Origin of the sequence: Burkholderia sp. E168m22, assembly GCF_001319805.1 — a bacterium.
GTDB classification, from domain to species: Bacteria; Pseudomonadota; Gammaproteobacteria; order Burkholderiales; family Burkholderiaceae; genus Burkholderia; species Burkholderia orbicola.
In genome coordinates this window covers 1-57,671 of record NZ_BBSK01000138.1, presented here as the reverse complement: position 1 = coordinate 57,671, position 57,671 = coordinate 1, and the positions used below count along the sequence as shown (strand labels likewise).

Sequence of the window (57,671 nt, the reverse complement as noted above, 5' to 3'; positions counted from 1 at the left end):
GATCTCCGGACGCACGACCGACGCCCACGCCTCGTCGCGCATCGCGAGCATCCGGCGGCCATAGTCGGCGAGCATCCTGCCGTCGTCGGTCGGCGTCACGTTGCGCGTGTCGCGGATGAACAGCGGCTTGCCGAGCGCGTCTTCCAGCGTCCTGATCTGCATGCTCACCGCCGACGGCGACCGGTGCACGGCCTGCGCACCCTGCGCAAACGATCCGGATTCCGCGACGGCCACCACCATCGCGAGCACATCGAGGTCGAGCTTCTTCATTTTAATTCAGAAAAACTGATCAATCGATTCAGTTTATCCCGTTTTACTGTTCGCCTCCAGCGCCGGACAATGAACGCCGTCAGCACTCATTCGACGCAGGAAGCGGAAAACATGCAAACGTCCGGATCGCTCTACGGGTTTCTCGTCATCGGCGGCATGCTCGCGGTCACGCCGGGGCCGAACATGGTCTACGTGATGTCGCGCTCGATCGCGCAAGGGCGGGCGGCGGGCCTCGTTTCGCTCGCGGGCGTGATGCTCGGCTACCTGTTCTACATGTTCGCCGCGGCGTTCGGCATCACGACGCTGTTCATGAGCGTGCCCTATGCGAGCAGCGTGCTGGGCGCGGTCGGGGCGACCTATCTGCTGTACCTCGCATGGCAGGCGGTGCGGCCCGGCGGCCGCTCGCCGTTCGAGGTGAAGACGCTGCCGAACGAGCAGCCGCTGCGGCTGCTCGCGATGGGCGCGACGACCAGCGTGCTGAACCCGAAGCTCGCGATGCTGTTCGTGTCGCTGTTGCCGCAGTTCATCGACTACGGGCATGGCAGCGTGTTCGGCCAGTCGCTGTTTCTGGGCTCGCTACTGATTGCCGCATTCGCGTCGGCCAACGGGCTGGTGGCGATCTGCTCGGGCAGCCTGGCGAAGTTCCTGCACGGCCGCCCGACGCTGCTGCTCGCGCAGCGCTGGGCAATGGGCGCGGTGCTCGGCGGCCTCGGCGTGGAAATGCTCGTCGAGGCGTCGAAGTCGGCGGGCATCGCGTAAGCATCGTGCCGCCGCGCGCGCCCGCACGATCGCGGGCTGCGCGCTGGCGGCGGGGCGTCACGCGGCAACGGCCTGCCGCTGCGCCTCGAGTTCGCGCACGAGCGGCAGCACGCGCTTGCCGAAGTACTCGACTTCCTCGATGAAATGCAGGAACCCGGCCAGCACGAGATCGACGCCGATCGCCTTCAGCGCGACGATCCGCTCGGCGATCTGCTGCGGCGTGCCGATCAGGTTCGTGCGGAAGCCGTCGTTGTACTGCACGAGATCCTCGAACGTCGATTTCGCCCAGTTGCCCTCGCCTTCGGGCGACGCCTTGCCGGCCTGCTTCACCGCATCGCCGAACGCGTGCACGGCCTCGACGTGCGCATGCCGGATGATGTCGTCGAGCACGGCCTTCGCTTCTTCCTCGGTGTCGCGCGCGATCACGAATGCATTGACGCCGATGCGCACGCGATGGTTGTTCGCCGCCGCCTTCGCGCGAATGTCGTCGATCTGCGCCTTCAGGTTCTCCGGCGTATTGCCGTTCGTGAAATACCAGTCCGACACGCTCGCCGCGTTGTCGCGCGCCGCGCGCGAGCTGCCGCCCTGGAAGATTTCCGGATGCGGCTTCTGCACCGGCTTCGGACTGAGCGTGTAGTCGTTGAAGCGGTAGAAGTCGCCCTTGAACGTGAAGTTGTCCTGGGTCCAGATGCCCTTGAGCGCCTGGATGAATTCCTTCGAGCGCCGATAGCGTTCGTCGTGCTCGAGCCACGGCTCGCCGATCGCGGTGAATTCGCCCTTGAACCAGCCGCTCACGACGTTGATCGCGATGCGTCCGTTCGAGATGTGGTCGATCGTCGCGAGCTGCTTCGCGACCACGGCCGGATGCCACGGCCCCGGCAGGATCGCGGCGAGCACCTTGAGCTTCGTCGTCGCATGCAGCAGCGCCTGGCTGAACGACACCGACTCGTGCTGGTATTCGGCGCCGTAGCCGGCCGTGAAGCGGATCTGGCTCAGTGCGTAGTCGAAGCCGGCCGCCTCGGCCGTGCGCGCGAGCTTCTGGTTGTATTCGAGGCTCCAGTCGGTGCGCTGCTCGATCGTGCTGACGACGAGGCCGCCGCTGACGTTCGGCACCCAGTACGCGAATTTGACGCCATCGGCGGAAGGGTCGGGAAGGCTCATGAAGGTGTCCTGGTCGAAGGGGAAACGAAAAAACGGCCTACGCGGCCGCGGCGGAAAGCACGGGCGCGCGCAGTTGCGGCACCGCGCGATTCACGGCGAGCGCGATGCGCTCGCGCAACGCCGGACTGGCGATCTGGTACTGGTCGAAATCGCTTTCGGACGCATAGACGCCGATCGGCAGCGTGCGCGCCTGGAAGAAGCTGAACAGCGGGCGCAGCTGATGGTCGATCACGAGCGCATGGCGTTCGCTGCCGCCGGTGGCCGCGAGCAGCACCGGCACGTCGACGAGTGCGTCGTGGCGCACGAGGTCGAACAGGTGCTTGAAGAGGCCCGTGTACGACGCGCGATACACCGGGCTCGCGACGACGAGTGCGTCAGCCGTCTCGATCGCGCGGATCAGCGCATCGAGATCAGGCGGTACCTGCGCACGCGTGAGCGCGCCGGCCAGCCGGCTGCCGATCTCGCCGAGTTCGATCAATCGCGTCTCGATCGGCAGCGCGGCGCCGAGCGCCGTGACGATCGCGTCGGTCAGCGCGAGCGTGCGCGACGGCCGCTGCAGGCTGCCCGATATCGCGACGACGTTGAGGGTGTGGCTCATGCAATGCGTTCCCGTGGTGAAGCCGCGCGCAATGCGGCGATACCGGTTCGGGTCAGCAAGGAGCGTGCCATTGGCGCGGTTGCGTGACGGAAATTTCGTCTGCACCGCGAAGTTTCTCGCCATCGCCCGTCAGAAATGGCGCTCGACCAAATGCGCGGCAGTGGCAAGCGTTCCGGTTCGCGCGTCACATCGATATGCCGTCACGCGATGAATCCGGTGCAGCGGGTCTGCTGACGCGCTGCTGATCAGGCAGCAGCGCGTCACGCACGATAGCGCTGAATTCGATGCTGCGACGTCACTGCCCCGTCGCTCTTCCGCGCCATTGCGGGTTCCGCAGCAATCGCGCTTTGGTTATCAGAAATCGATGCTTTTCGCGCGCGGCGAAACGTTCAACACTTTGCTGATCACGCAGCAGCCGACCCGCATTGCCCGGCCATCCAACGGTTCATCGCCATGACTTCCATTTCCGCATCGCCGCGCCCGCTCAATCTTCGTGTCGTTACCGCTTCCCGCGACCCCGCAGGCCTTCAAGCCGCGGCGCCCGTGCGCACGCTGCCCGAACGCCACGCGCAGGCCCGCGCCCAGGCGCAGGTGTTCGCCGATCCGCGTTCGCTCGCGCTGCTCGAACAGGTTCGCCGCGTCGCGCCGAGCGACGCGAACGTGCTGATCGTCGGCGAAACGGGCACCGGCAAGGAATTGATCGCGCGCCACGTGCATGAGCTCGGCGCCCGTCGCGACGGGCCGTTCGTCGCGGTGAACTGCGGCGCGTTCTCCGAAACGCTCGTCGACAGCGAACTGTTCGGCCACGAGAAAGGCGCGTTTACCGGCGCATTCAGCGCGAAGCCCGGCTGGTTCGAAGCCGCGCACGGCGGCACGCTGTTTCTCGATGAAATCGGCGACCTGCCGCTCGCGATGCAGGTCAAGCTGCTGCGCGTGCTGCAGGAGCGCGAGGTCGTGCGGCTCGGTTCGCGCACCGGGATTCCGGTCGACGTACGGGTGGTCGCGGCGACCAACGTCGACTTGCAGCAGGCGGTCGCGGCCGGGAAGTTTCGTGGCGACCTGTTCTACCGGCTCAATGTCGTGCAGCTCGCGGTCCCGCCGTTGCGCGACCGCCCGGGCGACATCCTGCCGCTCGCGCGCCACTTCTTCGACATTTACCGCGACCGGCTCGGCGGCGGCCCGCGCCGCATCGATCCACGCGCCGAGCGACGGCTCCAGGCGCACGGCTGGCCCGGCAATATCCGCGAACTGGAGAACGTGATCCATCATGCGCTGCTCGTGAGCCGTCACGACGTGCTGCAGGACACCGACCTGCACATCGCGCCGCCGTGTGTGCCGGCCGTGGCCGCGCAGGCAACCGATTCGTCCGCCGATGCACAGGCGGCGCTCGAGCATGCGCTGCGCGACCTGTTCGACGACGGGCACGGCAACCTGTTCGAACACATCGAGGACACCGTGATGCGTGTCGCGTTCGAATTCAGCCACCGCAACCAGATCCGCACCGCGCAGTTGCTCGGCATCAGCCGCAACGTGCTGCGCGCCCGGCTGATCCGCGCGAAGGCAATCACCGCGCTGAAATAGCGGCACCCGGCACGCACCGCCGTTCCGCCCCGGCGCCATCGCGCCATCGCAGCGCGATCCGTGCCGCAACGTCCGAACCTGATGTATCTTGGCGCGAAGCGTACGCTTCGTTGTCCACCCCGCATCCGGTCGCCCGTTACGCGGCCATCCGCGACCGCCAACGACGCACGCACGATCCTCCGCAACACGAAAGCCGTCCGGCGCCCGTGCGCGCCCGGCCGAGCCCTGTTCACCCGTCCGGAATCCGTCGCCATGAAAAAGCTTGTGAACCGCCCGTCCGACGTCGTGCGAGAAATGCTGGAAGGCATCGCACGGCAATCGCCGCATCTCGCGATCCTCGGCGACGAGCACGTGCTCGTCCGCCAGCCGCTGCCGGAGCCGTCGCAGCGGCCGGTCGCGATCCTGTCAGGCGGCGGCAGCGGCCACGAGCCCGCGCATGGCGGCTACGTCGGCGAAGGGATGCTGAGTGCGGCCGTGTGCGGCGAAGTGTTCACGTCGCCGTCGACCGACGCCGTGCTCGCCGCGATCCGCGCGAGCGCCGGCCCGAACGGCGCGCTGCTGATCGTGAAGAACTACACCGGCGACCGGCTCAATTTCGGACTCGCCGCCGAACTGGCGCGCGCGGAAGGCATTCCGGTCGAAACCGTCATCGTCGCCGACGACGTGTCGCTGCGCGGCCGCGTCGAACGCGGCCAGCGGCGCGGAATCGCCGGCACGGTGCTGATCCACAAGCTCGCGGGCGCCGCCGCCGCGCGCGGGCTGCCGCTTGCCCGCGTCGCGAGCATCGCGCGCGACGCGGCGGCCGAGCTCGGCACGATGGGCGTCGCGCTCGACGGCTGCACGATCCCGGGCGCCGACAAATCGGGCTTCAGCCTCGCCGATCACGAGATCGAACTGGGCCTCGGCATCCACGGCGAGAAAGGCGTCGAGCGCCGCGCGCCGCTGCCGGCCGATGCGCTGGCCGACACGCTGCTGTCGAGCATCGTCGCCGATCTCGTGCTCGACCGCGACGAACGCGTCGCGCTGTTCGTCAACGGCCTCGGCGCGACGCCGGACATGGAGCTCGCGATCGTGCTGCGCGCCGCGTTCGACAACCTGAGCCGGCGCGGCATCGTCGTCGCGCGCGCATGGGCCGGCACGTTCCTGTCCGCGCTGAACATGCCGGGCTGCTCGATCTCGGTGCTGCGGCTGAACGACGAACGCGCGGCGCTGCTCGACGCGCCGACGCAGGCGCGCGCCTGGCCGGGCGGCGGCCTCGTGAACACGCGGATTCGCATGGCCGCGGCCGTGTCGCAAGATGCATCGCCGCCGCCGCTCGATGCGGCCGGCCGCGCATGGGCCGCGCGCCTGCAACCGGCGCTGCACGCGGTGGCGCAGACGCTGATCGACCACGAGCAGACGCTGACGGATCTCGACGCGGCAGCCGGCGACGGCGATCTCGGCGCGAGCATGCGGCGTGCCGCGCAGGCGATCCTCGAATTGCCCGACACCGCGTACGGCACGCCGGCCGGTGCGCTCGCGGCGCTCGGCGCCGCATTGCGCCGCGCGATCGCCGGCAGCTCCGGGCCGTTCTATGCGACCGCGCTGCTGCGCGCGTCGCGCCGGCTGGCCGATGGCGCCGATAGCGCCGAGCCGTCACCGCGCGACTGGGCCGCGGCGTTCCGCGCGGCGGTGGATGCGATCAGCGAACTCGGTGGCGCTCAGGCGGGCGACCGGACGATGCTCGATGCGCTGGTGCCGGCCGTCGACGCATTCGGCCGCGCGCTCGACGGCGATCGCGATCCCGCAAGTGCATGGGCGGCGGCCGTCGAAGCGGCGGAACGAGGCGCGGAGGAAACGACGCGCATGACGCCGCGCGCGGGACGGGCCAGCTATCTCGGCGAGCGCGCGATCGGCACGCCGGACGGCGGCGCGGTGGCCGTGTCGTACTGGCTGCGCGCGCTGCTGCCGCACGTGCGGTAACGGGCGCGCGCAGCCGCGCTCAGACGCCTTCGACCAGCACCGCGCGATAGCGCGCGCCCTTGAACCGGTGCTGGACGACCGCCTGGTATTCGGGGCCGCGATACCACGCGTGCGCGGCCTCCTTCGACGGGAACTCGACGATCACGACACCTTCCGGGCCTTCACCCTCGAGGATTTCCTGCGGCCCATAGGCGGCAAGCACCTTCACCGGATGACCGGCAAGGGTCGCGCCGACCTGGCTCGCGTAGATGTCGAGCTCATGCTGGTCCTGCGTGCTTTCCCGCGTAAAGACGATGTAGGTCGCCACGATATGCGCTCCTGATCAAGGGTGAAAAAAGGGACGCCACGCGCGGCACGGTCCGAGGAATCCGGCGTGGCAGCGCGCAGCTTACCGCCGTTCGCCAGCCGGCGCCGCGACGAGCCGGCCACACCTCCGCGTGCCGCCCCGCCCCGGCGCGGGAAAACCCCGATTCCCACATCGTCCTATGACATCCGGCATCGCAAATTGGCGGGATTACTTTGATCCTCGTCGGCGCCCGCCCGGGCGCATGCTGATAGCGAGGACCCCTCATGCGATACGTGCCATCGTGGACTTCCGTTTCCGCCGCGTCGTCGATTCCCGACGACGCGACCACCCAGCGCGGCGACGAGCCGCACAGCCTGCCGCGGGTCGCGATCGCGGCCGCCGCCCTCGGCAATGCAACCGAATGGTTCGATTACGGTATTTACGCGTACGGTCTCGCGTACATTTCCGCCGCGCTGTTTCCCGGCAACACCGCCAGCGCGACGCTGTTCGCCCTCGGCACGTTCGCGATCTCGTTCCTGATCCGCCCGCTCGGCGGCCTGTTCTGGGGGCCGCTCGGCGACCGGCTCGGCCGCAAGCGCGTGCTCGGGCTGACGGTCCTGACGATGTCGGGCGCCACGTTGCTCGTCGGCGTGCTGCCGAGCTATGCGACGGCCGGCTGGCTCGCGCCGGCCGCGCTGATCGTGCTGCGCATGGTGCAAGGTTTCTCGACCGGCGGCGAATACGGCGGTGCGGCGACCTTCATCGCCGAATACGCACCCGATTCGCGGCGCGGCCTGTGCGGCAGCTTCCTCGAATTCGCGACGCTCGCCGGCTTCTCGCTCGGCGCGTTCCTGATGCTCGGCTTCGCGCTGCTGCTCGGCGATTCGGCGATGCATGCGTGGGGCTGGCGCCTGCCGTTCCTCGTCGCGGCGCCGCTCGGCCTGATCGGCTTCTACCTGCGCTCGCGCCTCGAGGAAACGCCGGTGTTCCGCGAGCTGGAGGAACAGGCACACCGCCGCGAGAAAAGTGCCACCGCCGCGCTGCCGATCCGGCTGCTGCTGGTGCGCTATGCGAAGCCGCTGCTGCTGCTCGGCGGGCTGGTCGTCGCGCTGAACGTCGTCAACTACGTGCTGCTCGCGTACATGCCGACCTACATGCACAAGGAACTCGGCGTGAGCGAGAACATGTCGCTGCTGATTCCGCTGATCGGCATGCTCGCGATGATGGTGCTGCTGCCGTTCGCCGGCTGGCTGTCGGACCGCGTCGGCCGCAAGACGATGTGGTGGTTCTCGCTCGTCGGGCTGTTCGTCGCGGCCGTGCCGATGTTCACGCTGATGACGCACGGTCCGCTCGGCGCCTTCATCGGCTTCGCGGTGCTCGGCGTGCTCTACGTGCCGCAGCTCGCCACCATTTCCGCGATGTTCCCGGCGATGTTCCCGACCCACGTCCGCTATGCGGGCATGGCGATCGCATACAACGTGTCGACGTCGCTGTTCGGCGGCACCGCGCCGATCGTCAACGACTGGCTGATCGGCAAGACCGGCAACGCGCTGATTCCCGCGTACTACATGATGGCTGCCTGCGCGGTCGGGCTGATCGCGCTGCTGGCGGTGATCGAGACGCGCGGGTGTTCGCTGCGCGGGGAAGCCGTGCCGGGACAACCGGGTTGACGCATTCGCGAAGGATCGCCTCCGGCTTCCCATAAGCGACAACCTTCATCGCCCGCCTTCCGGAAACGGAGGCGGGCGATGTTCGTTTCGGGAGGGGTCGACGGTCGTTGCGGCTCCCATGCGCTCCGGCCAGAAGCAGTCACTCGCCGTCGACGGAATTGACGGCCGTTGGCTCCCCGAATCTGGCAGGAATGCGAAGCATTTGGCCACTATTGGTTTTCGCGTCGGCCGTATCTTCAAGCCGCCGGGATCGCGGTTTCGGCTCGGCCAGATGTGCCGGTCCGAGGTTCGCGAGTGCGTGCACCTGAATCGATGCGGCTTGACCGTTGGGGGGCGTCGGCGCCGAATGACTGTCCGACGACCACGCGCGAGAGGCCAATCCAGAGTCTCCGGCGCAGACCTTATTCGGTCGAATCGAAATCCTCTTCTCTCGCATTCAGGATTCCGCTCAGCGTGAGCAGACCCGCGTCGAGCTGGTCCATCGTGGGTGCGGCAAGCGCAAGCCTGACGGCGTTCGGCGCATGGCCGGGCGCGGCTGCAAAGGTGGTCGAGGGCGTCAACGCGATGTCTCGCCGGGCTGCCGCTGCGACCAACGCCTGCGAGCGCCAATGGGCCGGCAGCGTCAACCACAGATGAAAGCATTTGCCGTTCGTCTGAATGTCGAAATCCGACAGACGGTCGGCGGCCAGCTTCTGACGGGCCACCGCATCGATGCGTTTCAGTCGGGCGAGTTCGGCAACCGTACCGTCGCTCATCAATCGCTGCGCGGCGGCAAATGCAAATCCCGATGCCGTCCATCCCCCCGAGCGCACCGACGCCATCACGGTTTCACGCAACCGATGCGGCGACACGATGAATCCGAGCGTCAACCCCGGCGCCACCTTCTTCGACAGGCTGTCGATCACGATGCAATTGTCCGGTGAGAGGGCGGCAAGCGGCGGTTGGTCGTCGAGGAAGCCGTACACGTTGTCCTCGATGACAGGAATGCCGAGCTTTTCCACGACGCGCAACAGATCTTCCCGTCGCGCGGCATTCATCGTCATGCCCAACGGATTCTGGATGGCAGGCTGAATGTAGATCGCCGAAAGATTCGCATCCCGGTGCGCCTTGAGTACGGCGTCGGGGCGCACGCCGCCTTCGTCCATCGCGAGCGGGACCAGCGTGATACCGAGGCGAGCCGCGATGCCCTTGATGAACGGGTAGGTCAAGGTTTCGACGCCGCAGCGGCCGCCCGTCGGAACAATGGCGCCAACCGCGGCGGCAATGCTCTGTCGTCCGTTCCCCGTGAAGACCAGCTGCTCGGGAGAAGGCGCCCAACCATTGCCCGCCAGACATGCGGCGGAGACGTTCCTGAGAGCGGGCGTCCCACTGCTGGTTGCCTGACCCAGGGCGCTCGCGAGCTCCGCAACGCTTTCGAGCCCGCTCAGGCTTCTCGCGATGAGTGTCGTTTGGTCGGGAAGTATCGGGTAATTGAACTCCAGATCGATCCGAACATCACGCGGCTCACCCGGCGCCGCTGCGCCGCGCCTTGCGTCGCCCGAAACGAACGTTCCCCGCCCGACCTCGCCGACGACGAGCCCTCGCCGCAACAACTCTGCATAGACCCTGCTGGCCGTCGACACGGCGATCTTTCGCTGGTCCGCGAAATTGCGCTGTGGCGGAAGCCGGTCGCCCGGCCTGAGCGTTCCGTCAGCAATGTCTGCGGCGATCGTGTCGGCCAACTTCAGGTATTCGGACTTTGACATTCAATGCACCGAGTTCAATATATATTGCACCGAGATCAATGTTTTGATTGTACCGAGTTTGACGCCGGTGCATTCTGTCTTCATCGCCCGATTGTATCGGGATTACCCAGCTTCCACGGCCAATATGCATGCGCCTCGTTTCGACGAAATCCACGCAGCGCCGAATTGTCCTCGGAGCATTCATGGAGACGCAATATGCCTTTCACCGCTTCGATGACCGCCCACCCTGTGTCTGCGAGAAGGACGACGGGGCCTTCACGCCTGTTGGGCGTGTGTGACGTCGACCGCGCGAGGTCATCGTGATGATTTCGTCGACCGGAATGGATCTGCAACTGACCCTCATCACGATACTGATCGCCTTCGCGGGTGTGTTCCTGATCTCGTTCATGAAAGGGGCCTTCGGCGGCGGCTTTTCGATCGTCGGCATTCCGTTGCTGTCGTTGGTGATAGATCCGGTGACCGCGGGCGGAATGCTCGCACCGCTGTTCATCGCAATGGATCTGTTCGCACTGCGCTACTGGAAACCTTCGACATGGTCGAAGCCGGACCTGATGCTGCTTTTGCCGGGACTCGTGACGGGCATCGGCGTCGGCTATCTGACCTTCCGACTCCTCGACCACCGCGCGATCGCGATCGTGATGGCGGCGATCACGCTGATCTTCGTCGGACTGTGGTGGGTCGGAGGCGCAGCGTTGACGATCCGTCCGCGTTCCACGCCGAAGGCGATCACAGCGGGCCTTGCCTCCGGCGTCACCACGATGGTCGCGCATTCGGGCGGCCCGCCTCTTGCCATGTATCTGCTGCCGCTCGGCCTCGGCAAGGAAGTCTATGCGGGGACGACAAGCATGTTCTTTACCGTGGGTAACGCGACCAAGGCAGTGCCATGGCTGCTGCTGGCCAGGCCGACGGGCAATGTCTGGGTCGTGACGGGGGTCTGCCTGTGTGCCATTCCCGCTGGGGTCGTCGCCGGTTGGCGGCTTCACGCGAAACTGGATCAACGCCAGGTTTATCGAGCCTGCTACGGGCTGCTGGTGATAGCCGCGGTGAAACTGCTTTGGGATGGCGTGACGGGGTATCTCGCGTAAGCGTGGCTCCCGCGTACTACATGATGGCTGCCTGCGCGGTCGGGCTGATCGCGCTGCTGGCGGTGATCGAGACGCGCGGGTGTTCGCTGCGCGGGGAAACGCTTCCCGGTCAGCCGGGTTGACCCGCGCGCCGGCGGTTCCCGGCATCCCATAAACGGCATCCATTGCATCGCCCGCCTTCCGGCAACGGACGGCGGGCGATGTGCATTTCGGGCGGCGAAGGCCGCTGCCGGATTGTTGCCGTCCGGACAACACGATGTGCACCCCTGCGGCGCTGTTGGCGTGTGTAGGCCGTCACTACAATCGCTGACACGCTCGATCGGAATCCGGGCGCACCGAAGCGCGACCTTCACGATCGCGCTCGCGAACCGCCCTGCGCCGCGCAGTGCGGACTACCTCACTCGAAGAACAGGATTACTGAACATGAACGCACCCATCCGCAACGTCCAGCCGGTCATCGTCGCCCTGGGCAACGAAGGTTCAGGCGAGCTCGTTCCGTCCCGCTACGCCGTGCGCATCGGCGATGTCGATGTCGTGCTGATCAGCGACGGCGTACTGCCGCTGCCGACTTCCACCATGTCCACCAATGTGAGCGAAGCGGACCGCAACGCCTGGTTCGACGGCCGTTTCCTGCAACGCGACATGTTCGACTGGGCGCTCAACATCGCGCTCGTGCGCAGCGCCGATCACCTGATCCTGATCGACTCGGGCGTGGGCGACGGTTTCGAATACTTCACGCGCGCCGGGCGCTCGGTGATGCGCGTGGAATCGGCCGGCATCGACCTGGCCGCGATCACCGATATCGTGATCACGCACATGCACATGGATCACGTCGGCGGGCTGAACGTCGACGGCGTCAAGGCGAAGCTGCGCCCCGACGTACGCATTCACGTATCGGCAGCGGAAGTGGCGTTCTGGAAGAATCCGGACTTCAGCAAGACGGTGATGCCGGAAACCGTTCCGCCCGCGCTGCGCAAGGCGGCGGCGAGGTTCGTCGAACTGTATGGCGAAAACATCGTGCAATTCGACCGCACCGTGGAAGTCGCCACGGGCGTGTCGGCGCGCGTGACGGGCGGGCATACGCCGGGGCACTGCGTGGTCGACATCGCATCGAACGGGGAAAAGCTGACGTTCGCGGGCGACGCGATCTTCGAGGTCAACTTCGACAATCCCGACTGGCAAAACGGCTTCGAACACGACCCCGCCGCCGCGGTCGACGTGCGTCTCGCGCTGTTCAACGAAGCCGCCGACACCGGTGCGCTGCTGGCCGCGGCGCATGTCGCGTTCCCGTCCATCGGGCATGTTGCACGGAACGGCGACGGCTTCCGTTTCGTTCCGGTCGTGTGGGATTACTGAGTGACGATCGGTAGCCGACGCGCACCGCACACCACGCATTGACGTTTTCCTGAACCGTACCGGCAAGAAAAAACGCCGCCGCACTTGCATGCGGCGGCATCACCTCACGCGTCGAAACGCGCATCAGGACCGCTCGAATATCACGCGACAGCCGAAATATTCCGCTCGGCGACCTCGTCCACCGCCTTCTTCACGATCCCGACGATCTCGTCGGCTTCCTCGCGCGTCATCACGAGCGGCGGTGCAAAGCCGAGAATGTCGCCGTGCGGCATCGCCCGCGCGATCACGCCGCGCTGCAGCGCGGCAGCCGACACTTGCGCACCGATCTTCAGCGAGGGATCGAACGGCACGCGCGCATCCTTGTCGGCCATGAATTCGAGCGCGGCCAGCATCCCCACGCTGCGCACCTCGCCAACGAGCGGATGCGCGTCGAATGCGTCGCGCAGCTTCGCGCCGAAATACTTGCCCACTTCCTCAGCATTGCCGACCAGGTTCTCGCGCTCCAGAATCGCGAGGTTCGCGAGCGCGGCGGCCGCGCACACCGGATGGCCCGAATACGTCCAGCCGTGCCCCATCGGCCCGTGTTCCTGCGAGCCGCGCGCGATCACGTCCCACACCTTCTCGCCGACGATCACGCCCGACAGCGGCGCATACGCACTCGTCAACCCTTTCGCGACGGTAATCAGGTCGGGCTCGATCCCGAAGTGCTGCGCACCCATCTTCGAACCGAGCCGCCCGAACCCGCACACGACTTCATCGGAGATCAGCAGGATGTCGTGCTTGCGCAGCACGGCCTGGATCGCGGGCCAGTAGCCGGCCGGCGGCTCGATGATCCCGCCGGTGCCCATCACCGGCTCCGCGATGAACGCGGCGACCGTGTCGGCGCCCTCGCGCGCGATCAGCTTCTCGAGTTCGTCGACGCAGTACGCGACGAACTGCGCCTCGCTCATGCCCGCAGGCGCCTTGCGATACCAGTGCGGACACACCGTATGCTTCACGCGGTCGATCGGCAGGTCGAAATGCTGGTGGAAGCTCGGTAGGCCCGTGAGGCTGCCCGTCACGATGCCCGAGCCGTGATAGCCGCGTTCGCGCGAAATGATCTTCTTCTTGTTCGGGCGGCCGAGCACGTTGTTGTAGTACCAGACGATCTTGACCTGTGTCTCGTTCGCGTCGGAACCCGACATCCCGTAATAGACCTTCTTCATCCCCGCCGGCGACCAGTCGATGATGCGCGACGACAGCTCGATGATCGCGTCCGACGAATGGCCGACATACGTGTGGTAGTACGCGAGCTGCTTCGCCTGCTCGTACATCGCGTCGGCCACTTCGGTGCGGCCGTAGCCGATGTTCACGCAATAGAGCCCGGCAAACGCGTCGATATAACGCTTGCCCTGGTGATCCTCGATGCGGATGCCTTCGCCGCCGCGCACGATCTTGCCCGGCAGCGCGCCGGTCTCGTGGTCGTACGCGTGCGTCGACGGGTGCATGAAGTGGGCGCGGTCCTCGCGCAGCAGTGCGTCGATCGATTGTTGCATGGTGTGCTCCTTTGAATGGGTCAGGCCGTCGCCGCGACAGGCAGGCCGAGATTGCCGAGGCAGAAGTACTTGGTTTCGGTGAACGGCTCGAAGCCTTCGGCGCCGCCTTCGCGCCCGAGGCCCGACGCCTTCATTCCGCCGAACGGGATCGGCGCACCGGTGAATTTCACGCCGTTGACCGACACCATCGCGAAATCGAGCCGCCGCACCAGTTGGAAGATCGTGTCGATGCGCGTGGCGCACACGTAGGCGGCGAGGCCGTACTCGGTGTCGTTGGCCGTTTCGACCGCTTCGTCGAGCGTGTCGAACGCACTGACGGCCGAGATCGGCGCGAAGTTTTCCTCGTCGACCACGCGCATGCCGGGCGCGGCATCCGCGATCACGGTCGGTTCGTAGAACCAGCCGCCGAGCGCATGCGGCCGGCCGCCCGCGACGATGCGCGCGCCGCGTGCCCGCGCGTCCTCGACGCGCGCCACGGTCGCGTCGAACGCGGCCTGATGCATCAGCGGCCCGACGTCCACGCCCTGCTCGAACGCCGGCCCCGTCTTCAGCGCGCGCACCGCGTGCGCATACCGTTCGACGAACGCGTCGTACAGCGGGCGCGCGACGAGCATCCGGTTCGCCGCGCAGCAGTCCTGGCCGGAGGTCTGGAACTTCGCGCCGACGGCAATCCGCACGGCCTGATCGAGATCCGCATCCTCGGTCACGATGAACGGCGCATTGCCGCCCAGTTCGAGCGCGACCTTGCGGATGCCCGCCTTCGCGGCGGTTTCGGTCACGAGCCGCCCGACGCGCGTCGAGCCGGTGAAGCTCACCGCACGCACGCGCGCATCGCCGACCAGCGTTTCCATCGCCATCTGCGGCTCGCCGAGCACCACGTTGAACACGCCGGCCGGGAAGCCGGCCTCGTCGGCGAGCTGCGCGAGTGCGAGCGCGGAGAACGGTGTTTCGTGCGCAGGCTTCACGACCACCGCGCAACCGACCGCGATCGCGGCCGCCGCCTTGCGCGTGATCATCGCGGCCGGGAAATTCCACGGCGTGATCAGCGCCGCGACGCCGACCGGCTCCATCACGGTGCCGAGATGCGCGCCATCGATGTGGGTCGGGATCGTGCGCCCGGCGACGCGCTTCGCCTCGTTCGCGAACCATTCGACGAAGCTCGCCGCATAGCGGATCTCGCCGCGCGCTTCGGCCAGCGGCTTGCCCTGTTCGAGCGACAGCAGCGCGGCCAGATCGTCGACGTGACGCAGGATCAGTGCATGCCAGCGCAGCAATGCGGCGCTGCGCACGGCTTGCGGCGTCCAGCGCCAGGTGTCGTACGCGCGCTGCGCGGCGTCGATGGCCGCGACGATCTGCGCGCGTTCGAGCATCGGCACGTGGCCGATCACGGCCTGGTCGGCGGGGTTCACGACGGCGACCGTCGCGGCACTGTCGCTGTGAATCCAGCGACCGTCGACGTAGCAGGTCGACTTGAACAGAACGGGGTGTCCGGGCAGCATGCTGCGTCTCCTCGTTGGTGGGCACGAACTTCATTGTGTCGCGCCCTCGCATGCGGAAATTTCGGTTTGCACGGCTCGAAATGCCGGTTTTTTCCGTATTGCCGCGCACCGGCGCGAACTTTTACAGCCAGTCCGGCGCACCGCCGGATGCGCACTTCACGACCTTCGTCACGATGTACGTGAAGTAGCGCTCGATGCCGAGGTCTTCCATCAGCAACGCATCGATGAAGCGCTGGTAATGGTCGATGTCGCGCGCGACCACGTGCAGCACGTAATCGACGCCGCCGCCCGTCGCATAGCACTGCGCGACCTCGGATGCTGCGGCCACGCGATCCTCGAAGCGCCGCATGTCGGGCGCGGTGTGCCGCGACAGCGTCACCTCGACGACGATGCGGCTGCCGGAGAACGTGCCGATCCAGTCGACGTCCGCGCGATAGCCACGGATCACACCGCTTTCCTCGAGCTTGCGCACGCGCTCCCATGCCGGCGAAATCGACAGGTTCACGGCTTCCGCGAGCTTCGACTTCGTGATGCGCCCGTCGCGCTCGAGCAGGCGCAGGATCGCGAGGTCGTATCGATCGAGCTTGATCACGTCGTGCGCGTCCTCATACGGCCACCGGAATGTTGCGCTCGACGATGTCGGCGACCACCGCGATCGTGTCGCCCGGCTGCACGATGCCCGGGAAGTGCCGGGCCGCGAGCAGCCCGCGCCGCCGTGCGACGTATTCGATCGGCGTGACACCCGTGCGATCGATGTCGTGCACGCGCGCGAGCACGTCGCCGGCGTCGACCTCGCTGCCCAGATCGCGGCACATCTCGAGCAGCCCGCGATGCTCGCTCGTCGTGAAGCACGAGCCGTCCGGCATGTCGAGCAGCGTCGTCGTGCTGCGAGGGGCATTGCCGTCGATGACGTCCTTCGCGATCACGCCCGCATGCGCGAGAAATCCATACACGCCGCGCTCGGCGATCGCGACGCTCGCCGCCGTCGACGTGCCGCCACCGCCCAGCTCGGTCGACACGAATACCTTGCCGGCTTCCTCGGCCGCGCTGTCGTAGAGGCCGACGCTGTCGAGTTCCAGCATGCGCATCGAATACGGCGCGCCGAACGCGCGCATTGCACGCTCGCAGCGTGCTTCTTGATCGCGGTTCTCCAGCACATGAATCGCCGCGAACGGCACGAAGTCGAGCGTGCGGCCGCCCGCGTGAATGTCGAGCACGTGCGTCGCGAGCGGCAGCAAATGGCGCTGGAAGTAGTCGGCGATCTTCTCGGTCACGGTGCCGTCCGGGCGGCCCGGGAAGCTGCGGTTCAGGTTGCCGGCATCGATCGGCGACGTGCGGCAACCGGCGCGGAACGCCGGGTAGTTCATGAACGGCACGACGATCACGCGGCCGGTCACGTCGGCCGCCTTCAGCGAACCGGCGAGCTTCGACAGCGCGACCGGCCCTTCGTATTCGTCGCCGTGATTGCCGCCGGTCAGCAACACCGTCGGCCCGTCGCCGCGCTTCACGACGGTCACCGGAATCATGATCGCGCCCCACGCGGAATCGTCGCGCGAGTAAGGCAGCTTCAGGAAGCCGTGCTGTTCGCCGTCCGCGTCGAAATCGACGGTCGGCGTAATCGGGGAAGCACGCATCGCCCTACTCCTTCACGAACAGCTTGCGCGGCACGTTGCAGAACGTCTCGACGCCGGTCTCGGTGATCAGGATGCTCTCCGTGATCTCCAGCCCCCAGTCGTCGAGCCACAGCCCCGGCATGAAATGGAACGTCATGCCGGGTTCGAGCACCGTCCGGTCGCCCGGACGCAGGCTCATCGTGCGCTCGCCCCAGTCGGGCGGATAGCTCGCGCCGATCGGATAGCCGCAGCGGCTGTCCTTGTCGATACCGGCGCGGCGCAGCACCGCGAAGAACGCGTTCGCGATGTCCTCGCACACGTTGCCGGGTTTCGCGGCCGCGAGCCCGGCCTCGATGCCCTCGACCACCGCGCGCTCGCCTTCGATGAAATGCGCGGGCGGCTTGCCGAGATAGACGGTGCGCGACAGAGGGCAGTGATAGCGGCAGTAGCAGCCGGCGATCTCGAAGAACGTGCCCGCGCCGCGCGCGAACGTCGAGTCGTCCCAGGTCAGGTGCGGTGCGGCCGCGTCGGCGCCGGTCGGCAACAGCGGCACGATCGCCGGATAGTCGCCGCCGAATCCGTCCGCGCCGCCGATCCCGGTCGCATAGATCTGCGCGACCAGGTCGCTCTTCTTCATGCCCGGCTCGATCGTCTCGACGATATGCGCATGCATCCGCTCGACGATGCGCGCGGCCACGCGCATGTATTCGATCTCGCGCGGCGACTTCACCGCGCGCTGCCAGTTGACGAGCGCGGTCGCGTCGACCCAGCGCGCGACCGGCAGATGCTGCTGCAGCGACGCGTACGCCGCCGCGCTGAAGTAGTAGTTGTCGAGCTCGACGCCGATGCGCAGCGTGCTCCAGCCGCGCGCCGCGATTACCTCGGTCGACAGGTAATCCATTGGGTGGCGTACGCTCGACTGCACGTAATGGTCGGGATAGCCGACGATGTTCTCGTGCGCCATGAACGCGGTGCGCTTCGCGCCGTTCGCGTCCTGGTTGCGGCCGAACCACACGGGTTCGCCGTCCAGCGCGAGCAGCACGCACTGGTGCACGTAGAACGACCAGCCGTCATAGCCGGTCAGCCAGCCCATGTTGGTCGGGTCGGTGACGATCAGCAGGTCGATGCCGGCCCGCTCCATCGCCGCGCGCGTCTTCGCGATGCGCGCGGCATATTCGCTGCGCGCGAACGCGAGACGCGGCGCGGCTGTCTGGGTTTCGATGACTGCGGACATCTGTCTCCTCTCAAGTCGTGAGGTCGTTGTGGAAAATCGTGCCCACTTCCGCCGCGCGGGCGCGCTGCAGCGCGAGCACGGCAATCGCGGTGTCCTGCGCGCCGGTGCCGGTCAGGTCGCAGATCGTGATGTCGTCGCGATGCGTGCGGCCGTCGCGGCGGCCGGCGATCACTTCGCCGAGTTCGGGAAACACGGCGTCGGCTGCAACGGCCCCGGCCGCGATCGCATGCGCGAGTTCGCCGGCCACGCGGGTCTGCTGCAGCCGGTCGCAGAAATACCGTGCGGCGCCGAACACCGACGGCGCGAGTTCGGTCTTGTAATCGGCGTCCGAGCCCATCGCCGTCACGTGCAGCCCGGGATGCAGGTCTTCCGCGTGCACGAGCGGCGCGCGGCTCGGCGTAGTCGTCACCGCGATGTCCGCGTCGGCCAGCGCCGCGTGCACCGAGCGCGCGACCGTCGCATCGACACCGTGCGCCGCGCGCACGTCAGCCGCGAATTGCGCGGCTCGCGCGGTGTCGCGGGCCCACACCGTCACGTGCGTGATGTCGCGCACCAGCATCAGCGCGGCGAGTTGCAGCCGGGCCTGCTCGCCCGCGCCGACGATCGCCGCACGGCGAGCATCGGCGCGCGCGAGCCGGCGCGCAGCCACGGCGCCGGCCGCCGCGGTGCGCACGGCCGTCAGGTAGCCGTTGTCGAGCAGTACGGCCTCGGTCAGGCCGGTACGCGCCGATAGCACGAGCATCAACCCGTTCAGGCTCGGCAACCCGAGCGACGGGTTATCGAAGAAACCGGGGCTGACCTTGATCGCGAAGCTGTCGAAGCGCGGCAGGTACGCGGTCTTCACGTCCACTTCGGCGTGGCGCGCCGGCAGCGCGAGATTCAGGATCGGCGGCATCACGACCGCGTCGGTCGCGAGCGACGCGAACGCGGCCTCGACCTGGTCGATCGCGGCGAGATCGAGCGGCACCAGCGCACGCAATTGCGCGTGGCCGAGCAACGTGACGGGATGGGCCATATCAGTTCTCCGAAACGAGCCGGCGATGCGCGGCCATGTCGATGTTCGCGCCGCTCACGACGACCACGATCGGGCCGCCGCGATCGCGGCGCACGATCCGCTCGTCCAGCAACGCGGCGAGGCCGACCGCGCCGGCGCCTTCGACGACGAGCCGCTCTTCCCGATACGCATGCGCGATGCCGCGCGCGATCGACAGCTCGTCGAGCAGCACGACGTCGTCGGCCAGCGCGCGCGTCATGTCGAACGTGTAGCGGTTGTCCAGACCGATGCCGCCGCCGAGCGAATCGGCCAGCGTCGGCTGCTCGGTGACGTCGACCGGGCGGCCGGCCGCGAGGCTCGCGTGCATCGCGGCGCCGCGCGCCATCGATACGCCGATCACCTCGATCGGCGGCCGGATCGCCTTCGCGGCAAACGCGACGCCGCTGAACAGGCCGCCGCCCGACAGCGGCACGACGAGCGTCGCCGTATCGGGCAGCGCCTCTAGGATCTCGACGCCGATCGTCGCCTGGCCCGCGATGATGCGCGGATCGTCGAACGGCGGTACGTACGCATAGCCTTCGTCGCGCACCAGGCGCCGTGCCTCGGCCTGCGCGTCGTCCTGGCTCTCGCCGACGATCACCACGCGCGCGCCGAGCGCCGCGACCGCATCGACCTTGTTGGCCGGCACCAGCGACGACATGCAGACGGCCGCGTCGATGCCGAGCGCGCGTGCCGCATGCGCGACCGCGCGGCCGTGGTTGCCGGTCGACGCGGTGACCACGCGCGTCACGCGTTGGGCCGCGAGTTCCGCGAGCGCATTGGTCGCGCCGCGCAGCTTGAAGCTGCCGGTCGGCTGCAGCGTCTCGAGTTTCAGGTAGACGGGGGCGCCCGCGCGCGCGGACAGCGCGGCGGACGCGACGAGCGGCGTGCCGTCGGCGCGCCCGGCGAGGCGACGGCGCGCGCGGTAAACGTCGGACAGCGACAGGAAGGACATGGAACGCGCGCCTCGCGACGAATGTGATGCGATCCAGTCTAATGTTCCAAATCGCGCTTTCGAATGTCCTGATACATTGCGCGCGACATCGCGGCAGCGCCGCCGGTTCAGTGGAAATCGTTCAGGTGCGGATACTGTTCGAACACGCCCGCGATCGTCTCGAGCGCCGCGTTGCACGCGGCATCGGAGGTTTCGGCGCCGATGCACACGCGTACCGCATTCGGCCGCTCCGTGCCGCCGACGAGAAACGGATCGGGCGACGTCACCGCGATCTTGCGGGTGCGCAGTTCGCGCACGATCCGCTCGGCCTGCCAGTAGTCGGGCACGCGCAGCCATGCCGACAGCGCGTTCGGGTGCGCACCGAGCACATACGGCCCCAGCGCGGCCTTCACCATCTCCTGACGCACCGCGAGCCGCTGGCGCTGCAGTTCGACGAGCCGCCGCGCGGTGCCGTCGGCGATCCAGCGCGTCGCGATCTCCGCGATCGGCGACGTCGCCATCCAGCTGCTCACGCGCAGCACGCTCTCGACGCGCAACGCGAGCCGCCGCGGCATCGCGAGATAGCCGGTGCGCAATCCGGTCAGCACCGATTTCGTCATGCTCGTGCAGTAGAAGCCCAGTTCCGGAATCAGGCTGGCGATCGGCGTGCCCGCCTTCTCGGGCAGCGGGCCGTACACGTCGTCCTCGATCACGTACACGCCGTAGCGCGTCGCGATGCGCGCGATCGAGCGCCGCCGCGACTCGGGCATCAGCGAGACCGTCGGATTATTGAGGGTCGGCGTGCAGACGAGCGCACTGATCCGCTCGCCGTCGCACATCTCCTCGAAATGTTCGGGACGGATGCCGTGCTCGTCCATCTCGAGCCCCTTCAGCGTAAACCCGAGCACGTTCGCGGAGCCGATCACGCCGTGATCGGTCAGGCTCTCGCACAACACGGTGTCGCCCGGCCCGACGATCGACGCGAGCGCGAGAAAGATGCCATGCGCCGCGCCGTTCGTGACCAGCAATGATTCGCGGTGCACCGGCATGTTCAGCGACGCGAGCCATGCGGCGCCGGCATCGCGATGCGCGTCGAGCCCGGCGATCGGCCGGAACGAGCGGATCCACGGCTGATCGTCGGTGCCGGCCAGCGCCGTGCACACGCTGCGCCACGCGGCATCGTGCTCGGGCGTGTGCACGATGCGGGCGATCGAGAAGTCGACCAGTTCGCGCTCGGTCGTATCGAGGATGTAGTTCGACATCGATTCCGTCACACGCGCGGCCACGAAGCTGCCGCGGCCGACCTCGCAGCGGATCAGCCCCTGGCGCTCCAGTTCCTTGTACGCGTTGGTGACGGTCTGCACGCTGACGCCGAGGCTCGACGCGACGTCGCGCTGCGGCGCGAGCCGTGCGCCCGGCGCGAGCGCGCCGTTCTCGATGTCGCTGGCGATCGCCTTCACGAGCCGCTTGTATTTCGACTCGATGCCGTGCACCGCGCCGAGCGCGTCGCGCCAGCCTGCCGATACCTCGGTCCGTCCCATCTCGATGTCTCCGTCGTGGCTTCCGCATGGTCGCTCAGAAAGACACCCTGAAAATATTGTCCTAGTGCAATCGCGCGCGAAAGCAGGACGTTGCGGGTCGAATCGGACAGTGCAATCGGCGTGCCCGCACGGACGCCGGCGCGGCACTTCGATTGTTCGGAGGAATGTCGCGGGAGCGGCTACCCGCGCAGAATGCGCCGTGCCTTCAGGATCACCGGCATGTCGACCATCCTGCCGTTGAGCGCGACCGCCGCACCGCCGCTCGCGTCGACGGCATCGAGCACGCGCCGCGCCCACGCCTGCTCCGCGTCGGTCCACGCATACGCGCGATGCACCGCATCGAGCTGCTTCGGGTGAATGCACAGTTTTCCGCCGAAGCCGAACCGCCGCGCGTCGCGCGCATGCCGTTCGATCGCGGCGGGATCGTCGATGATCGTCGACACGCCGTCGACCGGCGGCGCGATGCCGGCCAGCCGCGACGCCAGCACGATCCACGAGCGGAATGCGTTCAGTTCTTCCCCGTCGCCGTCGATGCCGAGATCGACCTGGAAATCGAGCGTGCCGAACGCCACGCGCACGACGCGCGGCGCCGCACACACCTGATCGAGCCCCGCGATGCCGGCCGCCGTCTCGACGATCGGCAGCAGTTCCAGCGTGCCGTGTGCGTGCGCGAGCACGGCATCGATCTGCGCACGCGTCTCGCATTTCGGCAGCATCACGCCGGCTGCGCCCGGATGCGCGGCGATCGCGGCGAGGTCGTCGGCGAACCACGCGGTATCGGCCGCATTCACACGCACCCACACGGGCCGCGCGGCATCGAGCCGCGCGACGACCGCGGCGCGCGCCGCCGGCTTGCCGTCCGGCGGCACCGCGTCCTCGAGATCCACGATCACCGCGTCGGCACCGGCCGCGCGCGCCGTCTCGAAGCGCTCCGGCCGATTGCCGGGAACGAACAGCCACGAACGGGCGGAGGCGGACGTCATGCCGAGACCTCCGGAAACAGCGTGCCGATCGCATCGCACGACGCGACCTGCCACGCGTCGGCGAGGAGCCGCTCGACCTCGGCGTCCGACGCCGCGCCCGAAAACGCGGCGAGCGTGCGTACCTTGCGCGCGATCTCGTCGCGCGACAGCGTGTTGCCCGGATCGCCCTTCGGCTCGTCGACGCGGCCCGCGAACGTGCCGCCGTCGCGCGTCGTGACCGTGACCTTGCCGATCCAGCGGGCCGGATACGCGCGATCGACTTCGTCGTCGAGCGCCATCGACACGCGGTCGCGGAACGCGGCGACGTGGGCAGCCGCGTAATCGCGCTCGAATTCGTCGACGCCCGCGTGGCCGTGCAGCGCGGCCAGCGCGAGCACGGTGCCCATGTTGAACTTCGCCTGATGCACGGTGCTCGGCACCGTCACCGCGCCGAGCACGTCGAGCGCGCCCTGGTGCACGTGCGCGACGACCGTCTCGATGTCCGCCGCGGCGAGCCGCTCGCGCGCCATCACCGCGAGCAATGCATCGGCGGCCGGATGCGTGTGGCGGCACGACGCGTGATACTTGAACGACGTTTCCGCGGTCGCCCAGCGGTCGCCGAGCCGATCGGTCAGGCGGGCCGGGTCCGCATCGGTCGACATGCCGACCGCCATCCCCTGTGTGCCTTCGAGAATCCGCGTGGCGCCGCGGAACCCGTCGCGCGCGAGTTCGGCCGCCATCAACCCGTTCGCGGCGGCCATCGCCGTATGCAGTTGTTTCGAATCGGCCGCGTCGCGCAGGAATTCCCACAACCCGCTCGCCTGCGTGCCGGCCGAACCGAACGCGTCGAGCATCCGCTCCGGCGACAACCCGAGCAGCCGCCCGGCCGTCGCGGCCGCGGCGACCGTGCCGGCGGTGCCGGTTGTATGGAACACCTTGTAGTGCGAGCGCCCGAGAAACTCGCCGACGCGGATGCCGACTTCATAGCCCGCGACCGCCGCCGCGATGAAGTCGCGGCCGCTCGCGCCGCGTGCCTGCGCCAGCGCGAGCGCGACCGGAAACACGACGGTCGCCGGATGAAACACCGAGCCGTTGTGCACGTCGTCCTGTTCAGCGAAGTGCGACGCCGCGCCATTCGTCATCGCCGCGAAGTACGGCGTCGCGTGCGTGCGGTCGATCAGCACGTCGGCCGTGCCGGGCCCGCCGCGCGAGCCGCCCGCGCGGCGCGCGAACGCGGCGATCGTTTCGACCGGACGCGCGCCCTTGCCGGCCAGCGCGGAGCCGAGCCAGTCGACGTAGAGATTGACGGTGCGCGCGACGACGTCGGCGGGAATCGCATCGAAGCGCAGTTGCGACGCGAACGTCGCGAGCGTGCGGCCGAAGGCAGTGGCGGGAATCGTGTTGGTCATCATCGTCGTGAAAGCGCAATCAGATCGTGCCGTTCGCGCGCAGCGCATCGATCCGCGCGCGGTCGTAGCCGAGTTCCGAGAGGATCGCGTCGGTATGCTGGCCGAGCGCCGGCACCGCATCCATGCGCGGCTCGACGCCGGCCGGCAGGCCGGGCGGCAATAGCGCTGGCACCGGGCCCGCGGCCGTGTCGACGCTGCGCCAGCGCTCCCGCGCCTGCAATTGCGGGTGAAGCCATACGTCGTCGAGCGTGTTCATCCGTGCGTTCGCGATACCGGCCGCGTCGAGCCGCTGCATCACGTCGGCGGCCGTCAGCGTCGCAAATGCATCGACGATCAGCGCATCCACCACGTCGCGCGCCGCATGCCGTTTCGAATTCGCATTGAAACGCGGATCGTCGGCCAGCGCCGGCTGCCGCAGCACCTGCTCGCAGAACAGCTTCCATTCGCGCTCGTTCTGCAGCCCGAGCATCACGGTCTTGCCGTCGCCGGCCGGGAACGGCCCGTACGGGCAGATCGTCGCGTGCGACGCGCCCGATGGCGAGGGCGGGCTTTGGCCGTCGATCGCGTAGTAGAGCGGGTAGCCCATCCACTCGACCATGCTCTCCAGCATCGACACGTCGATCCGGCAACCTTCACCGGTGCGGCCGCGCATCAGCAGCGCGCTCAGGATGCTGGTGTACGCGTACATGCCGGCCGCGATGTCCGCGATCGAGCAGCCGGCCTTCGCCGGTTGCCCGGCCGAGCCCGTGATCGACAGGAACCCGGCTTCGCTCTGGATCAGCAGGTCGTAGGCCTTGCGGTCGCGATACGGGCCGTCGCCGCCGTAACCCGAGATGTCGCAGACGATCAGGCGCGGATGCGTGTGCTTCAATGCGTCGTAGCCGAGGCCGAGCCGCTCGGCCGCGCCGGGCGCGAGATTCTGCACGAGCACGTCGGCATCCGCGAGCAGCGCGTCGAGCACGGCGGCCGCATCGGGTTGCTTGACGTCGAGCGTCAGGCTCTCCTTCGAGCGGTTCACCCACACGAAGTGCGACGACAGCCCGTGCACGCGTTCGTCGTAGCCGCGCGCGAAATCGCCGCTGCCGGGCCGTTCGATCTTGATCACGCGCGCGCCGAGATCGGCGAGCTGGCGCGTGCAGAACGGCGCCGCGATCGCATGTTCGAGGGTGATCACCTTGATGCCGTCGAGGGGTCGCATCGTCGGCCTCCGTCAGAACGAGCGCGGCAGGTCGAGGATGTGCTCCGCGACGTAGGCCAGGATCAGGTTGGTCGAGATCGGCGCGACCTGGTACAGCCGCGTCTCGCGAAACTTGCGCTCGACGTCGTATTCGCATGCGAAGCCGAAGCCGCCGTGGAATTGCAGGCATGCGTTCGCGGCCTCCCACGACGCGTCGGCCGCGAGCAGCTTCGCCATGTTCGCCTGCGCGCCGCACGGCGCGTGCGCATCGAACCGGCGCGCGGCGTCGAAACGCATCAGGCTCGCGGCCTCGACGTTCACGAACGCGCGCGCGATCGGAAACTGCACGCCCTGGTTCTGCCCGATCGGGCGACCGAACACGACGCGCTCCTTCACGTACTGCGACACCTTGTCGATGAACCAGTAGCCGTCGCCGATGCATTCGGCCGCGATCAGCGTGCGCTCCGCGTTCAGCCCGTCGAGGATGTACTTGAAGCCCTGCCCCTCCTCGCCGATCAGGTTCTCGGCCGGAATCTCGAGGTTGTCGAAGAACAGCTCGTTGGTCTCGTGATTGACCATGTTCGGAATCGGCCGCACCGTCAGCCCGTGACCGATGGCGTCGTGCAGGTCGACGACGAAGATCGACATCCCTTCGGACTTTTTCTTCACGTCGGCGAGCGGCGTCGTGCGCGCGAGCAGGATCATCAGGTCCGAATGCTGCACGCGCGAGATCCATACCTTCTGCCCGTTGATCACGTAACGATCGCCGCGCCGCTCGGCGGTCGTCTTGATCTTCGTCGTGTCGGTGCCGGTGGTCGGCTCGGTCACGGCCATCGACTGCAGGCGCAGCTCGCCGCTCGCGATCTTCGGCAGGTACGCGCGCTTCTGTTCGGCCGAACCGTGGCGCAACAGCGTGCCCATGTTGTACATCTGCCCGTGGCACGCGCCGGAGTTGCCGCCCGCGCGGTTGATCTCCTCCATGATGATCGACGCCTCGGTGAGCCCGAGCCCCGAGCCGCCGTATTCCTGCGGAATCAGCGCGGCGAGCCAGCCGGCCTTGGTCAGCGCGTCGACGAACGCGTCGGGATAGCCGCGCGCGTCGTCGATGTGGCGGAAATACTCGCCGGGAAACTGGCTGCACAGGTCGCGCACCGCTTCGCGGATGTCCTGGTACGGGTCGTGTTGCGTCGTCTGCATGTCCGTCGTCGATGAAGGAAGAAAGGAAAGGGAGCGCGTCATGCGAGGGTCGCGGTGGCCTGCATCGTCAGCCAGCCGTCGCGATCCTTCGCCCACAGCTCGATCGTGCGGCCGTCGTCCGACGGCTTGCCGCACAGCGTGAACGGCTGCCCGTCGAAGGTCGGGCGCACCGCGCGAAACGCGAAGCTCGCGAGCGTCGCGTCCGGCCGTTCGCGGTGCACGAGATCGACGAGCAGCGTCGCGATCAGCGGACCGTGCACGACGAGCCCCGGATAGCCTTCTTCCTGCGTCACGTAGCTGCGGTCGTAGTGAATGCGATGACCGTTGAAGGTCAGCGCCGAATAGCGGAACAGCATCACCGCGTCGGCCGTGACCGTGCGCGACCACGCTTCGCCGGCAGGCGGCGCGACCGGCTTCGGTGCGGGCGCACCCGGCTGCGGCGCGTCGCGATAAACGATGTCGTGCTCCTCCTCGACGCACAGCGCGCCGCCGGCTTCGATCCGGTGCTGCACCGTCACGAACACGAGCCGGCCGCTGCGGCCCGTCTTGTCCTCGATGTTCGCGATCGTCGATTCGCGCGTCGCGCGCTGCCCGGCACGCAGCGGCGCATGGAACGTCAGCCGGCCGCCGGCCCACATGCGGCGCGGCAGCGGCACCGGCGGCAGGAAGCCGCCGCGCTTCGGATGGCCGTCGGGGCCGACCTCGGCCAGCGGCGCGACCGGCAGGAAGTAGAGCCAGTGCCACATCGGCGGCACGACGTCGCCGAGCGACGGGCGGTCGAGCGTGGCGGCCAGCGCGTTCAGCGGGAACGCGGTGATGTCGTCACCGAGCGTTTCGGTCTTGCCGAGCCACGCGTCGAGCGACGCGGAGGCGGCAGGCTGCGGGGATGAGGTCGGCACGTCGGTCTCCGGTGCGCTTGCAATGACCCTAATATGCACGCCACGCGCGGCTTCGCGAAGTCGGTTTTCCCGAACCGGGGCTTCGAATTTGCTTAACGCACACGGGCGGGCGCCGTGCTGCCGGACGGTTCTCGTCTGACTATTCAATATAGTCGGCCCGCCGAACGTGCACGGTTCGCGGTCGCGGGCCTTGCGCTTGACCCCGGACGACACGCCGCCTAAATTGCTTCAGACGGGCCGGCCGGGCCGCATGCGACGTGTCATCCGGGTGACAAAAACGATAGTTTGCTATCGAATGTTTTTGCCCCTATCATCTCGCCCATGACCAATCTGCACGACCTCCGCCTCGCCGTCAGCAGCCTGCTCGTGCTCACCGCGCGCAAGTGGCGCCGCACCAGCGACGGCGTGCTGACCGCGTACAACGTGTCCGAGGCCTGCGCGACGCCGCTGCTGATCGCCGGGCGCCTCGGCGAAGGCGTGCGGCAAGGCACGCTCGCCGAGCACGTCGGCATCGAAGGGCCGTCGCTCGTGCGCCTGCTCGATCAATTGTGCGCGGCCGGCCTCGCACGCCGCGACGAGGACCCGCACGATCGCCGCGCGAAGACGATCTCGCTGACGGCTGCCGGCCGCGCGGTCACCGCGCAGATGGAGGACGACCTGCGCGCGCTGCGCGCCCAGGTGCTCAAGGGCGTGTCGCGCGCCGATCTCGAAGCCACGCTGCGCGTGCTGCACGCGTTCAACGCAGCCGACCCGCATCCGCCGGCGTCGCGCCCGCCCCACTCCGCCGATTCCGCGTCATGACCTATCCGAGCCTCCGCGACTGGCTGTTCTCGGGCAAGACATTCGCCGCGTCGATGCTGGCGCTGTACCTCGGCCTGTATTTCCAGTTGCCGCGCCCGTACTGGGCGATGGCGAGCGTCTACATCGTGTCGAACCCGTTCGTCGGCGCGACGCGCTCGAAGGCGCTGTACCGCGCGCTCGGCACCGCGCTCGGGGCGGCCGCCGCGATCTTCTTCGTGCCGCCGTTCGTCGAGACGCCGCTCCTGTTCAGCATCATCGTCGCGACCTGGTGCGGCACGCTGCTGTACCTCGCGATCTCCGACCGCACCGCGCGCAGCTACGTCTTCATGCTCGCCGGCTATACGATGCCGCTGGTCGCGCTGCCCACCGTCACCGATCCGTCCACCATCTTCGACGTCGCGATCGCGCGCACCGAGGAAATCGTGCTCGGCATCGTGTGCGCGAGCGTGGTCGGCAGTGCCGTGTTCCCGAACCGGCTCGCGCCGACGCTGATCGAGCGCACCGACGCGTGGTTCAAGGACGCCGCGTTCTACGGCCGCGAAACGCTGTCCGGGCACCTGGCCGGCAAGGCGCTGTCCGCGTGCCGGCAGCGGCTCGCCGCGACCATCACCGGCCTAGAATTCCTGCTGAGCCAGCTGGGCTACGACCATGCGCATCCGCGCGTGCTGGCGCGCGCGCAGGCGCTCGCGGGCCGGATGCAGCTGTTCCTGCCGCTGATGTCGTCGCTCGCCGATCCGCTGATCGCGCTGATGCGCGACCTGCACGTGCGCCCGCCCGCACTCGACGCGCTGCTGGCCGACGCCGCAAAGTGGTTCGACGCGCCGCTGCCGGCCGTGAAGGCCGGCTCCGACGGCGCCATGGCGCACGATCCGGTCGCGGACGACCTGCGCGAGCGCATCGCCGCGCTGCAGCCGCCCGACAGCGCACTGACGAGCTGGGACGGCGCGCTGCTGTCGAATGCGCTGTGGCGGCTGCGCCAGGTCATCGACATCTGGCAGGACTGCCGTTCGCTGCGCGCATTGATCGCGAACGAGTCGGGCGTGTGGCAGCCGCGCTACCGGCACTGGCGGCTCGGCGGCACCGAACGCTTCTTCGATCGCGGGATGATGCTGTTCTCGACGCTGACCGTCGTGTTCGCGATCGTGTTCGCGTGCTGGCTGTGGATCTCGTCCGGCTGGCACGACGGCGCGGCCGCCGTCACGCTCGTGGCCGTGTCGTGCAGCTTCTTCGCCGCGCTCGACGAGCCCGCGCCGCTGGTGTTCAAGTTCTTCCTGTCGACCACCGCGAGCGTCGTGTTCGCGGGCCTGTACCTGTTCGTCGTGCTGCCGCACGTACACGATTTCGTGATGCTCGTGCTGATGTTCGCAGGCCCGTTCATCCTGATCGGCACGCTGCTGCCGCGCCCGCAGTTCAACATGGTGACGATGCTCGTCGCGGTGAACACGGCCACCTTCATCAGCATCCAGAGTGCGTACGAGGCCGATTTCTTCGTGTTCCTGAACAGCAACCTCGCGGGCGTCGCCGGGCTGCTGTTCGCATACGTGTGGACGCGCGCGACGCGACCGTTCGGCGCCGAACTCGCGGTACGGCGCCTGCTGCGCTCGGGCTGGGAGGACGTCGCGCGCTCCGCGTCGACGCAGCCGCTCGACGATCAGCGCAACCACGCATCGCGGATGCTCGACCGCGTCACGCAACTGCTGCCGCGCCTCGGGGCGTCCGACGACCACCGCCACCCGTCGATCGAAAGCTTTCGCGACCTGCGCATCGCGCTGAATGCGCTCGACCTGCGCCGCTCGCGGCGCCGGCTGTCGGGCGACGTGCCCGACGCGATAGATCGCGTGCTGGCCGGCGTCACCGATCACTACACGCGCTGCGCGGCCGCGAACGCGCGCCAGCCCGTGCCGCCCGCGCTGCTCGCGACGATCGACGACGCGCTGCGGCGCGTGGCCGGCCGCAACCTGCCGGGCGCCGCGCCGGCCGACGGCGCGGCCGCGCCCACGGTGCCAGCCACGCACCGCCGGCTGCGCGACACGCTGCATGCGCTCGTCGGCCTGCGCCTGTCGCTGTATCCGGCTGCGGCCGCGCAAGCGCCGCAGGCGCCGGACGGAGCGCGCGCATGAGCCGGCTTTCCACCTTGTCATTCCGACCGCGACCATGATCGGCGAAATCGATATCTTCGGCGTGTTCGTGCCGGCCCCGCTCGTGCTGATGCTGATCGCATACCTGATCAACATCGTCGTGCGCGCGGTGCTCGAGCGCGTCGGCTTCTACCGCCTCGTCTGGCACCGTTCGATCTTCGACCTCGGCATCTACGTATTCGTGCTGGCCGCCGTCGTGATCGTGTCCCACCAACTCGTGGCTACCTAACGTGAAAAAAACCTGGCTCTCGGCAGGGCAAGTCCTGCTCACCCTGATCGTCGTCATCGTGGCCGGCCTCGTGCTGTGGCGGATCATCAACTACTACATGTTCTCGCCGTGGACGCGCGACGGGCACGTGCGCGCCGACGTGATCCAGGTCGCGCCGGACGTATCAGGCCTCATCACGTCGGTGCAGGTGGCCGACAACCAGGAGGTCAAGCGCGGCCAGGTGCTGTTCGTGATCGACCAGGCGCGCTACGCGCTCGCGGAGCGGCTCGCCGAAGCGACGCTCGCGCAGCGCCGCGCGACGCTGGCGCAGGCGAAGCGCGAATACGCGCGCAACCTGCAGCTCGGCAACCTGGTCGCGAGCGAACAGGTCGAGGAAAGCCGCACGCGCGTCGAGCAGGGCGAGGCGAGCGTCGCCGATGCGCAGGTGTCGCTCGACACCGCGAAGCTGAACCTGCAGCGCACGACGATCGTCAGCCCCGTGGACGGCTACCTGAACGACCGCGCCCCGCGCGTCGGCGAATACGTGCCGGCCGGCCGCGCGGTGCTGTCGGTCGTCGACCGCAACTCGTTCCGCGTCGACGGCTACTTCGAGGAAACCAAGCTGCGCGGCATCCATATCGGGCAGCCGGTCGATATCATCGTGATGGGCGAGCCGCATGCGCTGCGCGGCCACGTGCAAAGCATCGTCGCCGCGATCGAGGATCGCGACCGCACGCAGGGCGCGAACCTGCTGCCGAACGTGAACCCGGCGTTCAGCTGGGTGCGGCTCGCGCAGCGCGTGCCGGTGCGCGTCGTGCTCGACGAGGTGCCCGACGATTTCCGGATGATCGCGGGCCGCACCGCGACCGTGTCGATGCGCGGCGCCGACGCGCGCCGCAACGACGCGAAGCCGGCTGGCGCCAGCACCGCATCGGCGGCCGCGCCGGTTCCCGCTGCGTCCGGTACGGCCGCGAGCGCCGCGGGAGCATCGCAATGAAGCGGCACGGTCTGCGCATCGCGGCGACGCTCGCTCCGCTTGCACTCGCACTCAGTGCGTGCAAGTCGGTCGGCCCCGACTACAAGTTGCCGCAGCACGCGTACGTCAATGCGCCGCTGGCGAACCATGCGCTCGACGACGCGAACGGCGCGCTGGTGTCGCGCGACGCGGTGCCCGGCAACTGGTGGCAGCTGTACGACGACCCGGTACTCGACGGGCTCGTGCGCGATGCGCTGAAGTCGAACACCGACCTGCGCGTCGCCGCGGCCAACCTCGCCCGCTCGCGCGCGGCGCTGGTCGTCGCGAACGAACAGGGCGGCTTCTCGGGCAGCGCGGAAGCGGCCGTGCAGCGCGCGCAGGAATCGGCCGAGCAATACCTGCTCGAAAACAAGCTGCCGGTCGTCAACGAAGGCACGGTCGGCATCAACGTGTCGTACGAGCTCGACCTGTTCGGCAAGCTGCGGCGCGGCGTCGAAGCCGCGCGCGCGGACAGCGAGGCCGTCAAGGCGGCCGGCGACCTGGCACGCATCACCGTCGTGGCCGACGTCGTGCGCGCGTACGTCGAAGCGTGCTCGGCCGGCGACGAACTGGCGATCGCGAAGCAGTCGCTCGCGCTGCAGCAGCAGCGCGTGAAACTGTCGCAACGACTGCGCGATGCCGGACGCGGCAACCAGACCGACGTGACCCGCGGCGTCACGCAGGTGCGCACGCTCTCCGCCGACATTCCGCGCTTCGAAGGCCGCCGCAAGGTCGCGCAGTACCAGCTCGCCGCGCTGCTCGCGCGCGCGCCGGCCGACCTGCCGAAAGCCGCCGCCGAGTGCGAACGCCTGCCGAAGCTGCGTCAGCCGATTCCGATCGGCGACGGCGCCGCGCTGCTGCGCCGCCGCCCCGACGTGCGCGAGGCCGAGCGGCAGCTCGCCGCCGCGACCGCGCGGATCGGCGTGGCGACCGCCGCGCTGTACCCGTCGGTCAGCATCGGTGCGTCGGCCGGCTCGATCGGCGTCGCCGCCGACCTGTTCTCGTCCACCACGAATCGCTGGTCGTTCGGTCCGCTGATCAGCTGGTCGTTCCCGGTCAACGGCCAGCGTGCGCGCGTGCGCGAAGCCGAAGCCGCGACGGGCGGCGCACTCGCGCACTTCGACGGCGTCGTGCTGAATGCGTTGCGCGAAACGCAGTCGAGCCTTGCGACCTACGCGGCCGACGTGCAGCGCACGGACGCGCTGCGCACCGCGTACGAGTCGGCCCGCAATTCCGCCGACGAAACCCATCGTCTCTATGCGGCCGGCCGCGAATCGTTCATTTCCGATCTCGACGCGACGCGCACGTTGACGAGTGTGCGGGCGCAGGTCGCGGCGGCCGAAGGTCAGGTCGCGGCCGACCAGGTGCGGCTCTTTCTCGCGCTCGGCGGTGGATGGGACGGTGACGGTGCGGCAGCCGCCGCGGACGCCGGCTCCGCGGCCACGGCGCCCGCGGCCGGCCAGTCGACGCCGTAGCGCCGTCGCGGTCGGGATATGACGCCCGCGTGACGACACGCCCTGTGGCGACGCGTTTTACCGATTCGCGCCATCGCATTCGCACGGCCTGCGTTGACGGTACACTGGCCGATGCATTTCCATTCATCTGCTGCCGCGGCCGGCCCGGCCGCGGCATCCACCCGGAGAGTCATCATGCGAACCAGCGCCCGCAACCAATTCGCCGGCCAGATCGGCGCCGTCAAACCCGGTGCCGTCAACGACGAAATCACGCTGCGCACGCAGGACGGCCTTGAGATCGTCGCGGTGATCACCCACGGCAGCGCGGCATCGCTGGGCCTCGCGGCCGGTACGAAGGCGTTCGCGCTCGTCAAGGCATCGTCGGTCATCGTGATGGTCGACGTCGACAGCAGCAAGGTGTCGGCCCGCAACTGCGTCGCGGGCACCGTCGCGTCGATCGCGAAGGGCGCGGTCAATTCGGAAGTGGTGATCAAGGCCGCGGGCGGCGCGGAAATCGTCGCGATCGTCACCAACGACAGCGTCGAACGTCTCGGTCTCGCAAGCGGCACCGCTGCCTCCGCGATCTTCAAGGCATCGAGCGTGATCGTCGGCGTCGAGTGATCGCGTGACGATCGCGATGGCGATTCGTTGTGCCCCTCGCATGCGTGCGATCCGGTTCTCGTCCGGAGGCTGGCGATGACCGCTTCGGCCGATCACGCGTATGAAGAGGCGTTGCAGTCGCTGCATTTCGCGGCGGCCAACGCCGACGTGCCCGATGCGCAGCTGTTCGGCACCCTCGTTACGGCACGCGCCGGGCGCAACGAACTCTCGCTGCTGGGCTTGCCTCCCGGCCAGTTCGCCGGCCTGCTGACCCGACAGTTTCCGCATCTGCGATCCGTCGACACCATTGCACTCACGTCGGCGGTCGCACCGCTACCGTTGCCGGCCACGCACTCGGCATTCGTCGCGACGCTGCATGCGCGACTGATGGACGAAGCGAATCCCGCCGTCGCCCGCGACGATGCCGACTGCCTCGCCACGATCATCGCGCATGCGTGTCTGCGCCCCGATCATCTGTGGCGCGACCTCGGGCTCGACGGACGCGACGCGGTGTCCGCGATGCTCGCGCGCTTTTTCCCCACGCTCGCCGCGCGCAACGTCGCTCATCTGCGCTGGAAGAAATTCCTCGCGCAGGAAGTGGCCGCATCGCTCGGCGTGCCGCCCGGGCCCGCACCCGGATGTCCGGGCTGCGAGGATTTCGGTTTCTGCTTTCCTCGTACGTGACGGGTGTCGCGGCAACGGGCGGGCCGATATCCGTTTCGTCGCATCGCCGGCCGGAAAAGCCGCGTTGACCGGCATGGCGAGCGCGCACCTGCCGTTACGCGACTTCGACGCCACATTCGGCTTCCACGAAAAAGCCGCGGATGATGTCCATCCGATCAACAACGGTTGCACGATCGTCAAACCGCAGACCGGTTGCCGGCACGCGTTGCGCTCCTCCACCCGATCGGCAGCGCGCGGCTTCCGGCACGCGAATGCCGGCAACCCACGTTGCCGAACCGATGACCGGCTTTTCCCGCCTCCCATAAACGGTCACCTTGCGATGCAAGGCACGCGTCGCTCACGACACCGTCAATGCCGATGCCGGTGATGAATGTCCGGAAAATGCGCGTGGCTGTGCGTGATCGGCAGATGCACGTGCGGATGCGTGTGCGGTTCGTTGCCGTCATACGGAAAGTCGTGCGCGTGCTGGTGATGGTCGTCGTGCCGATGCCGATGCGTATGCTCGAGCCGCTCGTGCACGTGCGTGTGTTCGTGCCGTTCGCGCACGTGCAGCCAGAGGCCGAGCGCCATCAGCGCGGCCGCGATCCAGAACGTAGCGGGCGGCAGCGCGGGCCAGATCAGCAGCGACAGTGCGACTCCGAATAGCGGGGCGACCGAAAAATATGCGCCAGTGCGCGCGCTGCCGAGATGACGCAGCGCGACCACGAACAACACGAGGCTGATCCCGTAGCCGCCGAGCCCCGTCAGCATCGCCGCGGCCGCGACCGGTAGCGCAGGTAGCGTCGCGCCGGCCGCCAGCGCGATGCCGATGTTCACCGGCCCCGCGATCAGCCCTTTCATGCATGCGATCACCATCGCGTCGTTCGCGGCCACCTTGCGGGTCAGGTTGTTGTCGACCGCCCAGCACAGGCACGCACCGACGATCAGCAGCGCGCCGACCGGCACGCCGGCCCGGCCTGGCGTCCACGACAACAGCGTGCCGCCAGCGACGATCGCCACCATGCCGAGGAACACCTGCGTATCCACGTTCTCGCGAAACACGACCCACGCGATCACCGCCGTCAACACGCCTTCGAGATTGAGCAGCAACGCGCTCGTCGCCGCCGGCGTACTCGACAGCCCGAGCATCAGCAAAGCGGGGCCGGCCACGCCGCCCGCCGCGATCGCACCGGCCAGCCACGGCAGACCGGCACGATGCAACGGCGCGGCGTCCGCGGCCGATGCGCGACGGCTGTGCCAACCGCGCAGCAGAATCCCGATGCCGAGCCCGACGCCGCTGCCGAAATAGAAGAGGCCGGCAACCATGAACGGCGACATTGCACCGATCAGCGCCTTGGCGAGCGGTGTCGCGGCGCCGAACAGGGCGGCGGCGGCGAGCGCGACGAAAATCGCGGAATGTCTCGGGTTCACGGTCCGGGGCGAATTGAGGTTGATGAAACTGGGCGTGGCTTTGGGTCGAGGCGGGCTTGCCTTACCTTTCGAAAGGCTGGCTGTATCGTGCTCGGCTTGCCTGCGGCCGGACGCTCCCATCGTGATTATCGCGCGCCGTTTTGTCGCGGTGGGCAGGCGGGATCGCGCGCACGTCGATCGACGATTTCCGCTTCATCATTTCGGAAAACGAATTATATGGTCAACGCGTTTTCATGATCAGTTATGCATATTATTGATGCTCGATCAGCACGATCGAAACATCATGTGCATGGAGGCCGGTCGACGAATGTGGGTCGTCCGGTCGCGTTGTCTGTTCGACGAGGGAGGGGATGTACCAGCAGGTTCAGCGCCGGTGGAGACAGTCCCGACCTGCCTCTGACGAGGCAAGTCGATCTGGAGTGCCATGCACCGCACGCGACTTGCATGCGGCTACGCGCGGCTCGACGGACGGCAGCGCGGTGCGGATTACTCGTTGCCGGCCGATTGCTGCTCGACCTGCGGCGCGGCGTCGGTCTGCACCGGCGCTTCCGCTTCGGCCTGCGCCGGTTGCGGCGCGGCAGCGGCCTCGGCCTGCTGCTCGGCCTTCGGCTGCTGCGGTGCGCCCTTGGCCGATTGTGCCGCGCCCTTGCCCGGGCGGCGGGCCTTCAGGCGGCGCGCACGTGCCGCGTCGTCGTGCGTCACGCGCCCGGCTTCGTTGCCCTGCAGGTCGACGCGCACCGCGTCTTCGACGAGGCAGGACCAGTAGCGATTGCCGCGGCACCACGTCGACATCGCTTCGCGCAGTTCGGCTTCGTTGAGGCCGACGGCCTGCGCTTCGCGTGCGAGATCGTCCCAGATGCCGACCTTGAGCGGTACTTTGGGGGCCGGATTCTTCGGGAACGCGCGCGGAAACTTCCGCTGCAGTTTGCCGATCGCGACGATGACCGGATCGACCGGCGCCGCCGGCTTCGCCGAAGCAAGCTTCGCCCGATGCTGCGTCTTCGCGCCGGCACCCGGCTTGGCGCCGCGGGACGGCTGGTCGCCGGACTTCGGCTTCGCGCCGGCGTCCGTCGGCGCTGCCGGCCGCTTTGCGTTGCGCTCCTGCTTGGCCTTCGCCGCGAGCTGCGCCCGCAATTCGGCAAGTTGTTCAAAACCCATAAATTCAATCCACCAGGAATATAAGGTGTGGTTCGTGCGGCCATGCCGCGCGGCACAACAGCTTCGCCGCCATGCGTGCGGCCGGCCTGCCGCCGGTGCGGAACACTACGGGGCCGCATCGCGCACGCCACTCTGTTTTCAGGCACCCGGCCTCGATGCCGGACAAGGCAGGAGTGGAAGTATACCGGTACGCGCGACAGGCGGTTGACTCGCCGGTCTGCATTTGTCCGATCCGCGGTGCCGGAAATGCGTCCGCGCGGTCGTGTTGCGCATTATATGGATACGTTTCCGGATGTCACGCCATTCGCGGCCCCTGCTGGGAAATTGCAGCGGGCCGGGCCGACGCGCAAGGCGCAAAGTGCGATCTTCCGCGCGACGGACGTCGAACGGCGTCGTGTCACAACCGCCACGCGTGGCGTAGCCGCCGACCTCGCACGACCCGCCCGCTCGACACGCGTTTGCGCCGGCCGCGATACGCGACTCGTTGCGTGCGCATCGATCGCGTCGCGGACGAAGATCTCGGAAAGTGCGTAGTATGGCCGAATCGACTTCGTTGGCAGCATGTCCCCGCCTGCTTTTCTCCGCGCGCCCGATCGACCGGGCGCGATTCCGTTGCCTGCGAAACGACCTGGTTACACGAGATGGAGCGCAAGCATGGTTTCCCAAGACGACACCCCGCATGACGGCCTCACGCGCGAGGAGATTCACCATCGGCAGATCGACATGCGCGGCTATCGGCGCAGCGATGGCCTGTTCGAAGTGACGGCCTGCCTCGCGGACCGCAAGACCAGCGATTTCACGCCGCCCGGCGGCGCGCGAACGGTCGCGGCACTGACACCGCTCCACGATCTCGGCGTCACGCTGGTGTTCGACGTCGACATGGTCGTTCGCGGCGTCTCCACGTTCATGCGTTCGCATCCGTATGCGCAGTGTTCGGGCGGCGGCAACTCGCTGCAGGCGCTCGTCGGATTGAACATCGGCGCCGGCTGGAACAGCGAGGTTCGCAAGCGCCTGCCGTCCTGCGATACGTGCACGCACTTGAAGGAACTGCTCGGCCCGATCGCGACGACGGCCTATCAGACGATGGTCGGCATGCGGCGATCGTCGCTCGATTACCGCGACAGCGAAGGAAAGCCGCTCAAGATCGACAGTTGCTACGCCTACGGTGCATCGCGCGATCTCGTGAAACGTCTTTGGCCCGAGTACCACCAGCCTTCGGCACCGACGAAGGGCAGTTGAAGTTCCGACGCTCGGCGGTTCGGCGCTGTTTGCGGAAGTTTGCGAAACCGATAGTGCGCGAACGGCTGCGGGCCGTGCCGGTGTCGATCCGGCAGATCGGAGCCGCCGCACTCGTGATCAGAACACGCCCAGTGCCAGCCCTGCAGCAAGACCCGCGCCGAGTTCGGCGCAGCGCGCGAGCGCGTCGCTGTCGATCGTCTTCGTTGCGAGAATACGCTCCGGCGTCTGCGCATGCGTGCAGACGATCAGGCCGGGCGCCACGTTCTTCAGCCGCCATCCGGTCGCGATCCGGTCGATCTGGCGCAACGCGTTCTGCCCGTCGCTTCCCGCGCAGATCATTGCCGCATACGGGCGGCCGTTCACGCGATCGAGCGCCGCGTAGTAGCAGCGATCGAAGAAATCCTTCATCAGCCCGGACATCGCCGCAAGGTTCTCCGGCGTCGCGAACAGGTATGCGTCGGCGGCCAGCACGTCGTCGGCGCTCGTCGCGTCCGCACGCTGCATCCTGACGTCGACGCCAGGCTGCTCGCGAGCTGCACCGGCAGCCGCTTCGGCCATCTGTTGCGTGCCTCCGGTCATCGTGTGATAGACGATCAACAGCGTTTTCATGGGTCGTTGCTCGCATTCGGCTTCGGGTGCGCCGACGGTATCGTCGAGTCCAGGCCAGATGGCCGGCCGGCACGGATGGGCGTCATTTGGCGTTCGTTTTTCCCCGGATCGACCGGTTTGCCTGCTCGCCGACAACGCGCGCATCGCAATGGTTTCGATCTGCCCGGGGAGCCGGATGCTTCCGGATGTGTCCGGGACCGCGTTCAGTCTTGCCGGCGATGCCGTGCAGCGCCGTCGTCGGGTCGCGCGTAGTACGCAAGGAACATATCGGCAGCCGATTCCGCGACCTTCTGCTGCTCCTGCGCCGTCAGCGGCGGCTGGCCCATCGTGATCTGCGGCCAGAACGCGAATGCCTTCACCGCGCCATGCAACTGATGCGCGGCGAACACCGGATCGGTGACCGACAGGCGACCGGCCGCCGCGGCCGCGCGCACCCAGACCGTGACATCTTCCTCGCGCTCGCCGAGACGCTCGACCATGTCGCGCGCCCGTTCCGGCGAATGGATGGCCGCGCCGATCGCGACACGCGCCAGCGCGAGAAAGGCCTCGTCGTTCATCAACCGCAATTTGCGGTCGAGCAACGCGAGCAGTTGCTCGCGCAGCGGCACGTCGGCGCGATAGGTCGGCGAACTGCCGGTGCGAGTCGCATCCCACAACTTGTTCAGGATCGCGGCGAACAGCGTCTCCTTACCGGGGAAGTGGTTATAGACGGTGCGCTTCGACACGTCCGCGCGCGCAGCGATACGATCCATGCTCGTCGCATCGTAGCCCGCGGCGAGAAATTCCTCGATCGCCGCATCGACGATGGCCGCGCGCTTTCGGTCGGTCAGACGCTGAGGGGGAGTACTGGTATCCATACAGAAATTTTACACCGGGCAGTTTACTTACCCCAAAAATAAACTACACTGTTTAGTGTACTTTATTCTCCGGACGAACCGACATGGCATCGCCTCTCGTTTTGATTCATCGCATTCTGGGTTTCGCGGCCGCCCGACGTGGCCGGACGCTCTCCGGCAGTTCGCCGCAGCACAACGGCGAGCGCTTTGCCAATGTCGCGCCGCGCCCCGCCGAAGGATTGGGCAAGACGCTGGGAATCGCGTGGAACATGCTGGTCAACAAGCCGCGTCATACCGTGCCCGCCGGCGCGTTGCCCGTCGATTCGCTGACCCGCGCGGAACTCGACGCGGCACCCGATCGCAGCCTGTATCGGCTCGGCCATTCGACGCTGTTGCTGAAGCTGCGTGGCGAATTCTGGCTGACCGATCCGGTGTTCGCGGAGCGCGCGTCGCCGTTTCGGCGTATCGGCCCCAAGCGCTTTCATGCGCCGCCGATCGCGCTGGAAGATCTTCCGCCGCTGCGCGGCGTGATCCTGTCGCACGATCATTACGATCACCTCGACCGCGACACGGTGCTCGCGCTGGCCGCCACCACCGACGTGTTCGTGACGACGCTGGGCGTCGGCGACCGGCTCATCGAATGGGGTATCGACGTGAACAAGGTCCGCCAGCTCGACTGGTGGCAAAGCATCGATGTGGCCGGGCTGACGCTGACAGCGACGCCTGCCCAGCACTTCTCCGGGCGCAGCCTGTTCGACGGCAACAGTACGCTGTGGGCGTCGTGGGTGATCGTCGACGACGACCTGCGCGTGTTCTTCAGCGGCGATACGGGTTATTTCGACGGCTTCCGGGAGATCGGCGAGCGCCTCGGGCCGTTCGACGTCACGCTGATCGAAACGGGCGCCTATGATGCGCAATGGCCGTACGTTCACATGCAGCCGGAAGAAACCGTGCAGGCGCACATCGATTTGCGCGGGCGCTGGTTGATGCCGATCCACAACGGTACGTTCGACCTCGCGATGCATCGCTGGCAGGAGCCGTTCGAGCGGGTCACGGCGCTGGCGCTCGTGCGCGGTATCGAGCTGTCGACGCCCAGAATGGGCGAACGCCTCGATCTCGACGCGCCGCATCGCGGCGAGCGCTGGTGGCGCACGGTCGACGAGCACGCGGCAACGCCGGCGGCGAAATCGCGACGCTGGCAGCTTTGCGCATCGCAGGCGACGAAGTAGTCCGCAATCGCCGCACGCGCCTTCCGGGAGGATGGCCGTGCAGCGGCGCCGGGTGGTGCATTCGTTGCCGGCTTCCCCGGCACGTCGACGGCCTGCCTGTCGACCCGATTACTAGAGTAGAGAAGTCATGCATCCGGCATCCCTCCGATACATATCCGGCCAACGCAATGATGACGTCGCCATCGCGGCATTCGACCAGGCGAGCGACCGTTCGACCGGTCGCAGCCGCGAGAACGAGCTACGACAGTCGCTCGCGGAGCGCGTCGCGAGATGGACCGAAGGAGTCGATCATCTCGACACGGCCATTCCCAACCTGAGCTTTCATCGAAGGGAAGCGCCGACGCAGCCGATGGAATGCATGGTCGAGCCGAGCTTCGGTCTCGTCGTTCAAGGCGCGAAGCGGGTCATGCAGAGCGGAGACGCCTATATCTATGACACGGACCGCTTTCTGATCACGTCACTCGACCTGCCCGGTTCGACGCAGATCATCGAAGCCAGCCCCGACAAACCGTTTCTCGGGCTCGGCCTCAAGCTCGATTTTCGCGTCATGGCCGAATTGATGATGCAAGTCGCGCCGGATCACGACGATGCGCCGGCCGGCCGCGGGCTCGTCGTGGGCGACATGACCGAGCCTCTGTACGACGCGCTGAACCGGTTGCTCGCGCTGCTGGACGACCCGAACGCGATTGCCGTTCTCGCACCGTATGTCGAGCGGGAAATTTACTATCGGCTGCTGACGAGCGACCAGGGCGCCCGCCTGCGTCAGATTGCGTCCGCCGGCAGTCAGTGCAACCGCGTGTCACGCGCGATCCGGTGGTTGCGCGCTCACTACGACGAGTCGTTGCGTGTCGATGATCTCGCGGCGCAGGTTCAGATGAGCAGTTCGACCTTCCATCACCACTTCCGTCAACTCACCGGCATGAGTCCTCTCCAGTACCAGAAATGGATACGCCTCAACGAGGCACGTCGGCTGATGCTGGCGGAGCGGCTCGACGCCGCGTCGGCAGCATTCAGGGTCGGGTATGCGAGCCCGACCCAGTTCAACCGGGAATATAGCCGGCTGTTCGGTAACTCTCCGCGAAGGGATATCGATAGCCTGCGAGGTGGCGGGGATGTCGCCTTGTCGATCGTCGCGAGTTATTGATGGCGGCACGGTGGGTGGGAATGTGTCGGCTATTACGGGTGAACGGCGCAGGACTGGCGCCTCGCATGCGGGATCGAGCGGACTCAGACTGAAATGCAGCGCCCAACGCCGATATGTTTTCAACTCGGATGAATTGCTCGGCGTCTCCCTTCCTGCTTATCGTCAAACATCGCCGACGTGTATCGTGCGGCCGGGTCCCATACTTTCACCTCTCCTTTGGCTACAGACGAACCGCCCGGAGCTGACGATTTCGGCGGACCGCCCCCTCCCCTCCCAACGGCTACGTCGGACCGGCCGCCTATAAATCCCCAATGTCAGCATCGTCTCGCGATGCTTCGCGACTCCGTTAATAGGAAGGCCGACGCATGCGTTGTCACGTGACAACTGGCGCTAAATATCAGAACTCCCACCAGTCAATGGACGGGGCGACGCGATCCAGTGATGCACTGATCCCCGCACTTCGACACCCGGAACAGTTGCTCCACCGCGAAACGTATTGAAAACTACGAATTACGTATTCGCCGCAACGAATCTCGGTGAAGCCGCGCCAATCTTCGTTGCCCACATGCCAAAAAACCATACGCCCCCATTTCCGGGCATCACCAAGCTCATTTGCCGTGAAACAGCATGAAGAATATGGCGCAAACCATTGCCACACAAGGATTTCTGGCAAGCGTCGATTTTCGGAAAATGTTTCACGAACCGACCCGTTCGCGTTGCTACACGTCGCCAACACATGGATTCGACGCCAATAGTGACCCAGATTGCATGAATCTCCCTGCATATCGGGGCCCTCCAGCGCGGAAATTTGATATTCGCTACGAAACCAGCCCCCTGCCCTATTGGCCCATGCGAGCGGCAATGCAGGGTTTCGTACTCTCTATAAATAGGGACACATCATAGTCATCCCTATATCCCGCACGAACATGCGCAGCAATCGCTCAGCGCGTTGCGCCAGCACCCCGAGCGTACACACGAAGATAAGGGAATCAAGCTGCTGACTACACAGTTCGTACCGCGCCACCCCAGACGCGCCTTGCAACGCCTCCCCGGGATACTCCGCTCCCATATAGCCATCCGTTGCCCGAGCTTTCAGGCGCCCGCTCCCGTTGTCACGTGACAACCGGCGACTCACCCACGAGCCGGCGGGACCAGAAATATCCCCACCGGCTTTCTTCCTGAGCAACATGCCAGCTACGCACCGGGCATCGGCAATCACGACTACGTCTTGACGATCGAAAGGTTGCTCCTGGGAGGCGCGCTTGAATGTGTTTGTCACGTGACAACCCGTCTCATCGCCGGATAGACGTACGTCAGGATTATGTGAAGCACCTCTGTAATTGAAATGAAGCGATTCTTCCGCAGCCCACGTCGCAATCGCATCGAGAACTTTCGCTCGATATGGCCAGACCTCGAAGCAATCAATGCCCGGAGACTTGTCACGTGACAACCGGCTTCTTCCTCGAGACCGCGCAACATCGTCGTCTCGGGTTCGTATCGAATTCCGTATGAGACCAAGTGCGACGAGACATCAATTCTCCACGCAACGGTTTCATCGTCGATGTTCAACGCCAGCTGAATTTGCCCGCGTTCGCTGCGCGTTCGTGCAGCCGTGATTGGTTATTTTGTATTTTTTTAGTCAATACGCGTAAATGACGCCTTGGCCGTTCGGCCTATTTGTCACGTAACAACCGCGGAGATCAAAAGATATTCACTCCATCGAACACTTTTCTGGACATTTCGGTAATAACTGCATATATTACGCAAAACTCCTTGGAGGGATTTAATGGCTTTCAAGATCGCCGTCAGTAATCAAAAAGGTGGGACGGGAAAGACGACCATCTCCGTCAACATCGCGGCTGCGTTCGAAGCCGGCGGCAACAAAGTCGCGTTGATCGATGCCGACCCTCAGGGCACTTCCGTCCGTTGGGTCACGAGCGGCGAGAACACGCTGCCGATGACGGTCCTTTCGCTGGCTCCCGCCGGCCGCGGCATCGGGGGCGAGATCAAGAAGCAGGACGCGAACTTTGATGTGATCGTCGTCGACTGCCCCGGCAACCTCGAAGATCCGCGTATCGCATCCGTCCTGGAAGTGGCCGACTTCTGCCTGGTGCCGCTTTCGCCATCGCCGGCCGATCTGTACAGCACGGTCGCGATGATCCGCATGATCGAATCGATGCGCGCCGTTCGAAATCCTCAACTTTCTTCCGCATTAATGCTGAATAGCGTCAATGGAAAAACTAAAATGCGTGAAGAAATTTTAAAAATTCTACGGGCTGAAGAAATAGGGGAGCATCTGCTCGACAGCCAGATCGCGCAACGCGAGGTCTATCGTCAGACGTTCGCGCTCGGCACCACGATCCATCACCACAATCGATACCTGAAGGGCCTGAAGGAAGCCCGCGCGGAAATCGAAAAGCTGGTCACGGAAATGGCCCAATACATCGCGTCGACGCGCGCTACCGGAGCCGCCCATGGCTAAGGACACCTCGAAAGACAAGAAACCGACCGGCAACCTGCATCTCGCAGCCGGCCTGTTGCGCGGACTCGCGCAGGAAAATGCGGCGCTCGAAACGCGGCTGCCCGAGCCGGCGGCCGCACCGGCCGCCGTCGTCGACACGGCGCCTGCCAGTGGCCCGGCCGGAACCGCGCCCGCCGGTACGCCCGAGCTTGGCGCGCCGCAGAAGGTGCTGGTCAAGGACTGCATCCCGAACCCGTTCAACCCGCGCGTGTTCTACTCGGAATCGAGCCTGCACGAGCTCGCGCTGACGTTGAAACGAGAAGGGCAGATCGAGCCGATCAAGGTCACGCGGCTTCCCGAGTTCCCCGGCAAGCTCGTCGTAATCGACGGACAACGCCGGCTGCGCGCGACGAGCATTAACGGCGACGAAACGATTAATGCGACGTTCCGCACCGATCACACGCCCGAGCAGCTCTACACGATCGCGTATCGGGCGAACCACGACCACGAACGCCAGACGATCTTCGATGATGCGATCGCGTGGAAACGTCTCCTGGACGAGAAGGTCTTTTCCGACCAGAACACTCTGGCGGAGAAAATCGGCAAGGACAAGGCCTCGATCAGCAAGACGCTGTCGCTCAACGCGCTGCCGAACACGCTGCTGGAGCGGATGGCCAGTGCGAACGACGTGGTCGGTCTGCAGGCTGCGTACTTCCTGAAACTGATCTTCGAACGCCTCGGCGAGGCGACGGCCGATCGGCTGCTGACGGCCGTGATCGACCGGAAAAAATCCGTCCGCGATCTCGAGAATTTCCTGCGTGCGCAGAGTGACGGCACCAAGAAGGCCGGGCGTACGCGCTATAGCGTTCGTCATGATTTCGCGCTCGAATCGCGCGCGATCGGCCAGTTGAAGACGTATCCGGACGGGCGTCTGGACCTGCAGCTCAAGGGCGTCGACGCATCCCACCAGGAAGCGCTTGCCGACAAGCTCAAGACCGTCATCGACGCGTACGTCGCGGAGCTGGCCACGGCCCCGTCGAAGTAACGCGCTAGCGGCAAAAGGCCTCGCCTTCGCGCTGCGCCGTCAAGCCCGACCGCGACATGGTCCGGCGCATGGTGCGCACAACGGCGAGGCCTCGTTCAGTTGCCTGCGAGACTGCTTTTGAGCAGGAATTCCAGCAGGTCGTCCGAGGTCGGCTCGCCCCACGTATCGAGCGCCAGCCACCGGAAGAAACTGGTTTGCGCCAGCTTGCTCGCCTTCTTCTTCGGCGACAGCGTCAGGTCCTTCGAACCCGCCACCGTCTCGTTGTAACGCTCGATCAGCTTGGTCTGGTCGTCGATCTCCAGTTCGCGGAAATACGCGCCGGCTTCCTCGACCTTCGCCGCCAGATACTTGTCGCGAATCTGTTCCTGCTTACTCTGCGCGGATTCCTTCGCCGGTGCAGCCGCCTCGGTTCCCTGCCCATCGGCCAACGTGTAGCCGTGCGTCAGCGCCTTGCGGAAGTACGCGGCGACGTTGTCGACCGGCGTCGCATTCTTCTTCGTAGTCCGATTGAGCGTATAGGCGATCGCCGCCTTGATGCGCTGCACGCCGTATTGCGTGATCAACCGGCGCGCTTCCGAGCGCGGAATGCCGAACTTCGCGACCTCCTCGACCAGCGCTTCGTTCTTGACGTCGCCGTCTTCGACCGTATCGGTGCTCTGCTTGCGCGTCACCTTGAACTGCACGGCTTCCACGCTGCGGCCGGATTTGTGTTCGATCAGCTCGAGCGTGTGGTCCGATACTTCGTTCACCTCCTGGATGCACGGCACCAGGACCTTGCTCTTGAACAGCTTGTATTCCTTGTACGACTGCGACGCCTTGTCCTGGCCGAGAATGAGGTCACGGAATTTCGGCAACGGAATCTTCGCGGTGATGCCGATCCCCTCGTAACGCACCGTGTTTTCCCACAGCGCGAGCGAATGCGACCGCCGGAACTCGCGGGCGATCCGCATATCGATCAGCGCGTAGATTTCGGGATTGAGCAGTTCGCTGCGAATCTGGTCGGAGAAGCTGTACTTCAGCACCGATTGCTCGAGCTCCGCGCCGGCGAGCAGGCCCGACGCTTTCCAGACCGTCGAACGGTCCGCGGCCAGGTAGTCCCAGTTGACGACGGTACTGATCAACGAGTTGACCGTGTCCTTCACGTACTTCGTGTTGTTGCTGTTCAGCCCGCTCTCGTGCGACAGCGACGCGATCGAAATCGAGAAGCTCGTTCGGCCCGGTTCGAACGCCTCCTGCCGAAGCGCGTTCTTGATCAGCGAGCTGAACATCTTGCGCTGCTGCAGACCGATCTTGCCGGACTTCGGCGCGATATGAATCGCCTGGACCGCCTTGCGCAGCAAGTCGGGCGGCTCGGGGGTCTGAAACAGCGAAACCTGTTTGTCTGAGCCTTTGCTTGCGGGCTTGCGCGGCATCGTGGTGTCCGGGTAAGGTTGCCTTATTGAGAGCGGACTTTATACCTTTTCGCGCCACGGAGCAACGTCCTTGCTCTAGCATCACTTTCACTATCTTGTCTAAGTATCAGATATGGAAGGAAAAACCTTGTTTCAACGATTTGCGCCGAGCCCCATATCCGTCTACCTGTTGATCAAAATTCCTCCCAAAAGCCGCTACCTTTCCCGCCCGCGTCGCGAAACCCGGCACAAGATTTGCCACCACGAAGGTACCCATCCATGGGGGAAAACGAATGGAATCGAGATCGCAAGAGGGATACGTGGTGCCCTGCAATACGGCCGCGATTTCTCCCATAACTTGCTACCTTTGTCGGTTCCCATACGAGGGTACCTGTCAGCGTCGTCAACCGCATTGCTTTCCGGCCCGAAGGGAGAAATCGCTCCCATAAAAGGCAACCTTCCGATTTCCCCATAAAAGGTAACCTGTCCGGAGCCCCGCTCCTGTCTATGGGAAAGCTTTATAGGACTGTTGAGCGAAGGACAGCGAATCGATCGAAACCAGCTCCCATACATGGGTACCTTTGAAATGCCCCATAACCGGCTACCCGAAGAAAATCTCTGTGCATCGATTCGACTATCGACGCAAAAAAGCGCCCCATAAAAGGCTACCTCCATGCGTTCCCATAGACGACTACCTCACGCGATTGACGGTCGATTTCCCATAACCGGATACGTTCGCCCCATATCCACAACCCTGATTTCCCACAACCCGGTACCCCAAACCCCAAATCCACAGACCTGAAGCCCCAAACCCTTCCACCTGTGCTCCCATAAATGGGTACCGAACACCGCTCAAACCCATGCCAGGCAAGGCTGTGAGCCGTCTAAAAGTAGTTAAAGAAGTAAACGTGGTTTACCAAAGATGTAAACACACGTGTGCTTGCACAGAAAGACGAACCCCATAAACCGCTACCAATGGGAGTCGTCTATGGGAAGCCAACCGCCCAGATTTCCCCTCCGCGCTCCCTTTGGCCCTGTTTGACCCGCCGTTCCTGAAAGGCTTCAGGCGTGGCAAGGCATTCCGAGGAGGTGAGTACCCACTCACAAGCACCGAAACGTAGAAACTTATGGGAGGAAATCCCTGGATTCGACGTAGAGGTTCCCGTTTATGGGACCCGAAAACGGGCCGCGTGACCCTCCTGCCGCCTGTGATCGACCAGCCGAACGGATCGTTCGCTTTCCTTCACAGCAGTTCGAAATCATCCGGGACTGCCCGCGAATGGTTTTTTGTACTCGCACGGCCTCGTCTACGGACAAATTATTGTCGATCGCCTGTGACGCTGCTCGCCAAATTTAGCCTGTGGACTGTGCCCGGAGGAATCCGCGCCGGGCTGTTTTTCATCCCCACGCCCCGTCTGTTTTTCTACCTTTAAACCACGGCCGGGAAGTTTTGCTGTGGCCGCTGCAGGCAACGAGGGACTCATACCACGGCCCGAAAAGCAGACCGGATGCCGAAAAGCCATCGCACAGTGTGCCCCTTGGGACGACTTGGCACACTTCATCGATATCGTTGCCACCCAACGTGAAGATGCCGTCGGTGCCGAAGCTCACCGCAACCGATTTCCACGATGCTCCCGAACCTGCTCACCTTTCCCCCGAAGCGGAATCCCGGAAAAGCTCACCGATCGGATAAGGTACAGGTATAAGCAAGCTGTGCAGATCGCCGCTCCGTCCACATAAGGCACTCTCGATGGGAGCAAACAAGAAACGATCGGCATCGATATGTGACGCCCGACGCGTCGGCAAGCACGGCCGCATCGACGGACAAGCCTTCGCTCCATATGTATCTCCACCGGACGCGCGCTGATCGCTCATGTTGGGTTGTAGCGCATGCGTGCAACCAATCGAGCCGACGTCTTCACCGCTCGCACTAGCCGGCCTTTTTCGTCAGACCCGTCCATCGACAGAGAGCCTTGTCTCCACAGGTAACCTTTTGCATCACGAGGTGGCAACGGTTGCCGGACGAATCGCCGCACGCCGAAACGACGCAACGTAATCGTCTTGATCGTCGACGAAGCGAATCGTGGTCGTTTATGGGAGGAACCGTCGCTCGAGCCGCATCGAACGATGTCGTGACGTGTGGATCGACTGCCGCTGCGGTGATCGCGCAAGCACGACGATACCCACGTCGCGTATCGGCGTATCGGTATCACCACCCGTGAAACAGCCATCGGGGCCTCGCGCCGTATCGCGTACCGCGATTTCCGTCATCGAGCGCAGGACCTACGTTGTCTCCCATACGTATATCCCCAATTCCGTCAGCACGTTGACGCCACAATTCTTGCGACACGGTTATGATGCACAGGTCCTGATCGCGACATGACGACCGATCAGGGCAGGGGCGGTATCTCGATGGTTTTTCAAACCGTGATGGTCATCAAAAAAGAGAGTTCAGCGATGCGAATCCAGATCAGAAAACTCACGTTGGCTGCTACCGCAGCCGCTTTCCTGTTCGGCTCGGCCGTTCCGGTTTTTGCGCAGGAAACCGCCAGCGCACCGGCTGCACCGGCAGCACAGGACGCCAAGGCCGCGAAGAGCGAAGCACGCAAGGCGGCCAGGGCCAAACGCAAGGCCGAACACAAGGCCGCGCGTGCGAAGAACAACGCCGAGCTGAAGAAACTCGAAGACGCCGGTTACAAGCCGGCGGCCAATGATCCGAACTATCCGCAGAATCTGCAGAACGCGGAGAAGAAGGCCGGCGCAGCCAGCCAGTAAGCGTTGTCCGGCGGCAAGCCATGGCTCCGTCCGCGGCTTGCCTTCGTGCGTCGCAATCATGCGATGCACGAAGGCAAACACGTTCCGCAGGTTTATCCAATTTGATTCGGAATCCTGCTCATATTGAAAATGTACAACACGCAGGCAGGGGTGGTGAGCGCCACCCACCCTACACAGTCGCCCTTCCCGTTGCCTTCAGCCAGTCCTTGAACGCGCGTACGGCGTCATCGTCCGCCCGTGCGGACGCCACATACGTGAAGTAGCGCCATGGCGGCAGCGCCGGTTCGCTGAACGGCTGCACGAGCCGGCCTTCGGCGATGTCGTCGGCGACGAGCGCGATCGGCCCCATCGCGACGCCGAGCCCGTCGAGCGCGCCTTGCAGCGTCAGGTAGAAATGCTCGAGGGTGAGCGAGTGCCGCGGCACGAGGTTCGGATGCCCGGCCGCCGCGAGCCACTCCGGCCACATGCCCGGATAGGTTGCCGCGTGCAGCAGCGTGAAGCCGGCGAGATCGGCGGGTGTATCCAGCGACCGGCCCTCCAGCAACTTCGGCGCACACACCGGCAGCCGGACTTCGGACAGGAATTCCTCCGCGACGTACCCGTCGATGGCCTGCGGGCCGCCGCGAACGATCAGGTCGACCTTGTCGCGCAACTTGTCGATCGGCTCGTTCGACGTCGACAGCCGCACCTCGATGGCCGGATGCGCGACCTGGAACGACGACAGCTTCGGGACGAGCCAGCGCAGCGAGAACGTCGCGGGTGCACTGACGCGCAGCACGCGCTGCTGTGCGTGGCCGAAATGCTGTGCGGTGGCGAGCGCGATCCGGTCGAACGAAGCGCCGACCTCGGCGAGGTACGCGCGGCCGGCCGCGGTCAGTTCGACGCGCCGGTTGTGGCGTTCGAACAGCGGCCGGCCAAGCCATGCTTCCAGTTGCTGCACATGCCGGCTGATCGCGCCGTGCGTCACGCACAGCTCGTCCGCGGCCAGCGTGAAGCTGCCGAGCCGCGCGGCGGCTTCGAACGCGCGCAGCGAATTCAATGGAGGGAGTCGTCGGGCCATTGCATCGTTTCGCGTGAAATTTACTCACACGATGGTTCAGGTTTAATCGTTTGATCGGGTGATCCGGCTCCGCCAATATGGCACACAAACGGCCGACCTGGCCGAACCAGTGTCTGAATTTCTCACATGGAGTACGGAGCATGCCGAACGTGGTGGTAGTGGGCGCCCAATGGGGCGACGAAGGCAAGGGGCGCGTCGTGGACTGGCTGGCGGCGCAGGCCGATCTCGTCGCACGCTACAACGGCGGTCACAACGCGGGCCACACGCTGGTCGTCGGCGGCAACACGTACAAGCTCGCGCTGCTGCCGAGCGGCATCGTGCGCGGCAAGCGTGGCGTGATCGGCAACGGCGTGGCGCTCGACCCCGAAGCGCTGCTCGCGGAAATCGGGCGGATGGCCGAGCTCGGGCTGCCGGTGACGCCGGACAACCTGTCGATCGCCGAGAACGCGACGCTGGTGCTGCCGATTCACCGTGCGATCGATGAGGCGCAGGAGCGTTTGCGCCGCGAACCGATCGGCACCACGCTGCGCGGGATCGGGCCGGCCTACGAGGACAAGGTCGGGCGTCGCGGGCTGCGCGTCGGCGATCTCGCGGAACCGGACGGGCTCGCCGCCAAACTCGACGTGCTCGTCGACCATCACAACGCGTGGTTCCGCGGCCTGGGGCTCGACGAGTACGATCGCGACGCGATGCTGGCGACGCTGGTCGCGCTCGCACCGAAAATCCTGCCGTTCGTGCGTCCGGTCTGGGCCGACCTCAACGACGCGACCGATCGCGGCGAGCGCATCCTGTTCGAGGGTTCGCAGGCCGTGATGCTGGACATCGACTGGGGCACGTACCCGTTCGTGACGTCGTCGGGCACCGTGGCATCGGCCGCGGCCGCCGGCACCGGGCTCGGTGCGGCGAAGCTCGGCCACGTGCTGGGTGTCACGAAGGCGTATGCGACGCGGGTCGGCGGCGGCCCGTTCCTCACCGAGCTGACCGACGCTACCGGCGAAACGCTGCGTGCGCGCGGACAGGAGTTCGGCGTGAATACCGGCCGGCCGCGACGCTGCGGATGGCTCGACGCCGCGCAACTGCGCCAGGCCGTCAGGATCTCGGGCATCGATTCGCTGGCGCTCACCAAGCTCGACGTGCTCGACGGCTTCGAGTCGATCGCGCTGTGCGTCGGTTACGAATTCGACGGCGCGCGCGTCGATCATCTGCCCGCGAGCCTCGATGCGCAGTCGCGCGCGAAGCCACTCTACGAACGGTTCGAAGGCTGGCAAGGCTCGGTGAAGGGCGTGCGCGAGCGGGCGGCGCTGCCGCGCGCCGCGCAGGATTTCATCGCGCGCATCGAAGCCGTGGCGGGCGCGCCGGTTTCGATGATCACGACCGGCGCGGAGCGCGACGACACGATCGTGTTGCGCGATCCGTTCGATGCGGCCGCCGCCGCGTAACGCGCGAGCCGCGAAGAGCGTCGATCGACGCGCGGTATCGTGGTCGGCCGGTCGTTTTTGCCGACCGTTCCCGTTGGTTCGTCGACCCATCCGGTACGGATGGGCGACCGGCCCGGATACCGTGCGGCGAACGGCTCGGCGGCACGATTCGGCATCCGGATCGTGCCGCATACGGCGAACTGGACACGTCTGCAACGCTGCTGTACTGTTCCGCACAATTCGCGCCAGACCGGCTCGTGCCGGCGCCGCCGGCCCCCTGGCCGCACGGCGGCGCGACGTGACAATCCCGGGGACAGGTCGATGGACACGTTACAGATGATGCGCATTTTCGTCCGGGTCGCGGAGGAGGGCAGCTTCACGAGCGCGGCCCAGCGCCTGGACATCACGACGGCCTACGCGTCGCGCTCGGTCGCGCAACTCGAAACGCATCTGCGCACGCGCCTGCTCAACCGCAGCACGCGCCGCATCGCGCTGACCGACGCCGGGCAACGCTATCTCGACCGCTGCCAGCGCATCCTCGGCTATATCGACGAAGCGGAAGCCGAAGCGGCCGACGCGCAGGCGAAGCCGTCCGGACGGCTGCACGTTCACGCGACGACGAGTTTCGGCCAGTCCTACGTGATGCCCGCGGTCGTGCGTTACCGCGAACGCTATCCGTCGGTCGCGGTCGAGCTGACGCTGTCGCAGCACGTGCCCGACATCATCGACGAAGGCTACGACGTGTCGCTGCAGCTGAGCACGACGGAGCTGCCCGATTCCGGGCTGGTGTCGCAGCGGCTCGGTGACGTGGGCAGCGTGCTGTGCGCGTCGCCTGCCTATCTGAAGGCGCGCGGCACGCCGCGCACGGTGAGCGATCTCGCCGGGCATGCGTGCCTGCGGCTCGTCACGCCGCTGTTTCCGCGCGACCGCTGGCACCTCGACGGCCCGAACGGCCGCGAAACGGTCGAACTGCCGCTGCCGGATTTCCAGGTGAATATCGCCGATGCGCTCGGCACCGCGCTGCGCGCGGGGCTCGGGATCGGCTCCCTGCCGATGTCGGCGGCGCTGCCCGCGCTCGCGAGCGGCGCGCTGGTGCGTGTGTTGCCCGATTACCGGCTGCAGAAGCTGACGGTCTACACGTTGTATGCGTCGCGTCAGTATCTCGATGCGAAGATCCGCACGTTCGTCGATTTCCTGCGGGAATGCGTGCCCGAGATGCTGGCTGCCGACGAGGCTGCGTTGAACGCTTGTTGCGCGTCCCGTCAATCCTGATTCACGCACGATCGGTACGTGAGTGCCGCGCACGGTCTTTCGGCTTGATGGAAATGGTTCGCATTCCTTTGTTAAAAGCGAGTGGCGCAGGAATGTGTGCGGACCGTTCCGGCCAACGATGCCCGTGCCATCGGCATGCCTTTATGAAAACGCTCGCTTTCGATATCGAACATCGTTGGTTCGGCCAGCGGTAGCCGCCTTTTAGAATCGGTTCGACCTGCTTCATCGCATGCGCGCTTCGTGCGCGCCCACTTCATCGAACCCGAAACGACATGGCAGATCGACACTCCAGCATCCGCCGCCGGCTCATTCATGCCGGCCTGGCGATCGCGACAGGCGCCGCCGCCCACCCGGGCCTTGCGCTGGCCAGCGCGGCCGGCGCGCGGACGTTGCGCATCGGTTATCAGAAAGGGCCGCTCAGCCTGCTGAAGGCGCGCGGCACGCTGCAGGGCAAGCTCGCGACACTCGGCGTGAACGTCACGTGGACCGAATTCCCGTCGGGCCCGCCGCAACTCGAGGCGCTGAACGCGGGATCGATCGATTTCGGCGATGTCGGCGAAGCGCCGCCGATCTTCGCGCTCGCGGCCGGTGCGCCGCTCGTCTACTACGCGCAGACGCCGGCCGGTCCGGCGACCGAAGCGGTGGTCGTCGCGAAGGATTCGCCGGTCAAGACCTTTGCCGACCTGCGCGGCAAGCGCATCGCGCTGGTGAAGGGATCGAATACGCACTTCCTGCTGGTGAGGCTGCTGCAGGCCGCGAAGCTCGGCTATACAGACGTCACGCCGGTCTGGCTGTCGCCGTCCGATGCGCGAGCGGCGTTCGAGAACCGCTCGGTCGATGCGTGGATCATCTGGGATCCGTTTCTCGCGGTGGTCCAGCAGGCATTCGGCGCGCGCATCGTCGCGGACGGCACAGGGCTCGTCGAGAACCGCAGCTACTATTTCGCGTCGCGCACGTACGCGCAGCACAATGCCGACGTGCTCGACGCGGTCGTGTCGGAACTGGCGACGGTCCAGCGCTGGCTCGATGCGAACCGCGCGCAGGGCGCGGCCGAATTCTCGAAGCTGTGGGGCATTCCGGAGCCGGCCGTGGCGCTCGCGTTTCGCCGCGCGCGCTTCGGCGTCGAGCCCGTCACCCGTGACACGCTCGCGTACCAGCAGCGCATCGCGGACGTGTTCTATCAGGCCGGCATCCTGCCGAAACGCGTCGACGTCAGCCTCGCTGCGCCGCCCTCGCTCGCGTGAACGTGTAGCCGGCCCGACGGTCGGGGGCGCGGCGAGCAACTTCCTCGCTTGCGAAATCCGGTCATGGCGCGACCCGCGACAGCGGCACCGCTTCGCCGCGCAACCTCGCGACGTCGCGGCCCGGTGCGTCGCCGAACAGCCGGGCATATTCGCGGCTGAACTGCGACGCACTCACGTAGCCGACGCTTCGGCATGCCTGCCGCGCATCCATCGCCGACAGGCACATCAGGCGGCGCGCCTCCTGCAGCCGCAGCACCTTCTGGCATTGCAACGGACTCATCGACGTAACCGCACGGAAGTGATGGTGGAAGGTCGACGGACTCATCTCCACCTGTCGCGCGAGCGCGTCGACCGCCATCGGATCGAGGTAGTGGTCGCGAATCCATGCGACGGCGCGCGAGATGCGCTGGGTCGTCGAACCGGCGTCGCCGATCTGCGCGACGCGCGCGCCCGACGGGCCGCGCAGCAGCCGGATGAGGATTTCGTCGACGATCAGCGGTGCGAGCAGGTCGAGGTCGTCCGGTTGTGCGATCAGTTGCATCAGCCGCGCGACGGCGTCGACGATTTCGGGCGTTGCGTCGAGCGTGTCGAGCGCGCCGTAGTCGACCGCCTTCGGCAGTCCGTGCGGAAAGACGACCGGCGTGAGCGCCGCGATGCGGCGCGGATCGAGTTCGAGTTGCGCGTAAAGGAACGGCTCGGCCGGGTTCGCGCGCGTCACGCGTCCGGTCACGGGCAGGTCGGCGATGGCGACCAGCATCCGCGATTCGTCGATCCCGTAGGTAGCGTCGCCGACCCGTATCGATTTCGCGCCTTGCCCGACGAGGCTCAGGCACGCATGATGCACGCCATGGTTCCATTGCGGCGACGGCGCGGAGGCGCGCGCGACGCGCATGCCGCGCAATGGAAGGTCGAACATGCCGTCGTGCGGCGCGTACGCGGCGATCAGCGCCGCGAGCCGGGCCGTGGCTAACCGGGCGGGCGACCGGGCATCGTGATCCGGCGGGGTGCGCGGTTGAGGCGGCGTTCGGGCGTCGATTTCCATGTTGGGTAAGCGGTTGGCGGAGTGAGCGATGCAATGCGTGCGGCTGCGATCCCCTGTCGAGGCGCATGGCACGGCGCTCACATCGTACGGCGAGTCGAGCGCGCGGGATTGCCTAAACCTGTCCGAAATTAGCCCGATCATCCGGACCTGCATGGTCGGCGGCCGCGTCGCCCGTCGGTGCAGGGTGTGCAGCGCACAAATTCGGAAATTAAGGCAAAACAATCGCAGGATCGGGCAAGCCATTTTCCGGCGGTTTCCCTACCATTGCACCTGCTGAAGGAAATGCGATTCAGCGCGCCCGGATGATGCGGGCGACACCGTCCGCGTGATGCGCGGACGCCGCCGGCCTTGCCGCGTGCGTCGCCGCCGCGAATCGCCGGAAAAGACTCAGGACTGCTACTGAACGATCGTGCATCGGGCTTGCCGAGGCCGGTTTGCGCCCGTTGCAAGCCGGCGCGTGCCCGTCGCGAGCGTGCCGACCGACCCGGCTGAGCCGGTGGCGGGGCCGCTGCATTGGCCGGGCCGATGCGGGCCGGCTGCGGCGCGGCGTCGGGTGCAGGTAGACGGGCAGTCGTCCGCGCAGGGGAATCCGGACAAATGGACCAACTTCAATCGATTCGGGCATTCGTGACGGTGGCAAGGGAAGGCGGGTTTCGCCGGGCGGCGACGCGGTTGCGCGTGTCGACCGCGATGGCGAGCCGGCTGGTCGACGCGCTCGAGACGCGCCTCGGCGCGCGCCTGCTTCAACGCAGTACGAGCCATCAGTCGCTGACGGAAATCGGCGAGCTGTATCTCGCGCGCGTCGAGCGGATTCTCGGTGCGATCGACGAGATCGACGGTCGTTTCGTCGCGATGGGCAGCAAGCCGGAAGGCGTGCTGCGCGTGGCCGCGCCGGTTGCGTTCGGGCTCAGCCAGTTGAGCGCGCTGCTCGATCGTTTCGTGCACCGGTTTCCGGACGTGCGGCCGACCGTGACGCTGACCGATGCCCACGTCGACCTGACTGCCGAGGACATCGACGTCGCGTTCCTGACGGACGGCATGCCGGTGTCCGGCGCACACGCGTTGCATACGCTGGCCGCGTACGAATCCGTGCGGGTCGCGGCGCCCGATTATGTCGCCGCGCACGGCGGCGCTGCGGCATCGGGCGACTGGCCGGACATCGCGGCCGTGCGGCTGGAGCTGCCGGCGGCCGATGACGACCCCATGGCCGGGGTGCGATCCGGTGCGGCAACGAGCAATGCAGGCGTCGGCCATCTCGAGATGGCGCGGCGGCTGGCCGTGGCCGGCATGGGTGCCGCGGTGTTGCCCGCATATCTCGTCGAGGCCGATCTGGCAGCCGGCACGCTGGTGCGCGTGGCCCCACTGCACCCGCTCGCGCCCGTCACGTTGAAGCTCGCGCATGCGCGTGCCGCGCGTTTGCCGGCCGCCGCGCGCGCGTTCATCGAATTCGCCGGCGCCGCATTCCGGCCCGCGCGCTAGCGGTCTGGCCGAACCCTCGGCACCGCGCGCCCGCGAAGGCCGCGGGCTCGCCGTTCTTTTTTCGGAAGCAGTTCGGCAAACGAACGCTCCGCAGGGTGCAACGCACACCCGCAACACGCGTCCGCATCCGCGGCGGACAGGACATTGCAGGTCTGCCGCGCGTCAGGGCCATGAGGAGATCTGGTGATTCCCATTGAAAGTCGTCTAATTGTGAGAGGTCGCTCCATGCGCGTCGAACGGGTTCCATACCGCTTAATCACTGCCGCAACGGTTGCCGTTTTCCTGGCCGCGTGCGGGAAAAAAGAAGCGGCGCCGCCGCCGCAAACGCCGGAAGTCGGCGTCGTCACCGTCCAGCCGCAAGCCGTGCCGGCGGTGACCGAACTGCCGGGCCGCACCAGCGCGTTCCTGGTCGCGCAAGTGCGTGCGCGGGTCGACGGCATCGTGCTGCGCCGC

General features: G+C 66.5%; 49 protein-coding genes and 1 pseudogene (1 of these 50 running past the window's edge). 24 read left to right on the top strand and 26 right to left on the bottom strand.

Annotated elements, in window-relative coordinates:
- Positions 1-270 carry the start of a LysR substrate-binding domain-containing protein gene (locus AP428_RS30565; RefSeq protein ID WP_006481027.1) on the bottom strand. 579 nt of this gene lie to the left of the window's left edge, so the window shows 270 of its 849 coding nt (coding positions 1-270); it begins with the start codon at positions 268-270; its stop codon lies beyond the left edge, outside the window.
- Between the two features lie 111 nt (positions 271-381).
- On the opposite strand from AP428_RS30565, the gene AP428_RS30560 reads away from it, so the two are divergent.
- Positions 382-1,029 (top strand): LysE family translocator, encoded by a 648-nt coding sequence (locus AP428_RS30560; protein WP_011549326.1) that lies wholly within the window; start codon positions 382-384, stop codon positions 1,027-1,029.
- A 57-nt stretch (positions 1,030-1,086) separates the two neighbouring features.
- Here the strand turns inward: AP428_RS30560 and sfnG are convergent, their stop codons facing one another.
- Positions 1,087-2,190 carry a dimethylsulfone monooxygenase SfnG gene (gene sfnG / locus AP428_RS30555; protein ID WP_006481025.1) on the bottom strand — a complete coding sequence of 368 codons (1,104 nt, stop codon included), beginning with the start codon at positions 2,188-2,190 and terminating at the stop codon, positions 1,087-1,089.
- A 37-nt stretch (positions 2,191-2,227) separates the two neighbouring features.
- The gene (msuE, locus tag AP428_RS30550; RefSeq protein ID WP_011549327.1) at positions 2,228-2,788 is read right to left on the bottom strand and encodes an FMN reductase; all 561 of its coding nucleotides are present in this window, start codon (positions 2,786-2,788) and stop codon (positions 2,228-2,230) included.
- A gap of 453 nt (positions 2,789-3,241) precedes the next feature.
- On the opposite strand from msuE, the gene AP428_RS30545 reads away from it, so the two are divergent.
- Together AP428_RS30545 and dhaL are read left to right on the top strand one after the other, a co-directional pair.
- The gene (locus tag AP428_RS30545; RefSeq protein WP_011549328.1) at positions 3,242-4,369 is read left to right on the top strand and encodes a sigma-54-dependent Fis family transcriptional regulator; all 1,128 of its coding nucleotides are present in this window, start codon (positions 3,242-3,244) and stop codon (positions 4,367-4,369) included.
- 252 nt (positions 4,370-4,621) lie between these two features.
- Positions 4,622-6,331, top strand: a complete 1,710-nt coding sequence (gene dhaL, locus AP428_RS30540) for a dihydroxyacetone kinase subunit DhaL (protein ID WP_011549329.1) — start codon at positions 4,622-4,624, stop codon at positions 6,329-6,331.
- Positions 6,332-6,350: 19 nt separating this feature from the next.
- Here the strand turns inward: dhaL and AP428_RS30535 are convergent, their stop codons facing one another.
- Entirely contained in the window at positions 6,351-6,638 is a 288-nt protein-coding gene (locus tag AP428_RS30535) for a DUF1330 domain-containing protein (RefSeq protein WP_011549330.1), read from the bottom strand.
- 263 nt (positions 6,639-6,901) lie between these two features.
- Here AP428_RS30535 and AP428_RS30530 point away from each other — a divergent pair, with 263 nt between their 5' ends.
- Positions 6,902-8,287 (top strand): MFS transporter, encoded by a 1,386-nt coding sequence (locus AP428_RS30530; protein WP_011549331.1) that lies wholly within the window; start codon positions 6,902-6,904, stop codon positions 8,285-8,287.
- Positions 8,288-8,688: 401 nt separating this feature from the next.
- Here AP428_RS30530 and AP428_RS30525 read toward each other — a convergent pair whose 3' ends face one another.
- Complete coding sequence (locus AP428_RS30525) at positions 8,689-10,032, bottom strand: PLP-dependent aminotransferase family protein (protein WP_011549332.1); 1,344 nt, start codon at positions 10,030-10,032, stop codon at positions 8,689-8,691.
- A 302-nt stretch (positions 10,033-10,334) separates the two neighbouring features.
- Between AP428_RS30525 and AP428_RS30520 the strand changes: the two genes are divergently transcribed.
- Positions 10,335-11,117 (top strand): sulfite exporter TauE/SafE family protein, encoded by a 783-nt coding sequence (locus tag AP428_RS30520; RefSeq protein WP_054928538.1) that lies wholly within the window; start codon positions 10,335-10,337, stop codon positions 11,115-11,117.
- Positions 11,118-11,540: 423 nt separating this feature from the next.
- Positions 11,541-12,473: an MBL fold metallo-hydrolase gene (locus AP428_RS30515; protein WP_011549334.1), complete on the top strand. Its 933-nt coding sequence runs from the start codon at positions 11,541-11,543 to the stop codon at positions 12,471-12,473.
- Positions 12,474-12,613: 140 nt separating this feature from the next.
- Here the strand turns inward: AP428_RS30515 and AP428_RS30510 are convergent, their stop codons facing one another.
- The 13 genes from AP428_RS30510 to AP428_RS30450 all read right to left on the bottom strand — a co-directional run bounded on the left by AP428_RS30510 (position 12,614) and on the right by AP428_RS30450 (position 27,506).
- Positions 12,614-14,008 carry an aspartate aminotransferase family protein gene (locus tag AP428_RS30510; RefSeq protein WP_011549335.1) on the bottom strand — a complete coding sequence of 465 codons (1,395 nt, stop codon included), beginning with the start codon at positions 14,006-14,008 and terminating at the stop codon, positions 12,614-12,616.
- Between the two features lie 20 nt (positions 14,009-14,028).
- Positions 14,029-15,507 carry an NAD-dependent succinate-semialdehyde dehydrogenase gene (locus AP428_RS30505; RefSeq protein WP_011549336.1) on the bottom strand — a complete coding sequence of 493 codons (1,479 nt, stop codon included), beginning with the start codon at positions 15,505-15,507 and terminating at the stop codon, positions 14,029-14,031.
- Between the two features lie 121 nt (positions 15,508-15,628).
- Positions 15,629-16,099 carry an Lrp/AsnC family transcriptional regulator gene (locus AP428_RS30500; RefSeq protein ID WP_011549337.1) on the bottom strand — a complete coding sequence of 157 codons (471 nt, stop codon included), beginning with the start codon at positions 16,097-16,099 and terminating at the stop codon, positions 15,629-15,631.
- Between the two features lie 13 nt (positions 16,100-16,112).
- Entirely contained in the window at positions 16,113-17,141 is a 1,029-nt protein-coding gene (gene doeB / locus AP428_RS30495; protein WP_011549338.1) for a N(2)-acetyl-L-2,4-diaminobutanoate deacetylase DoeB, read from the bottom strand.
- Between the two features lie 4 nt (positions 17,142-17,145).
- The gene (doeA, locus tag AP428_RS30490; protein ID WP_011549339.1) at positions 17,146-18,354 is read right to left on the bottom strand and encodes an ectoine hydrolase DoeA; all 1,209 of its coding nucleotides are present in this window, start codon (positions 18,352-18,354) and stop codon (positions 17,146-17,148) included.
- A gap of 10 nt (positions 18,355-18,364) precedes the next feature.
- The gene (locus tag AP428_RS30485) at positions 18,365-19,369 is read right to left on the bottom strand and encodes a cyclodeaminase (protein WP_011549340.1); all 1,005 of its coding nucleotides are present in this window, start codon (positions 19,367-19,369) and stop codon (positions 18,365-18,367) included.
- Position 19,370: 1 nt separating this feature from the next.
- Positions 19,371-20,342: a hydroxyectoine utilization dehydratase EutB gene (eutB, locus tag AP428_RS30480; RefSeq protein WP_011549341.1), complete on the bottom strand. Its 972-nt coding sequence runs from the start codon at positions 20,340-20,342 to the stop codon at positions 19,371-19,373.
- Between the two features lie 107 nt (positions 20,343-20,449).
- Positions 20,450-21,862 (bottom strand): PLP-dependent aminotransferase family protein, encoded by a 1,413-nt coding sequence (locus AP428_RS30475; protein ID WP_011549342.1) that lies wholly within the window; start codon positions 21,860-21,862, stop codon positions 20,450-20,452.
- Positions 21,863-22,041: 179 nt separating this feature from the next.
- Complete coding sequence (locus AP428_RS30470) at positions 22,042-22,845, bottom strand: CoA ester lyase (protein ID WP_011549343.1); 804 nt, start codon at positions 22,843-22,845, stop codon at positions 22,042-22,044.
- Positions 22,842-24,233: an MmgE/PrpD family protein gene (locus AP428_RS30465; RefSeq protein WP_054928540.1), complete on the bottom strand. Its 1,392-nt coding sequence runs from the start codon at positions 24,231-24,233 to the stop codon at positions 22,842-22,844. The genes AP428_RS30470 and AP428_RS30465 overlap by 4 nt, the downstream gene beginning before the upstream one ends.
- Before the next feature lie 19 nt (positions 24,234-24,252).
- Positions 24,253-25,431 (bottom strand): CaiB/BaiF CoA-transferase family protein, encoded by a 1,179-nt coding sequence (locus tag AP428_RS30460; protein WP_011549345.1) that lies wholly within the window; start codon positions 25,429-25,431, stop codon positions 24,253-24,255.
- 12 nt (positions 25,432-25,443) lie between these two features.
- Entirely contained in the window at positions 25,444-26,607 is a 1,164-nt protein-coding gene (locus tag AP428_RS30455; RefSeq protein WP_054928537.1) for an acyl-CoA dehydrogenase family protein, read from the bottom strand.
- A 38-nt stretch (positions 26,608-26,645) separates the two neighbouring features.
- Positions 26,646-27,506 carry a MaoC family dehydratase N-terminal domain-containing protein gene (locus AP428_RS30450; protein WP_011549347.1) on the bottom strand — a complete coding sequence of 287 codons (861 nt, stop codon included), beginning with the start codon at positions 27,504-27,506 and terminating at the stop codon, positions 26,646-26,648.
- A 321-nt stretch (positions 27,507-27,827) separates the two neighbouring features.
- Here AP428_RS30450 and AP428_RS30445 point away from each other — a divergent pair, with 321 nt between their 5' ends.
- The 7 genes from AP428_RS30445 (at position 27,828) to AP428_RS30415 (ending at position 34,406) form a co-directional block, all read left to right on the top strand.
- Entirely contained in the window at positions 27,828-28,307 is a 480-nt protein-coding gene (locus AP428_RS30445; protein ID WP_011549348.1) for a MarR family winged helix-turn-helix transcriptional regulator, read from the top strand.
- Entirely contained in the window at positions 28,304-30,427 is a 2,124-nt protein-coding gene (locus AP428_RS30440; RefSeq protein WP_011549349.1) for an FUSC family protein, read from the top strand. The genes AP428_RS30445 and AP428_RS30440 overlap by 4 nt, the downstream gene beginning before the upstream one ends.
- A gap of 34 nt (positions 30,428-30,461) precedes the next feature.
- A complete protein-coding gene (locus AP428_RS30435; protein ID WP_006481008.1) occupies positions 30,462-30,674 on the top strand; it encodes a DUF1656 domain-containing protein in 213 nt (70 codons plus the stop codon).
- Between the two features lies 1 nt (position 30,675).
- Positions 30,676-31,650, top strand: coding sequence for an HlyD family secretion protein (locus AP428_RS30430; RefSeq protein ID WP_011694969.1), 975 nt, complete (start codon positions 30,676-30,678; stop codon positions 31,648-31,650).
- Positions 31,647-33,143, top strand: a complete 1,497-nt coding sequence (locus AP428_RS30425) for an efflux transporter outer membrane subunit (protein WP_011694970.1) — start codon at positions 31,647-31,649, stop codon at positions 33,141-33,143. The genes AP428_RS30430 and AP428_RS30425 overlap by 4 nt, the downstream gene beginning before the upstream one ends.
- A 174-nt stretch (positions 33,144-33,317) precedes the next feature.
- Entirely contained in the window at positions 33,318-33,743 is a 426-nt protein-coding gene (locus AP428_RS30420) for a molybdopterin-binding protein (protein WP_011549350.1), read from the top strand.
- Between the two features lie 75 nt (positions 33,744-33,818).
- A complete protein-coding gene (locus AP428_RS30415) occupies positions 33,819-34,406 on the top strand; it encodes a nitrogen fixation protein NifQ (RefSeq protein ID WP_011549351.1) in 588 nt (195 codons plus the stop codon).
- Between the two features lie 94 nt (positions 34,407-34,500).
- Here the strand turns inward: AP428_RS30415 and AP428_RS36995 are convergent, their stop codons facing one another.
- The 3 genes from AP428_RS36995 to AP428_RS30405 form a co-directional block, all read right to left on the bottom strand.
- Positions 34,501-34,731: a hypothetical protein gene (locus AP428_RS36995; protein WP_156349363.1), complete on the bottom strand. Its 231-nt coding sequence runs from the start codon at positions 34,729-34,731 to the stop codon at positions 34,501-34,503.
- A gap of 23 nt (positions 34,732-34,754) precedes the next feature.
- Positions 34,755-35,816, bottom strand: coding sequence for a DMT family transporter (locus tag AP428_RS30410; RefSeq protein ID WP_011549353.1), 1,062 nt, complete (start codon positions 35,814-35,816; stop codon positions 34,755-34,757).
- Positions 35,817-36,302: 486 nt separating this feature from the next.
- Positions 36,303-36,974 (bottom strand): ProQ/FinO family protein, encoded by a 672-nt coding sequence (locus AP428_RS30405; protein ID WP_011549354.1) that lies wholly within the window; start codon positions 36,972-36,974, stop codon positions 36,303-36,305.
- Positions 36,975-37,628: 654 nt separating this feature from the next.
- On the opposite strand from AP428_RS30405, the gene AP428_RS30400 reads away from it, so the two are divergent.
- Entirely contained in the window at positions 37,629-38,213 is a 585-nt protein-coding gene (locus tag AP428_RS30400) for a DUF2889 domain-containing protein (protein ID WP_011549355.1), read from the top strand.
- Positions 38,214-38,330: 117 nt separating this feature from the next.
- On the opposite strand, the gene AP428_RS30395 is transcribed toward AP428_RS30400, so the two are convergent.
- Both AP428_RS30395 and AP428_RS30390 read right to left on the bottom strand, forming a co-directional pair.
- On the bottom strand, positions 38,331-38,822 hold the full coding sequence (locus AP428_RS30395; RefSeq protein ID WP_011549356.1) for a flavodoxin family protein: 492 nt from the start codon (positions 38,820-38,822) through the stop codon (positions 38,331-38,333).
- A 203-nt stretch (positions 38,823-39,025) separates the two neighbouring features.
- Positions 39,026-39,679: a TetR/AcrR family transcriptional regulator gene (locus AP428_RS30390; protein WP_011549357.1), complete on the bottom strand. Its 654-nt coding sequence runs from the start codon at positions 39,677-39,679 to the stop codon at positions 39,026-39,028.
- An 83-nt stretch (positions 39,680-39,762) separates the two neighbouring features.
- Between AP428_RS30390 and AP428_RS30385 the strand changes: the two genes are divergently transcribed.
- The 4 genes from AP428_RS30385 to AP428_RS30365 all read left to right on the top strand — a co-directional run bounded on the left by AP428_RS30385 (position 39,763) and on the right by AP428_RS30365 (position 45,537).
- Positions 39,763-40,887 carry an MBL fold metallo-hydrolase gene (locus tag AP428_RS30385; RefSeq protein WP_011549358.1) on the top strand — a complete coding sequence of 375 codons (1,125 nt, stop codon included), beginning with the start codon at positions 39,763-39,765 and terminating at the stop codon, positions 40,885-40,887.
- A gap of 127 nt (positions 40,888-41,014) precedes the next feature.
- Positions 41,015-42,031, top strand: a complete 1,017-nt coding sequence (locus AP428_RS30380) for an AraC family transcriptional regulator (protein WP_011549359.1) — start codon at positions 41,015-41,017, stop codon at positions 42,029-42,031.
- A gap of 1,786 nt (positions 42,032-43,817) precedes the next feature.
- Positions 43,818-44,513: a ParA family protein gene (locus AP428_RS30370; protein ID WP_006497839.1), complete on the top strand. Its 696-nt coding sequence runs from the start codon at positions 43,818-43,820 to the stop codon at positions 44,511-44,513.
- A complete protein-coding gene (locus AP428_RS30365) occupies positions 44,506-45,537 on the top strand; it encodes a ParB/RepB/Spo0J family partition protein (protein WP_011694973.1) in 1,032 nt (343 codons plus the stop codon). The genes AP428_RS30370 and AP428_RS30365 overlap by 8 nt, the downstream gene beginning before the upstream one ends.
- A gap of 95 nt (positions 45,538-45,632) precedes the next feature.
- On the opposite strand, the gene AP428_RS30360 is transcribed toward AP428_RS30365, so the two are convergent.
- A complete protein-coding gene (locus AP428_RS30360) occupies positions 45,633-46,949 on the bottom strand; it encodes a replication initiation protein (protein WP_006480994.1) in 1,317 nt (438 codons plus the stop codon).
- Between the two features lie 2,391 nt (positions 46,950-49,340).
- On the opposite strand from AP428_RS30360, the gene AP428_RS30355 reads away from it, so the two are divergent.
- Positions 49,341-49,703, top strand: coding sequence for a hypothetical protein (locus tag AP428_RS30355; protein ID WP_011549362.1), 363 nt, complete (start codon positions 49,341-49,343; stop codon positions 49,701-49,703).
- 169 nt (positions 49,704-49,872) lie between these two features.
- Here AP428_RS30355 and gcvA read toward each other — a convergent pair whose 3' ends face one another.
- Positions 49,873-50,763 carry a transcriptional regulator GcvA gene (gcvA, locus tag AP428_RS30350; RefSeq protein ID WP_006480992.1) on the bottom strand — a complete coding sequence of 297 codons (891 nt, stop codon included), beginning with the start codon at positions 50,761-50,763 and terminating at the stop codon, positions 49,873-49,875.
- A gap of 140 nt (positions 50,764-50,903) precedes the next feature.
- Between gcvA and AP428_RS30345 the strand changes: the two genes are divergently transcribed.
- The 3 genes from AP428_RS30345 (at position 50,904) to AP428_RS30335 (ending at position 54,697) form a co-directional block, all read left to right on the top strand.
- Positions 50,904-52,202 (top strand): adenylosuccinate synthase, encoded by a 1,299-nt coding sequence (locus AP428_RS30345; RefSeq protein WP_011549363.1) that lies wholly within the window; start codon positions 50,904-50,906, stop codon positions 52,200-52,202.
- A 300-nt stretch (positions 52,203-52,502) separates the two neighbouring features.
- Positions 52,503-53,453, top strand: a complete 951-nt coding sequence (locus AP428_RS30340) for a LysR family transcriptional regulator (protein ID WP_011549364.1) — start codon at positions 52,503-52,505, stop codon at positions 53,451-53,453.
- Positions 53,454-53,725: 272 nt separating this feature from the next.
- Positions 53,726-54,697, top strand: a complete 972-nt coding sequence (locus AP428_RS30335) for an aliphatic sulfonate ABC transporter substrate-binding protein (RefSeq protein ID WP_011694975.1) — start codon at positions 53,726-53,728, stop codon at positions 54,695-54,697.
- 61 nt (positions 54,698-54,758) lie between these two features.
- Here the strand turns inward: AP428_RS30335 and AP428_RS30330 are convergent, their stop codons facing one another.
- Complete coding sequence (locus AP428_RS30330) at positions 54,759-55,739, bottom strand: AraC family transcriptional regulator (RefSeq protein ID WP_011549366.1); 981 nt, start codon at positions 55,737-55,739, stop codon at positions 54,759-54,761.
- Between the two features lie 597 nt (positions 55,740-56,336).
- Here AP428_RS30330 and AP428_RS30325 point away from each other — a divergent pair.
- Both AP428_RS30325 and AP428_RS30320 read left to right on the top strand, forming a co-directional pair.
- Positions 56,337-57,218, top strand: a complete 882-nt coding sequence (locus AP428_RS30325; RefSeq protein ID WP_011549367.1) for a LysR family transcriptional regulator — start codon at positions 56,337-56,339, stop codon at positions 57,216-57,218.
- Positions 57,219-57,443: 225 nt separating this feature from the next.
- A pseudogene (locus AP428_RS30320) lies at positions 57,444-57,671 on the top strand (efflux transporter periplasmic adaptor subunit); the annotation flags it as partial.

What these genes read in the sequence shown, in the direction of transcription:
- AP428_RS30560 (WP_011549326.1), top strand. Translation starts at nt 382, where the DNA reads ATGCAAACGTCCGGATCGCTCTACGGGTTTCTCGTCATCGGCGGCATG.
- AP428_RS30360 (WP_006480994.1), bottom strand. Translation starts at nt 46,949, where the DNA reads ATGCCGCGCAAGCCCGCAAGCAAAGGCTCAGACAAACAGGTTTCGCTG.
- AP428_RS30380 (WP_011549359.1), top strand. Translation starts at nt 41,015, where the DNA reads ATGCATCCGGCATCCCTCCGATACATATCCGGCCAACGCAATGATGAC.
- AP428_RS30395 (WP_011549356.1), bottom strand. Translation starts at nt 38,822, where the DNA reads ATGAAAACGCTGTTGATCGTCTATCACACGATGACCGGAGGCACGCAA.
- AP428_RS30415 (WP_011549351.1), top strand. Translation starts at nt 33,819, where the DNA reads ATGACCGCTTCGGCCGATCACGCGTATGAAGAGGCGTTGCAGTCGCTG.
- AP428_RS30385 (WP_011549358.1), top strand. Translation starts at nt 39,763, where the DNA reads ATGGCATCGCCTCTCGTTTTGATTCATCGCATTCTGGGTTTCGCGGCC.
- dhaL (WP_011549329.1), top strand. Translation starts at nt 4,622, where the DNA reads ATGAAAAAGCTTGTGAACCGCCCGTCCGACGTCGTGCGAGAAATGCTG.
- AP428_RS30365 (WP_011694973.1), top strand. Translation starts at nt 44,506, where the DNA reads ATGGCTAAGGACACCTCGAAAGACAAGAAACCGACCGGCAACCTGCAT.
- AP428_RS30355 (WP_011549362.1), top strand. Translation starts at nt 49,341, where the DNA reads ATGGTTTTTCAAACCGTGATGGTCATCAAAAAAGAGAGTTCAGCGATG.
- AP428_RS30340 (WP_011549364.1), top strand. Translation starts at nt 52,503, where the DNA reads ATGGACACGTTACAGATGATGCGCATTTTCGTCCGGGTCGCGGAGGAG.
- AP428_RS30505 (WP_011549336.1), bottom strand. Translation starts at nt 15,507, where the DNA reads ATGCTGCCCGGACACCCCGTTCTGTTCAAGTCGACCTGCTACGTCGAC.
- AP428_RS30435 (WP_006481008.1), top strand. Translation starts at nt 30,462, where the DNA reads ATGATCGGCGAAATCGATATCTTCGGCGTGTTCGTGCCGGCCCCGCTC.
- AP428_RS30425 (WP_011694970.1), top strand. Translation starts at nt 31,647, where the DNA reads ATGAAGCGGCACGGTCTGCGCATCGCGGCGACGCTCGCTCCGCTTGCA.
- AP428_RS30370 (WP_006497839.1), top strand. Translation starts at nt 43,818, where the DNA reads ATGGCTTTCAAGATCGCCGTCAGTAATCAAAAAGGTGGGACGGGAAAG.
- AP428_RS30335 (WP_011694975.1), top strand. Translation starts at nt 53,726, where the DNA reads ATGGCAGATCGACACTCCAGCATCCGCCGCCGGCTCATTCATGCCGGC.
- doeB (WP_011549338.1), bottom strand. Translation starts at nt 17,141, where the DNA reads ATGCGTGCTTCCCCGATTACGCCGACCGTCGATTTCGACGCGGACGGC.
- gcvA (WP_006480992.1), bottom strand. Translation starts at nt 50,763, where the DNA reads ATGGCCCGACGACTCCCTCCATTGAATTCGCTGCGCGCGTTCGAAGCC.
- AP428_RS30400 (WP_011549355.1), top strand. Translation starts at nt 37,629, where the DNA reads ATGGTTTCCCAAGACGACACCCCGCATGACGGCCTCACGCGCGAGGAG.
- AP428_RS30325 (WP_011549367.1), top strand. Translation starts at nt 56,337, where the DNA reads ATGGACCAACTTCAATCGATTCGGGCATTCGTGACGGTGGCAAGGGAA.
- AP428_RS30465 (WP_054928540.1), bottom strand. Translation starts at nt 24,233, where the DNA reads ATGACCAACACGATTCCCGCCACTGCCTTCGGCCGCACGCTCGCGACG.
- AP428_RS30545 (WP_011549328.1), top strand. Translation starts at nt 3,242, where the DNA reads ATGACTTCCATTTCCGCATCGCCGCGCCCGCTCAATCTTCGTGTCGTT.
- msuE (WP_011549327.1), bottom strand. Translation starts at nt 2,788, where the DNA reads ATGAGCCACACCCTCAACGTCGTCGCGATATCGGGCAGCCTGCAGCGG.
- AP428_RS30390 (WP_011549357.1), bottom strand. Translation starts at nt 39,679, where the DNA reads ATGGATACCAGTACTCCCCCTCAGCGTCTGACCGACCGAAAGCGCGCG.
- AP428_RS30485 (WP_011549340.1), bottom strand. Translation starts at nt 19,369, where the DNA reads ATGGCCCATCCCGTCACGTTGCTCGGCCACGCGCAATTGCGTGCGCTG.
- AP428_RS30470 (WP_011549343.1), bottom strand. Translation starts at nt 22,845, where the DNA reads ATGACGTCCGCCTCCGCCCGTTCGTGGCTGTTCGTTCCCGGCAATCGG.
- AP428_RS30460 (WP_011549345.1), bottom strand. Translation starts at nt 25,431, where the DNA reads ATGCGACCCCTCGACGGCATCAAGGTGATCACCCTCGAACATGCGATC.
- AP428_RS30445 (WP_011549348.1), top strand. Translation starts at nt 27,828, where the DNA reads ATGACCAATCTGCACGACCTCCGCCTCGCCGTCAGCAGCCTGCTCGTG.
- AP428_RS30530 (WP_011549331.1), top strand. Translation starts at nt 6,902, where the DNA reads ATGCGATACGTGCCATCGTGGACTTCCGTTTCCGCCGCGTCGTCGATT.
- AP428_RS30440 (WP_011549349.1), top strand. Translation starts at nt 28,304, where the DNA reads ATGACCTATCCGAGCCTCCGCGACTGGCTGTTCTCGGGCAAGACATTC.
- AP428_RS30510 (WP_011549335.1), bottom strand. Translation starts at nt 14,008, where the DNA reads ATGCAACAATCGATCGACGCACTGCTGCGCGAGGACCGCGCCCACTTC.
- sfnG (WP_006481025.1), bottom strand. Translation starts at nt 2,190, where the DNA reads ATGAGCCTTCCCGACCCTTCCGCCGATGGCGTCAAATTCGCGTACTGG.
- AP428_RS30345 (WP_011549363.1), top strand. Translation starts at nt 50,904, where the DNA reads ATGCCGAACGTGGTGGTAGTGGGCGCCCAATGGGGCGACGAAGGCAAG.
- AP428_RS30455 (WP_054928537.1), bottom strand. Translation starts at nt 26,607, where the DNA reads ATGCAGACGACGCAACACGACCCGTACCAGGACATCCGCGAAGCGGTG.
- doeA (WP_011549339.1), bottom strand. Translation starts at nt 18,354, where the DNA reads ATGTCCGCAGTCATCGAAACCCAGACAGCCGCGCCGCGTCTCGCGTTC.
- AP428_RS30520 (WP_054928538.1), top strand. Translation starts at nt 10,335, where the DNA reads ATGATTTCGTCGACCGGAATGGATCTGCAACTGACCCTCATCACGATA.
- AP428_RS30330 (WP_011549366.1), bottom strand. Translation starts at nt 55,739, where the DNA reads ATGGAAATCGACGCCCGAACGCCGCCTCAACCGCGCACCCCGCCGGAT.
- AP428_RS30515 (WP_011549334.1), top strand. Translation starts at nt 11,541, where the DNA reads ATGAACGCACCCATCCGCAACGTCCAGCCGGTCATCGTCGCCCTGGGC.
- AP428_RS30525 (WP_011549332.1), bottom strand. Translation starts at nt 10,032, where the DNA reads ATGTCAAAGTCCGAATACCTGAAGTTGGCCGACACGATCGCCGCAGAC.
- AP428_RS30475 (WP_011549342.1), bottom strand. Translation starts at nt 21,862, where the DNA reads ATGGGACGGACCGAGGTATCGGCAGGCTGGCGCGACGCGCTCGGCGCG.
- eutB (WP_011549341.1), bottom strand. Translation starts at nt 20,342, where the DNA reads ATGTCCTTCCTGTCGCTGTCCGACGTTTACCGCGCGCGCCGTCGCCTC.
- AP428_RS30405 (WP_011549354.1), bottom strand. Translation starts at nt 36,974, where the DNA reads ATGGGTTTTGAACAACTTGCCGAATTGCGGGCGCAGCTCGCGGCGAAG.
- AP428_RS30420 (WP_011549350.1), top strand. Translation starts at nt 33,318, where the DNA reads ATGCGAACCAGCGCCCGCAACCAATTCGCCGGCCAGATCGGCGCCGTC.